72 protein-coding genes and 1 riboswitch (1 of these 73 running past the window's edge) are annotated in these 57,671 nt (G+C 32.2%); of the genes, 3 read left to right on the top strand and 69 right to left on the bottom strand.

Features of this window, described 5'->3' with window-relative positions:
• A protein-coding gene (gene iolG, locus CCE28_RS16525) for an inositol 2-dehydrogenase (protein WP_095134841.1) crosses the window boundary here: on the bottom strand, positions 1-202 show its start. 812 nt of this gene lie to the left of the window's left edge; the window shows 202 of its 1,014 coding nt (coding positions 1-202); its start codon is at positions 200-202; its stop codon lies off the left edge, out of view.
• A gap of 797 nt (positions 203-999) precedes the next feature.
• On the opposite strand from iolG, the gene CCE28_RS16520 reads away from it, so the two are divergent.
• Positions 1,000-2,634 carry a solute:sodium symporter family transporter gene (locus CCE28_RS16520; protein ID WP_095134840.1) on the top strand — a complete coding sequence of 545 codons (1,635 nt, stop codon included), beginning with the start codon at positions 1,000-1,002 and terminating at the stop codon, positions 2,632-2,634.
• A 143-nt stretch (positions 2,635-2,777) separates the two neighbouring features.
• Here the strand turns inward: CCE28_RS16520 and CCE28_RS16515 are convergent, their stop codons facing one another.
• The 4 genes from CCE28_RS16515 to CCE28_RS16500 all read right to left on the bottom strand — a co-directional run bounded on the left by CCE28_RS16515 (position 2,778) and on the right by CCE28_RS16500 (position 7,805).
• A complete protein-coding gene (locus CCE28_RS16515; RefSeq protein ID WP_095134839.1) occupies positions 2,778-3,749 on the bottom strand; it encodes an ABC transporter permease in 972 nt (323 codons plus the stop codon).
• 29 nt (positions 3,750-3,778) lie between these two features.
• A complete protein-coding gene (locus tag CCE28_RS16510) occupies positions 3,779-5,278 on the bottom strand; it encodes a sugar ABC transporter ATP-binding protein (protein WP_176461881.1) in 1,500 nt (499 codons plus the stop codon).
• Positions 5,279-5,360: 82 nt separating this feature from the next.
• Positions 5,361-6,326 (bottom strand): sugar ABC transporter substrate-binding protein, encoded by a 966-nt coding sequence (locus CCE28_RS16505; protein WP_095134838.1) that lies wholly within the window; start codon positions 6,324-6,326, stop codon positions 5,361-5,363.
• 504 nt (positions 6,327-6,830) lie between these two features.
• The gene (locus CCE28_RS16500) at positions 6,831-7,805 is read right to left on the bottom strand and encodes a LacI family DNA-binding transcriptional regulator (protein WP_278277578.1); all 975 of its coding nucleotides are present in this window, start codon (positions 7,803-7,805) and stop codon (positions 6,831-6,833) included.
• Positions 7,806-8,027: 222 nt separating this feature from the next.
• Between CCE28_RS16500 and CCE28_RS16495 the strand changes: the two genes are divergently transcribed.
• Positions 8,028-8,198 (top strand): H-type small acid-soluble spore protein, encoded by a 171-nt coding sequence (locus tag CCE28_RS16495; RefSeq protein ID WP_095134836.1) that lies wholly within the window; start codon positions 8,028-8,030, stop codon positions 8,196-8,198.
• A gap of 70 nt (positions 8,199-8,268) precedes the next feature.
• Here the strand turns inward: CCE28_RS16495 and CCE28_RS16490 are convergent, their stop codons facing one another.
• From CCE28_RS16490 to CCE28_RS16455, 8 genes are all read right to left on the bottom strand, one after another.
• A complete protein-coding gene (locus CCE28_RS16490) occupies positions 8,269-9,354 on the bottom strand; it encodes an amidase domain-containing protein (protein ID WP_095134835.1) in 1,086 nt (361 codons plus the stop codon).
• Between the two features lie 82 nt (positions 9,355-9,436).
• Positions 9,437-12,334 carry a BREX-1 system adenine-specific DNA-methyltransferase PglX gene (gene pglX, locus CCE28_RS16485; RefSeq protein WP_095134834.1) on the bottom strand — a complete coding sequence of 966 codons (2,898 nt, stop codon included), beginning with the start codon at positions 12,332-12,334 and terminating at the stop codon, positions 9,437-9,439.
• A gap of 473 nt (positions 12,335-12,807) precedes the next feature.
• The gene (locus CCE28_RS16480; RefSeq protein ID WP_095134833.1) at positions 12,808-13,179 is read right to left on the bottom strand and encodes a hypothetical protein; all 372 of its coding nucleotides are present in this window, start codon (positions 13,177-13,179) and stop codon (positions 12,808-12,810) included.
• A 97-nt stretch (positions 13,180-13,276) separates the two neighbouring features.
• Positions 13,277-14,929: a bifunctional diguanylate cyclase/phosphohydrolase gene (locus CCE28_RS16475; RefSeq protein WP_095134832.1), complete on the bottom strand. Its 1,653-nt coding sequence runs from the start codon at positions 14,927-14,929 to the stop codon at positions 13,277-13,279.
• A 50-nt stretch (positions 14,930-14,979) separates the two neighbouring features.
• Complete coding sequence (locus CCE28_RS16470) at positions 14,980-15,117, bottom strand: cyclic lactone autoinducer peptide (RefSeq protein WP_095134831.1); 138 nt, start codon at positions 15,115-15,117, stop codon at positions 14,980-14,982.
• Positions 15,118-15,130: 13 nt separating this feature from the next.
• The gene (locus tag CCE28_RS16465) at positions 15,131-15,745 is read right to left on the bottom strand and encodes an accessory gene regulator ArgB-like protein (protein ID WP_095134830.1); all 615 of its coding nucleotides are present in this window, start codon (positions 15,743-15,745) and stop codon (positions 15,131-15,133) included.
• Positions 15,729-16,193 (bottom strand): hypothetical protein, encoded by a 465-nt coding sequence (locus CCE28_RS16460; protein ID WP_095134829.1) that lies wholly within the window; start codon positions 16,191-16,193, stop codon positions 15,729-15,731. The genes CCE28_RS16465 and CCE28_RS16460 overlap by 17 nt, the downstream gene beginning before the upstream one ends.
• Positions 16,194-16,387: 194 nt before the next feature.
• The gene (locus tag CCE28_RS16455) at positions 16,388-17,239 is read right to left on the bottom strand and encodes a patatin-like phospholipase family protein (protein ID WP_095134828.1); all 852 of its coding nucleotides are present in this window, start codon (positions 17,237-17,239) and stop codon (positions 16,388-16,390) included.
• Positions 17,240-17,451: 212 nt separating this feature from the next.
• On the opposite strand from CCE28_RS16455, the gene CCE28_RS16450 reads away from it, so the two are divergent.
• Positions 17,452-18,531, top strand: coding sequence for a ComEC/Rec2 family competence protein (locus tag CCE28_RS16450; RefSeq protein ID WP_095134827.1), 1,080 nt, complete (start codon positions 17,452-17,454; stop codon positions 18,529-18,531).
• Between the two features lie 26 nt (positions 18,532-18,557).
• On the opposite strand, the gene CCE28_RS16445 is transcribed toward CCE28_RS16450, so the two are convergent.
• The 56 genes from CCE28_RS16445 to rpsJ all read right to left on the bottom strand — a co-directional run bounded on the left by CCE28_RS16445 (position 18,558) and on the right by rpsJ (position 57,301).
• Positions 18,558-18,746, bottom strand: a complete 189-nt coding sequence (locus tag CCE28_RS16445) for a thioredoxin family protein (RefSeq protein ID WP_278277577.1) — start codon at positions 18,744-18,746, stop codon at positions 18,558-18,560.
• A 68-nt stretch (positions 18,747-18,814) separates the two neighbouring features.
• Positions 18,815-19,045, bottom strand: coding sequence for a thioredoxin family protein (locus tag CCE28_RS16440; RefSeq protein WP_095134825.1), 231 nt, complete (start codon positions 19,043-19,045; stop codon positions 18,815-18,817).
• 16 nt (positions 19,046-19,061) lie between these two features.
• Positions 19,062-19,985: a permease gene (locus tag CCE28_RS16435; RefSeq protein ID WP_176461884.1), complete on the bottom strand. Its 924-nt coding sequence runs from the start codon at positions 19,983-19,985 to the stop codon at positions 19,062-19,064.
• A gap of 25 nt (positions 19,986-20,010) precedes the next feature.
• Positions 20,011-20,331, bottom strand: a complete 321-nt coding sequence (locus tag CCE28_RS16430) for an ArsR/SmtB family transcription factor (RefSeq protein ID WP_095134824.1) — start codon at positions 20,329-20,331, stop codon at positions 20,011-20,013.
• Positions 20,332-20,485: 154 nt separating this feature from the next.
• On the bottom strand, positions 20,486-21,790 hold the full coding sequence (purF, locus tag CCE28_RS16425) for an amidophosphoribosyltransferase (RefSeq protein ID WP_095134823.1): 1,305 nt from the start codon (positions 21,788-21,790) through the stop codon (positions 20,486-20,488).
• A gap of 2 nt (positions 21,791-21,792) precedes the next feature.
• Positions 21,793-23,106, bottom strand: a complete 1,314-nt coding sequence (gene thiC / locus CCE28_RS16420) for a phosphomethylpyrimidine synthase ThiC (RefSeq protein WP_095134822.1) — start codon at positions 23,104-23,106, stop codon at positions 21,793-21,795.
• A gap of 220 nt (positions 23,107-23,326) precedes the next feature.
• Positions 23,327-23,436: riboswitch (TPP riboswitch) on the bottom strand.
• 113 nt (positions 23,437-23,549) lie between these two features.
• Entirely contained in the window at positions 23,550-24,608 is a 1,059-nt protein-coding gene (locus tag CCE28_RS16415) for a DUF6765 family protein (RefSeq protein ID WP_095134821.1), read from the bottom strand.
• Positions 24,609-24,729: 121 nt separating this feature from the next.
• Entirely contained in the window at positions 24,730-25,824 is a 1,095-nt protein-coding gene (locus CCE28_RS16410; protein WP_095134820.1) for a GerAB/ArcD/ProY family transporter, read from the bottom strand.
• Positions 25,825-25,841: 17 nt separating this feature from the next.
• The gene (locus tag CCE28_RS16405; RefSeq protein WP_176461879.1) at positions 25,842-26,972 is read right to left on the bottom strand and encodes a Ger(x)C family spore germination protein; all 1,131 of its coding nucleotides are present in this window, start codon (positions 26,970-26,972) and stop codon (positions 25,842-25,844) included.
• A gap of 6 nt (positions 26,973-26,978) precedes the next feature.
• Positions 26,979-27,194 carry a hypothetical protein gene (locus CCE28_RS16400; protein WP_095134818.1) on the bottom strand — a complete coding sequence of 72 codons (216 nt, stop codon included), beginning with the start codon at positions 27,192-27,194 and terminating at the stop codon, positions 26,979-26,981.
• Position 27,195: 1 nt separating this feature from the next.
• Complete coding sequence (locus CCE28_RS16395) at positions 27,196-28,338, bottom strand: Ger(x)C family spore germination protein (protein ID WP_095134817.1); 1,143 nt, start codon at positions 28,336-28,338, stop codon at positions 27,196-27,198.
• 5 nt (positions 28,339-28,343) lie between these two features.
• Entirely contained in the window at positions 28,344-29,822 is a 1,479-nt protein-coding gene (locus tag CCE28_RS16390; RefSeq protein WP_095134816.1) for a spore germination protein, read from the bottom strand.
• Between the two features lie 110 nt (positions 29,823-29,932).
• On the bottom strand, positions 29,933-31,384 hold the full coding sequence (locus tag CCE28_RS16385; protein ID WP_095134815.1) for a 4Fe-4S dicluster domain-containing protein: 1,452 nt from the start codon (positions 31,382-31,384) through the stop codon (positions 29,933-29,935).
• A gap of 11 nt (positions 31,385-31,395) precedes the next feature.
• Positions 31,396-32,568 (bottom strand): PP2C family protein-serine/threonine phosphatase, encoded by a 1,173-nt coding sequence (locus tag CCE28_RS16380; RefSeq protein ID WP_095134814.1) that lies wholly within the window; start codon positions 32,566-32,568, stop codon positions 31,396-31,398.
• The gene (locus CCE28_RS16375; protein WP_095134813.1) at positions 32,565-34,265 is read right to left on the bottom strand and encodes a [Fe-Fe] hydrogenase large subunit C-terminal domain-containing protein; all 1,701 of its coding nucleotides are present in this window, start codon (positions 34,263-34,265) and stop codon (positions 32,565-32,567) included. Before CCE28_RS16375 ends, CCE28_RS16380 begins: the two co-directional genes overlap by 4 nt.
• A gap of 2 nt (positions 34,266-34,267) precedes the next feature.
• A complete protein-coding gene (locus CCE28_RS16370; RefSeq protein ID WP_242973001.1) occupies positions 34,268-34,507 on the bottom strand; it encodes a (2Fe-2S) ferredoxin domain-containing protein in 240 nt (79 codons plus the stop codon).
• A gap of 358 nt (positions 34,508-34,865) precedes the next feature.
• Positions 34,866-35,570 carry an N-acetylmuramoyl-L-alanine amidase CwlD gene (gene cwlD, locus CCE28_RS16365; RefSeq protein ID WP_242973000.1) on the bottom strand — a complete coding sequence of 235 codons (705 nt, stop codon included), beginning with the start codon at positions 35,568-35,570 and terminating at the stop codon, positions 34,866-34,868.
• Positions 35,571-35,677: 107 nt separating this feature from the next.
• Entirely contained in the window at positions 35,678-36,835 is a 1,158-nt protein-coding gene (locus CCE28_RS16360; protein ID WP_176461878.1) for an AI-2E family transporter, read from the bottom strand.
• Positions 36,836-37,159: 324 nt separating this feature from the next.
• Positions 37,160-37,552: a 30S ribosomal protein S9 gene (gene rpsI / locus CCE28_RS16355; RefSeq protein ID WP_095134810.1), complete on the bottom strand. Its 393-nt coding sequence runs from the start codon at positions 37,550-37,552 to the stop codon at positions 37,160-37,162.
• 29 nt (positions 37,553-37,581) lie between these two features.
• Positions 37,582-38,010, bottom strand: coding sequence for a 50S ribosomal protein L13 (rplM, locus tag CCE28_RS16350; protein WP_095134809.1), 429 nt, complete (start codon positions 38,008-38,010; stop codon positions 37,582-37,584).
• Between the two features lie 136 nt (positions 38,011-38,146).
• On the bottom strand, positions 38,147-38,881 hold the full coding sequence (gene truA / locus CCE28_RS16345) for a tRNA pseudouridine(38-40) synthase TruA (protein ID WP_095134808.1): 735 nt from the start codon (positions 38,879-38,881) through the stop codon (positions 38,147-38,149).
• 18 nt (positions 38,882-38,899) lie between these two features.
• Positions 38,900-39,700 (bottom strand): energy-coupling factor transporter transmembrane component T family protein, encoded by an 801-nt coding sequence (locus tag CCE28_RS16340; protein WP_095134807.1) that lies wholly within the window; start codon positions 39,698-39,700, stop codon positions 38,900-38,902.
• Between the two features lies 1 nt (position 39,701).
• A complete protein-coding gene (locus CCE28_RS16335) occupies positions 39,702-40,556 on the bottom strand; it encodes an energy-coupling factor transporter ATPase (RefSeq protein ID WP_095134806.1) in 855 nt (284 codons plus the stop codon).
• The gene (locus tag CCE28_RS16330; RefSeq protein WP_095134805.1) at positions 40,547-41,377 is read right to left on the bottom strand and encodes an energy-coupling factor transporter ATPase; all 831 of its coding nucleotides are present in this window, start codon (positions 41,375-41,377) and stop codon (positions 40,547-40,549) included. Before CCE28_RS16330 ends, CCE28_RS16335 begins: the two co-directional genes overlap by 10 nt.
• Before the next feature lie 165 nt (positions 41,378-41,542).
• Complete coding sequence (gene rplQ, locus CCE28_RS16325; RefSeq protein ID WP_095134804.1) at positions 41,543-41,884, bottom strand: 50S ribosomal protein L17; 342 nt, start codon at positions 41,882-41,884, stop codon at positions 41,543-41,545.
• A 23-nt stretch (positions 41,885-41,907) separates the two neighbouring features.
• Positions 41,908-42,855, bottom strand: a complete 948-nt coding sequence (locus tag CCE28_RS16320) for a DNA-directed RNA polymerase subunit alpha (RefSeq protein ID WP_095134803.1) — start codon at positions 42,853-42,855, stop codon at positions 41,908-41,910.
• Positions 42,856-42,918: 63 nt separating this feature from the next.
• Positions 42,919-43,539 carry a 30S ribosomal protein S4 gene (gene rpsD, locus CCE28_RS16315; protein WP_095134802.1) on the bottom strand — a complete coding sequence of 207 codons (621 nt, stop codon included), beginning with the start codon at positions 43,537-43,539 and terminating at the stop codon, positions 42,919-42,921.
• Between the two features lie 23 nt (positions 43,540-43,562).
• Positions 43,563-43,949: a 30S ribosomal protein S11 gene (gene rpsK / locus CCE28_RS16310; protein WP_095134801.1), complete on the bottom strand. Its 387-nt coding sequence runs from the start codon at positions 43,947-43,949 to the stop codon at positions 43,563-43,565.
• An 18-nt stretch (positions 43,950-43,967) separates the two neighbouring features.
• Entirely contained in the window at positions 43,968-44,339 is a 372-nt protein-coding gene (rpsM, locus tag CCE28_RS16305) for a 30S ribosomal protein S13 (RefSeq protein ID WP_095134800.1), read from the bottom strand.
• A 153-nt stretch (positions 44,340-44,492) separates the two neighbouring features.
• Complete coding sequence (gene rpmJ, locus CCE28_RS16300; protein WP_029267374.1) at positions 44,493-44,606, bottom strand: 50S ribosomal protein L36; 114 nt, start codon at positions 44,604-44,606, stop codon at positions 44,493-44,495.
• 17 nt (positions 44,607-44,623) lie between these two features.
• Entirely contained in the window at positions 44,624-44,848 is a 225-nt protein-coding gene (infA, locus tag CCE28_RS16295) for a translation initiation factor IF-1 (protein ID WP_095134799.1), read from the bottom strand.
• A 28-nt stretch (positions 44,849-44,876) separates the two neighbouring features.
• Entirely contained in the window at positions 44,877-45,155 is a 279-nt protein-coding gene (locus CCE28_RS16290; RefSeq protein WP_207652916.1) for a KOW domain-containing RNA-binding protein, read from the bottom strand.
• A gap of 21 nt (positions 45,156-45,176) precedes the next feature.
• The gene (gene map / locus CCE28_RS16285) at positions 45,177-45,923 is read right to left on the bottom strand and encodes a type I methionyl aminopeptidase (RefSeq protein ID WP_095134798.1); all 747 of its coding nucleotides are present in this window, start codon (positions 45,921-45,923) and stop codon (positions 45,177-45,179) included.
• 2 nt (positions 45,924-45,925) lie between these two features.
• Positions 45,926-46,570 (bottom strand): adenylate kinase, encoded by a 645-nt coding sequence (locus tag CCE28_RS16280; RefSeq protein ID WP_095134797.1) that lies wholly within the window; start codon positions 46,568-46,570, stop codon positions 45,926-45,928.
• A gap of 56 nt (positions 46,571-46,626) precedes the next feature.
• Positions 46,627-47,904, bottom strand: coding sequence for a preprotein translocase subunit SecY (gene secY, locus CCE28_RS16275; RefSeq protein ID WP_095134796.1), 1,278 nt, complete (start codon positions 47,902-47,904; stop codon positions 46,627-46,629).
• A gap of 1 nt (position 47,905) precedes the next feature.
• Entirely contained in the window at positions 47,906-48,346 is a 441-nt protein-coding gene (gene rplO, locus CCE28_RS16270) for a 50S ribosomal protein L15 (protein WP_095134795.1), read from the bottom strand.
• 18 nt (positions 48,347-48,364) lie between these two features.
• Positions 48,365-48,547 (bottom strand): 50S ribosomal protein L30, encoded by a 183-nt coding sequence (rpmD, locus tag CCE28_RS16265; RefSeq protein ID WP_095134794.1) that lies wholly within the window; start codon positions 48,545-48,547, stop codon positions 48,365-48,367.
• Positions 48,548-48,561: 14 nt separating this feature from the next.
• Positions 48,562-49,068: a 30S ribosomal protein S5 gene (gene rpsE / locus CCE28_RS16260; protein ID WP_095134793.1), complete on the bottom strand. Its 507-nt coding sequence runs from the start codon at positions 49,066-49,068 to the stop codon at positions 48,562-48,564.
• A 16-nt stretch (positions 49,069-49,084) separates the two neighbouring features.
• Entirely contained in the window at positions 49,085-49,441 is a 357-nt protein-coding gene (gene rplR / locus CCE28_RS16255; RefSeq protein ID WP_095134792.1) for a 50S ribosomal protein L18, read from the bottom strand.
• A 17-nt stretch (positions 49,442-49,458) separates the two neighbouring features.
• Positions 49,459-49,998, bottom strand: a complete 540-nt coding sequence (gene rplF / locus CCE28_RS16250) for a 50S ribosomal protein L6 (RefSeq protein WP_095134791.1) — start codon at positions 49,996-49,998, stop codon at positions 49,459-49,461.
• 30 nt (positions 49,999-50,028) lie between these two features.
• On the bottom strand, positions 50,029-50,427 hold the full coding sequence (rpsH, locus tag CCE28_RS16245; protein WP_095134790.1) for a 30S ribosomal protein S8: 399 nt from the start codon (positions 50,425-50,427) through the stop codon (positions 50,029-50,031).
• A 25-nt stretch (positions 50,428-50,452) separates the two neighbouring features.
• The gene (locus CCE28_RS16240) at positions 50,453-50,638 is read right to left on the bottom strand and encodes a type Z 30S ribosomal protein S14 (protein WP_095134789.1); all 186 of its coding nucleotides are present in this window, start codon (positions 50,636-50,638) and stop codon (positions 50,453-50,455) included.
• A gap of 15 nt (positions 50,639-50,653) precedes the next feature.
• Entirely contained in the window at positions 50,654-51,196 is a 543-nt protein-coding gene (gene rplE / locus CCE28_RS16235; RefSeq protein WP_095134788.1) for a 50S ribosomal protein L5, read from the bottom strand.
• 29 nt (positions 51,197-51,225) lie between these two features.
• Positions 51,226-51,531 (bottom strand): 50S ribosomal protein L24, encoded by a 306-nt coding sequence (gene rplX, locus CCE28_RS16230; RefSeq protein WP_095134787.1) that lies wholly within the window; start codon positions 51,529-51,531, stop codon positions 51,226-51,228.
• A gap of 18 nt (positions 51,532-51,549) precedes the next feature.
• A complete protein-coding gene (gene rplN / locus CCE28_RS16225) occupies positions 51,550-51,918 on the bottom strand; it encodes a 50S ribosomal protein L14 (protein WP_095134786.1) in 369 nt (122 codons plus the stop codon).
• Positions 51,919-51,944: 26 nt separating this feature from the next.
• The gene (gene rpsQ / locus CCE28_RS16220; RefSeq protein ID WP_095134785.1) at positions 51,945-52,199 is read right to left on the bottom strand and encodes a 30S ribosomal protein S17; all 255 of its coding nucleotides are present in this window, start codon (positions 52,197-52,199) and stop codon (positions 51,945-51,947) included.
• A gap of 30 nt (positions 52,200-52,229) precedes the next feature.
• On the bottom strand, positions 52,230-52,430 hold the full coding sequence (rpmC, locus tag CCE28_RS16215) for a 50S ribosomal protein L29 (protein WP_095134784.1): 201 nt from the start codon (positions 52,428-52,430) through the stop codon (positions 52,230-52,232).
• Positions 52,420-52,860 (bottom strand): 50S ribosomal protein L16, encoded by a 441-nt coding sequence (rplP, locus tag CCE28_RS16210; RefSeq protein WP_095134783.1) that lies wholly within the window; start codon positions 52,858-52,860, stop codon positions 52,420-52,422. The genes rpmC and rplP overlap by 11 nt, the downstream gene beginning before the upstream one ends.
• 30 nt (positions 52,861-52,890) lie before the next feature.
• Complete coding sequence (rpsC, locus tag CCE28_RS16205) at positions 52,891-53,691, bottom strand: 30S ribosomal protein S3 (RefSeq protein WP_095134782.1); 801 nt, start codon at positions 53,689-53,691, stop codon at positions 52,891-52,893.
• Between the two features lie 16 nt (positions 53,692-53,707).
• The gene (gene rplV / locus CCE28_RS16200) at positions 53,708-54,043 is read right to left on the bottom strand and encodes a 50S ribosomal protein L22 (RefSeq protein ID WP_095134781.1); all 336 of its coding nucleotides are present in this window, start codon (positions 54,041-54,043) and stop codon (positions 53,708-53,710) included.
• A 23-nt stretch (positions 54,044-54,066) separates the two neighbouring features.
• A complete protein-coding gene (gene rpsS, locus CCE28_RS16195) occupies positions 54,067-54,351 on the bottom strand; it encodes a 30S ribosomal protein S19 (RefSeq protein WP_095134780.1) in 285 nt (94 codons plus the stop codon).
• A gap of 80 nt (positions 54,352-54,431) precedes the next feature.
• Positions 54,432-55,265, bottom strand: coding sequence for a 50S ribosomal protein L2 (rplB, locus tag CCE28_RS16190; RefSeq protein WP_095134779.1), 834 nt, complete (start codon positions 55,263-55,265; stop codon positions 54,432-54,434).
• A gap of 33 nt (positions 55,266-55,298) precedes the next feature.
• Positions 55,299-55,592: a 50S ribosomal protein L23 gene (gene rplW / locus CCE28_RS16185; RefSeq protein ID WP_095134778.1), complete on the bottom strand. Its 294-nt coding sequence runs from the start codon at positions 55,590-55,592 to the stop codon at positions 55,299-55,301.
• Positions 55,592-56,215, bottom strand: coding sequence for a 50S ribosomal protein L4 (rplD, locus tag CCE28_RS16180; RefSeq protein ID WP_095134777.1), 624 nt, complete (start codon positions 56,213-56,215; stop codon positions 55,592-55,594). The genes rplW and rplD overlap by 1 nt, the downstream gene beginning before the upstream one ends.
• Positions 56,216-56,245: 30 nt before the next feature.
• Positions 56,246-56,875, bottom strand: a complete 630-nt coding sequence (rplC, locus tag CCE28_RS16175) for a 50S ribosomal protein L3 (protein ID WP_095134776.1) — start codon at positions 56,873-56,875, stop codon at positions 56,246-56,248.
• A gap of 105 nt (positions 56,876-56,980) precedes the next feature.
• Complete coding sequence (rpsJ, locus tag CCE28_RS16170; RefSeq protein WP_095134775.1) at positions 56,981-57,301, bottom strand: 30S ribosomal protein S10; 321 nt, start codon at positions 57,299-57,301, stop codon at positions 56,981-56,983.
• Between the last annotated feature and the right edge of the window lie 370 nt (positions 57,302-57,671).

Raw genomic sequence — 57,671 nt, 5'->3', positions numbered from 1 at the left:
CTAATTCTTCATTTTTAATCATTTCATCATAATTCGTATATCCATATGGGATTCCCCATTCCTTTTGTACCTTATCTACTTCATCTTGTACCACACTACAAACAGCAATTAATTCTGCATTTGGAATTTTAAATGCTAAATTTCTAGCGTGCTCTATTCCTAGTCTTCCTAATCCTACTATTCCTACTTTAACCTTTTTCATCTTCCTTCTTCCTCCTTACATTTATGTACTTTTACTTCACCCTTTTGTAAATCACAGATTATTCTGATGATTTTTCATATTTATCTCCATACCCTTTATGTAGATAGTAACTTAAATATGTTGCCCTTTTCACCATTTTTTTCGCAAACGTTTGTATTCTTTTTTTTATAGTATATCACTTTTTATATTAAGTCAATATTTCATTTCCCTTTTTTCACATCTTATTTTATTTTTATAATTTTACTTTATTACTGGTTTTCACCTTCATTAGTATTTATCTATGCTTTAAATACTTTATAAGTGAAAGTAATATATTAAATTTTTTGAAATTTTCCAAAACCACTATGTATAGCAAACGTTATCTATGAATATTTTTCCAGCTTCAACATAATTATTTTTTCTTTATTATGTTATAAGAAAATCACAAAAAAAAGAGTACTATTTTATAACATTTGACAATTTTCTAAATATTCTATTTGATTTATCTGTAATATAATGTTATACTTCTTTATGATATAAGCATTTTCATTGCATATTACCCTTTAAAGGCCACTTTTTAACCTGTATTTAACTTTAACTATAAGTTTTTGCAGTTTTTATTTTTTATTTTTTTGTAGCAAACGTTTGCTAAGAGATAATTCAATTAAAACATCATATTATTATGGAGTTTTGAATCTACCCTCTTAATTCTTTGAAATACTCTATTCAAAGTTATACATATACAAATATCTTAGTATTGATTTTACATTACATACCCTATGTAAGATCACATGCTCAATACCATAGGAGGAGTTAAAATGAATTTATTAGCAATAGTGTCTTTTATATTTTTCACCGGACTAGTTGCAGTCATATCTTGGTGGATGACTCGTAGCGATGACCTGGATACACAAGATGGTTACTTCCTAGGAGGAAGAAGTTTAACTGGTATAGTCATAGCTGGCTCTTTGATGCTTACAAATTTATCTACAGAGCAAATGGTAGGTCTAAATGGTCAAAGTTATATTACAAATATGGGTGTAATGGCTTGGGAAGCTACTGCCGCATTTGCACTTGTATGTATGGCTTTAATATTCTTGCCTAAGTATTTAAAAAGCGGTATAACTACTATACCTGATTTTCTGGAAGAACGTTATGATTCTAACACAAGACAGATCATATCCATATTATTCTTAATTGGTTATGTATTGACTTATCTTCCAACAGTTCTATATTCTGGAGCTCTTGTATTAAATGGAATATTTGATATTCCAACGGTTTTTGGAATTAGTGAGTTCCAAGCTTTATGGATTACTGTTTTTGCTATTGGTATTGCCGGATCTATATATGCTATATTTGGTGGTTTAAAGGCCGTAGCCGTTTCTGATACATTAAATGGTGTAGGTTTATTAATAGGTGGATTACTAATACCTATTTTTGGTTTAATAGTTTTAGGAGATGGAAGTTTCTCTGAAGGTTTAAATACTTTGATCACACAACATCCAGAGAAATTAAATGCTATTGCACCTGCAAGTGCTAAAGCACCTTTACTCCCATGGCCCGTATTATTTACAGGATTATTCTTTAACAATTTATTTTACTGGTGTACAAACCAATCCATCGTTCAAAGAACATTTGGAGCTAAAAATTTAGCTGAAGGTCAAAAGGGTGTATTAGGAGCTGGTTTATTAAAACTCCTAGGACCATTTTTCTTAGTACTACCAGGGATTATCGCATTCCATTTATATGGCGACACTCTAACAAATGGTGACATGGCATATCCAGTTATAGTTAGAAATGTATTGCCAAAACCTTTATTAGGATTCTTTGCAGCAGTATTATTTGGAGCCATATTAAGTTCATTCAATAGCGCACTTAACAGCTCTGTAACTTTATTTACATTAGATATTTATAAACCTAGAATTAAGGCAAAAGTTGCAAATGCCAGTGAGGTAGCAGCCACACTAGAAATATCTGATAAAGATTTAGTTGTAGTAGGAAAACGTTTTGGTATATGCTTAGCAATTCTTTCTATGATTATTGCTCCATTTATAATATATGCACCTAGCGGATTATATGGATATTTACAAGAATGCTTTGGTTTTTACAATGTTCCCATATTAGCATCCATAATAGTTGGGTTCTATACTAAGCGAGTACCTGCAATTGCGCCTAAGATTGCACTTTTATCCCATATTCTTTTATATGGAGCATCTAAGTTTGTAGCAGCTGATGTACATTTCTTATATGTATTAGGAGTGTTATTCCCTCTAAATGTATTAATAATGCTTTTTGTTGGAAAGATTGCTCCTCGAGACACGGACTTTGTACAAACTTATACAAAGCAAGTAGATATAGTTCCTTGGAAACATGCTAAAACTGTTTCTGTGATAATAACAACTTTAATGTTATTACTTTACGTAGTATTCTCTAAAATAGGTATAGCTGCTTAATAATCAGTCAATATAAAGGGGGTTAGTTAACCCCTTTATATTTTCCCATTTATTAACTGTTCTTTTATGTATAGAGTAGAGGTTGCTAGATGATAATCCTATCATTTAGCAACCTTTTATTTTTTTTTCCTCTAATATACAATTTATTTCTTTTTATGCTTATAAACGTCTAGTACAACGGCGCCAACTATAATTCCACCCTTTATTACCTGTTGCCAATAAGGAGATACGCCAAGTAGACTAAGTCCATTGTTAAGTACTCCGATTATTAGGGCACCTACTATAGTTCCTCCAATAGTACCAATACCACCAGTTAAACTAGTTCCACCAATAACTGTTGATGCAATAGCATCTAGCTCGTATCCAATACCTGCTGTTGGATTCCCTGAACTCACCCTTGAAGTAAGTATTATACCAGCTACAGCTGACATCATACCTGCATATGTGTATATAAGTATCTTTACTTTTTTAACATTAATACCACAAACCATGGCCGCTTGCTCATTTCCACCTATGGCATATATGTATTTACCTAACTTAGTCTTTTTAAGTAACACATGTGTTAAAAATCCCATAGTTAAGAATAATATAACAGGAATAGGTATAAATCCTACACTACCTCCACCTATTACTAGGAATGAATCTGATAAATTACTTATAGGCCTTCCTCCACTATAAAGTAGCGCTGCACCTCTAGCTGCTGTAAACATACCTAGTGTTGCTATGAAAGGTGGTATACCTGTAGTAGCTAAAGTTCCTCCATTTATAAAACCACATATACCCCCAACTATAATACCCATAACTATAGCAAGAAATATACTTCCTTCTGGTGAAGCATAGTTAGCAACAATAACCCCTACTAATGCTAATGTAGAACCAGATGAAAGGTCTATACCTCCCGTTATGATTATTAACGTAACACCAAATGCTATAGTTCCGATAACGGAAACTTGTCTAACTATATTTATTAAGTTTCTAGGGTTGTAAAAGGCTGGTGTCAATAAAGACATTCCTATAACCATAAGTAATAAAATAACCATAATACCATATTTATTTGCAAATTTCCTAAAATCAAATTTATTATCTTTTTGTTTAATAACAGCACTTTCTGACATATTTGATTCTCCTTTCGCCAGGTCTAAATTTATTTTGCAGATACAATACCTGTAGCTAACTCCATGACCTTCTCTTGAGTAGCCTCTTCTCTCATAAGCTCTCCTGTCTTTTTACCTTCATGCATTACTACAACCCTATCGCTCATACCTAAAACTTCTGGCATTTCTGATGAAATCATGATTATTGCCTTACCCATTCCTGCTAATTTGCACATTAATTTATGAATTTCAGATTTTGCTCCTACGTCTATCCCCCTTGTAGGTTCATCTACTATAAGTATATCTGGGCTTGTTAACATCCATCTTGCCAATAATACCTTTTGCTGATTTCCACCACTTAAGTTTCCTATTATCTGTTCTAAATTAGGTGTTTTTACATTTAAGCTTATCCTTTGTTCTTGACAGTCATCATTAACCTTTTTATCTGATATTAATAAGCCATTAGTGTAATCATCAACAATAGGCATTATCATATTATCAGTTAAAGCTAGGGGCAAGAAACATCCTGTTAGTTTTCTATCTTCTGTAAGTAGGCCTATACCATTTTTAATTGCATCTGCCGGTGACTTTATATTTACTTTCTTTCCATTAATATAAACTTCACCTGAATCCGGAAGATTAATTCCAAATAAACTCTCTACCACTTCAGAGCGACCTGCTCCCATAAGACCTGCTAGACCTAGGATTTCTCCCTTTCTTACATTGAAGCTTACATTTTGAAATTTTCCTTCTAATGTGAAATCCTTAATTGCTAATATTTCTTCCTTAATATCTACAATGGTCTTTGGAAACATTTCCTTCAATTCTCTTCCAACCATCATTTCAATTAGTTTATTATTATCTATATTTTCAGCAAGTTCAGTTCCCACATATTGACCGTCCCTAAGTACAGTTACTTCATCTGTTATTTGAAAAACTTCTTCCATTTTATGAGTTATATAAATAATGGCAACGCCTTTATCCCTCAATTTATTTATTATAGTAAACAGATGGTCTACTTCCTTCTCTGTTATTGCAGAAGTAGGTTCATCCATAATAATCAAATCCGCATTATATGAAATAGCCTTTGCAATCTCTACCATTTGAGTATATGCAGTAGATAAATCTCGCATCTTACTAGTTACATCAATTTTAATGTCTAATTCTTTAAATAATTCTTCTGTTTTTCTATACAATTCTTTCTCATCAACAATGAATCCCTTTACAGGTTCTCTTCCTAGGTATATATTTTCTGCCACTGTCATATCAGGTATTGGGCTTAACTCCTGATGAATCATTGATATACCACTTTCAATAGCAGCTTTTGTTCCTTTGCAAACTAACTGTTTCCCTTTAAATATTACTTCTCCACCATTTGGTTCGTATATGCCCATTAATATTTTCATAAGGGTAGATTTACCTGCACCATTTTCTCCCATTAGTGCATGAACTGTCCCTTTTCTTACCTTTAGGTTTACTCCATCTAGGGCTTTTACCCCTGGAAACTCTTTTACAATATTTCTCATCTCTAAGATACAATTATCCGTCACAGACTTCACCTTCTTTTAATTAAGGAAGAAAAGTCTTTACAACTCTTCTTCCCTATTTATTTTTACTACTATTAGTTCATGTCTATTGCCACTTAGCTATGTACTCTTCTACATTTTCTTTAGTTACTAATTCAAAAGGAACCCAAACGTTCTTTTCTACTTTTTCACCTTTAACAAGCTTAACAGCTGCCTTTAATGATTCTCCACCTTGACCAAATGGACTTTGGAATACAGTTACATCTAATTTTCCGTCTTTAACATATTCAAGGGCATCCATAGTAGCATCAACACCTGCTACAACAACATCATCAAGTTTACCTTCAGCTTCTAACGCTCTTATGGCACCTATTGCCATCTCATCATTATTAGATACGATAGCAGCAAATTCATCACCTGATTGTAACCAGTTTTCAGTAATTTCCATTCCCTTTGCTCTATCCCACATTCCAATATCAGTTCTAATAACGTTTACATTTTCATACTTATCTGCAATTTGATTATTTCCTTCAGTTCTCTTAATTTCAGCCTCTTGTCCTGCCATACCTCTTAATATACCAATGTTTCCTTTTTCACCAATTAATTCAACAACCTTTTCCATTTGTACTATACCTGCATCAATAGATTCAGATCCTACATATACATCTGAGCCTTCAAATATACGGTTAACTCCTACTAATGGAATTCCAGCATCTTTACAAAGGTTAACGTATGGTTGTGGAGCATCTGTATCAACGATTACTAATATAATAGCGTCAACTCCTTGAGCTACTAAGTTCTCAACATTAGCTAATTGAGTAGCAGAATCATCTTTACCATCAGTAAATACTACTTCTACATTTTCAGCCTTTTCAGCTTCAGCCTTTATTGCATCATAAAGATAAGTTTGCCACTTATCAGAGAAACTAGATGCAGCTACACCTATTACAATTTTGTCATCTTCCTTTTTTCCTTCTTCACTTGAAGTATCTGTTGATTGTCCACATCCTACGAACATGGATAAAACTAATACTAGTACTAGACCAAGAGCTAAAAGTCTTTTAGTCTTCATAAGAAAATTCCCCCTTAAATAAAAATGGTTTATATAAAACTGCAATAGACAATTGCAACTTCATATCGCAAAAGATTCATTTTTCACTTTTTTTCAGTAGTAATTTTTGTAAAGTTCCATAATTATGCAACTTTACATCTTTTAAAAAACGTTTTCCGCAAACGTTTGTTGTAGTTATTTTTTATGTTATATCAATTCGAATCAGAAGTCAATGCTTTATTTACAATCTTCAGAATATTTAATTGATTTTTGTAACCTCCTATACTATGGGAATTTTTCTACCATACAAGTATTTACAACAGTTCTCCTTTTTTTATGATTAAATTTATTTTTTCATTTTTGCTATAAATTTCTATTTTGTCGAAATTTTTCGTTTTTTAGACTTAGACAACGTTTTCGTTTTATTTTTAACATAATATTGTATACATTATTTGAAAAAATTGTAATTCCCTAGGAAGTAAAAAAGCTTCTATCAATTTGATAGAAGCTTTTTCCATTCATAAATTAAATTTTTCTAGTAGTCTTTCTCTTAATTAAATCCGGTTGTAATATTATGCGTTTTAAAGTTTTTTCTTTTCCCTCTTTTATGTCATCTAAAAGGGTATTTACAGCTAGTTTACCTAAATTATACTTAGGTTGATATACAGTAGTTAATTCTATTTGTGGAAGTGATGCATAGGATATATCATCAAATCCAACTACACCCAATTCTTCTGGTATATTTATTCCAGCTTGATTTGCATAGTGTAACACACCTAAGGCCATTACGTCATTACCACAAAATATGCCATCAATATGGGGATTATCAGCCAATGCCGTTTTAGCTAATTCATAACCACTCTTAGAATCAAATTCCCCTGATAATATGAGATTTTCATCTAGGTCAATGTTATTTTCTGCTAAGGCTCTTTTATACCCCTTTAGTCTTTTTTCATTAGAATAGGCATATTTCTTTCCACCTACATATGCAATTTTTCTATAGCCACACTCTATAAGGTGCTTTGTACCTATATATCCGCCCTTTTCATTATCTACCTCTACACAGCTATGTGCACTATTCACATTATTTCCCTCTAATATTACATAAGGAGTATTTATGCTGTCTTCTAATTTTTGTTCATCCTCACAGGGCTTTATTATTATTCCCTCTACCCTTTTTTCCTCTAAATTTTTTATATATTTCTTCTCTAATTGCACATCCCAATTGGTTACACATAATAATGCTGTGTAGCCCTTAATACTAGCTTCTTCTAAAATCCCCTTTGCTATCTCAGCAAAAAAGGGATTTAATATATCCGGTATAATTACTCCAATTGTGTTTGATTGTTTCGTCACTAGTTCTCTAGCAAGTTGATTAGGCCGATATCCAATTCTCTTAGCTTCTTTTAATACTTTCTTTCTAGTTTCTTTACTAACACCCTCTTTGTTACTCAAAGCTCTAGAAACTGAAGAATATGATATACCTAACTCTCTTGCTATGTCTTTTATCGTTACCCCAACTTACTCAACTCCATTTTTCAGTATATTGTTATAATTATAGCAAACGTTTCAGTTTTTTACAAAAATTTATTGAAAACAATTTTCTTTATTATATATACACTTATATATTTTAGTCAAATCATCCATTAATTACTTTATAAAGATTTTTCATAATTATTTTTTCTTATTTGGGAATTATATATTAAGAAAGGAGGTATTTATATGAACTATAAACGTGCAAAACAAATTTTAGAGGGCACTGGAAATGTTACCGTATTATATAGTGGAGAATCCATATGGATAGAAAATATAGATCCTAAAACTAATACAGCTTTGATTACTACCTTCGATGAAGAGATAATAGTCCCCATAAGAGAATTAAATGAACACTAAAAAGCATCTGAAAAATCAGATGCTTTTTTCTTCTTATAATGTCCTGCGATAATAGGACCTAAGCATAATTTTAAAAATGTACATGGACTAAATAGAATTTAATCCCTTTATTACTCCATCCTAAATCCCAAGGTACCCTATACCTGTCTGTATTATGACAATTAACTAGTGAATACCCCTTAGAATCAGCCCCTGAAATTACTGATATATGAGTTATTTTCCCTTTTTTTTCATAGGCTACAAAATCGCCAGGAAGTAATTTATAAGCAGCCTTATAGACTTTATTATAGTCACCGTAAGCTACTAAAGAAGCCCTTCCTGAATAAAGCATATATTCTTTAAATCCTTGGGCATTTAACCAACTCCTACTACCATTTCCCTTACTATAATTCCAGCTACTAGTTTTTTTGAATTTTCCACCTTCATGAAGAATCTGAGAGGCAAAGTTAGCACAATCTCCACCTAAAGGATTGAAATTTCTATATTTTTTATTATAGCTCCTATTCTCTACTCCAGCTGCACCACAATATTTATCTGCATATTCTATTGCCTTTTTCCTTCTATCGGATATTTTTTCTAGGTCTCTTTCCTTCTGGCTTTCTATATATTTCCTTATTTCATCACTCTTTACTTCTTCCATATTTAATGAATCGGCAAAGGGATCCTTATACCATTCTTTTGCAATTACAAATCCCTCATCCGTTTCCTTTATGTAAATGGAATGATAAGTTCCAATTCTAAAAGAGTTAGCTTTTTCACTACCTATATTATATTTGTATATATATTCAGTAGACACTGCTAAGTTTGCCATAAAGCCGTTATATTTTCCTTTTATCCATTTCACATCCACATCTGAATTTATTTCAGTAAATGTAACACCTTGTTTTTCAGACCAATTATGAAGATATTTCATCTTCTTAATTTCATGGTAATATGCCCATTTTCCATAGGTAGTATTTAGGTCATAATATGATTTAAGACTAGCCTTATCCTCATTCAAAATAGCCCTATTTCTATCCTTTAGTAGATGGGACAGCTGAAAATTTAATTCCTTTTCAACAAATATGGTCACTATATCCTTAGAAAACATATTACCCAAAATAATTGCAATAACAATTATAAATATTAATTTATATTTTTTTAAAAAATAAAACATATATTTTCCCCCTGCATAGAAAAAATCTTTCATAAAATTATATGTGCTTTGTGCTAGTCCTAGGCGAAAAATATATGTTTTATTATATTTTTTTTAATATTTTACCCATAAACTCATAATTATTTTTTATTCCATCATCTAAATTAATTTTCAAATCCCTTATATCTTCTATTTTCTTTATGTAATTTATGAGTTCAATTTTTTCTTCTTCATCTTTGTATTTTAATATGCTTTTTATTTCTTTTACTAACTTATGGAAGGTGACGTTTTTATATCTATGGATGTACAAGTACCCTTCAAATGAATTTCTCTTTCCAGAAGATAATTTGAAATATATGGGTCTTTTTTTATATTTTTTTATATGGTCCTTGTAAAATCCATTCATTATATATTTTCTTATATTTTTCATTGGATCCTTGTCTTTTCCTAATAAATTTCCAATAAACTCTATATTCTCATGAAAGTATTTTTCTTTAAATACAAACTTTATAATATTTATTAACTCTTCGCATAATCTACTAGTTTCTATTATTTCAAATTCACTAGGTTTAAATTGGTATATATTTTCATAAAATTGTCCTCCTGCAAAGATTACTCCTTCTTTGTTTATATCATATCTACCCATAATGCATCCTACAAAATAGGATATTAATGATTTTATTAAGCCTTCCTTATCCACTTGTGATAATATTACATCCTCTTTCTTAACCCTATAATCTAAATTTAATCCATAGTTTTTTATAAATATTTTATTTATATTTTCTTCTATCTTAGCTAATTTTTCCACCTCTTTATCCTTTTGGCCTAAGTAGTAGTCACAAGCATTTTCCAACTTTTCTTCCCTATATTTTAAAAGGGGATGGTATTTAAAACCCCAAAAGATTTCTCTTTCTTCCCAATCTTTTCTACATATATCTATGGCCCTTTGAGCCAATCTCTCTACCTTTTCCTTCTCTTTAATCACTATGGGAATCTTACCTATATCTTTAGGCTGGAAATTTAAAGTGGGGTTTATTATTTTCATAATTTTATCACACACTTTAGAACATAAAAAACCAGTCATATAATTTATTAAACTTTCATCTAAAAAAATACAGGAACCAGCCGTATCAAATATGAATCCAGGCGGATTAATTCGTGCACCAAAGTATGAGGAACTTACAAAGGACCAGGTTATACCCTTTTTAAAATAATACTGGGTATTAGCTATGCCTATATTAGATTTTCTATTTTTATTTAAATAATTATTGTATGATCTTATATTTTCTCCGTCATTGTACCAATTTACCACGTGAATCAAATTTCCATACCATTTTCTAAAATTGCCACCCTTATTATAAGGGAACCACTTTTTTTGAGACTCTATAGCTTCACTTTTATTTCTTATATTAAATGCCACATGGTTAATGTCTACTTCATACCAAAATCTCACAAACCTATTATTATCACTGGTTTGAAGGCCTACTCTACAAGCTGCCATATTGCCTAGTTCTTCTCCCTTTTCAAAGACTTGTACCATATTATCTTCTACCCAATAGGCTATATTTTTTTTAGGAATCTTTAAAAATTTATTTTGACTCATTATATATTTATAGTCCACATTATTATTTATAGCCTTTAGCAAATTTAAATCTTGATTTACTTCTCCTTTGGAATTAGATAATCTTACAAAGGTACTATTTATACTTTCTCTTTTATTTTTTAAAATAAAAGAACAAAGGGGTACAGTAGCATCTTGAAAACTAGAATATTCTAACTGGACTAAGGATAAAATTGTCTTGTTCTTAATAACATTTTCCCTTAAATCTTCATAACTATTTATAAACATCCACACAAAGGGAGTCATAAGGCCTATATATGCATCCTCCTTTCCATATTCCATACATCTTACTATGAATGCTGCAAATAAATCCCTATGATATCCATAATAATTTTTTTTTAAATAAGTCTTCATTTCTTCTGGCATAGCCCTTGTAGACAAATACGGAGGATTAGTTATAACTATGTCATATTTTCCATTGACCATGTTAAATAATCTATTTATCTTCTCATTATCTTTTATATTTATATTTGTTATTTTTTTGCTTTTAACTAGAGAACCATATTGTATTTTATTATAAAAATCATATATAATATTATTAGAGATATTTTTCTGAATATTCTCACAAATAAAGTTTTCTATATTGAAAATTAGTTTATAAGTTAGAAATTTTTCATCTAAATTTAATGCTTTAAACATTAAAATTAATTTTGCCATATTAGTTACTTTTGAATCAATGTCTAAACCATATAGATTTTCACATATTAATCTCATGCTTTTTTCTTTATCATAGTCTAATTTACTATAAAATTCATATAGTAGTTCAAATACATAGGATAATATGTGTCCCGTTCCACAGGCTGGATCTAATATTTTCAAATTTTCAATTTTACCCTCATAATTAGATTCTTCTTCTGAAGGAATATAATATTTTAATTCCATATGTATATCTTGTTTTTTCAATATTCTTCCTAAAGTATTGTCTGTCATATATTTTACTAACCAACTAGGGGTAAATATTTGAGTTTTTGAATATATATTATTGTTAAATAATTTTATGAAATATTGGTATATCCAACCTAAGATTTCCGGATTATTCCAATCATTTAAATGAATATAATTTATGTTCATCAAGTTTTTTATAGGTATATTATGGATATAATAATCTTCTAGGGGGTTTACAAAATACTCATCATATTTTTCATGAAGAATATGAGTAATTTTTATTAATGATTTTTCATCATGTTTTTTTACAACATTATAAAGGAGTGAGGCTTCTTCATTAGAGAGTATATTATGAATATATTTAGGGTTAAAATATAAAAATTTTATTATTACAATCCAGTAAAATAAGTTGTATATATGTTCATCCTTTAATGAGGATTTACATATTATTTCATATATGGTTGAACTAAATTTCTTTATTTTCTTTCTGTCCACTTGAATCCTCCTAATTTTCTGAATTATGCGTTTTTTCTATACACTCTAATTATAACCTACTTGATTAGGAGTTAAAATAATTTTAATATGAAGAGGTGAGGTTAATGAATATAAGAAAAGAAATTAAAACTACATTCAAAATAAGGAAGCACACCGTCACGTGCCTATACATTAGTATAGTATTTTTATTCCTCACTTTGTTTAATATAATATTTTTTAATATAGCTGTATTGTTTTTCGTTACCTTCTTTGTTTTGTCTAAACTATATTGGAAATGTCCAAGATGTGGCAAAGAGTTCCCATTATTTAAAATAAGTATACAAGATATGTATACTTGTCCCCATTGCAAAAGACGTCTTATAAACCCTCCAATAGACTTAACTGAATATAAAAAAAGTCATTGTTAAAGGCTGTGTAATTGCACAGCCTTTAACAATGACTTATTCTTTTAAGCAAAAAAACTTCATAAATATCTATTTAAAGTAAAATTTCCACTCATGTTTTATTAAAAGTATATAGATACTATAAGCTCCTAGTATGGTTCCTAAAGGGAAATTAGCTAAGTTAAATATGGACAATACTATTATTAATATTCTAGCCCAGCTTTTTCCTTTCATTAAATAATAACCACCTAATATACCTGGTAAAGATACTATTAATAAGATGACTATTATAATATTGCTCATGGCTGCTACGGGAAGTATTACTCCCATCTCTCCAGTAAACAGACTCAATCCCGATGCAAATAAGCCTACAAATGCCACTAGTACTAATGCTAATCCACTATATATCATATAAGCTATACCTATTATTTTTATATGGTCCTTCATATTTTTTTCATGCATATTATCACCTCTTCATATTATTAATACTCTTTTAAATTAATTTTTAACAAAGGTAAAAAGGATATGAATGGGATCTAATTTGCCTTTATCATATCCTTTATAATTTCTCTTTTATAATTTCTATAAATTCATCTGTAATATGTGGATCAAATTGACTTTCTTTATATTTTAAAAGTTCTTCAATGGCCTCATCAAAGGTCTTAGCCATTTTATAAGGTCTATTGGAGGTCATTGCATCAAAACTATCTACTACAGTTAAAATCCTTGATAAATAGGGAATATTCTTGCCTTTAAGACTACTAGGATATCCTCTTCCGTCATATCTCTCATGATGATGTAATATAAGAGGTATTATGTCCTTTAAACTCTCTACAGGTTTTATAATATCCACTCCATAATTTGGATGCATTTTCATACTAGACCATTCTTCATCTGTAAGTTTAGTCTTTTTATTTAAAACAGCTTTAGATACATTTATCTTCCCTATATCGTGCAAGTATGCTGCATACTTAAGTTTCTTAGCATCATCTTCACTTAATCCTAGCCTTTTACCTAACATATCACAATACATTACTACTCTCTCCGTATGAGCATAAGTATATCTATCCTTAGCATTTATAACACTAATTAAAGTCTTTATAGAACTTATTAGATCTATATGTTTATCTTCAATTTCTTTCTTTAGTTCCTCTAAAATAGATACATATGATTCTACCCTATTTTTATGAAAAAACTTAGCTCTATACAATGCGTCATCAGCACTATTTATAAGCTCATCTTTTCCTATAGATTTTTCTGGATAAGATGATACACCTACTGATATGGTTAATTTTTCATATGGAAGAGCTTCCTCTCCATCAAAATGATTTTTCTCCACAGCAAATCTTAAGTTTTCACCTATGGCAACAGCTTCATTTAAAGTCTTTCCTGGCAACACTACGGTAAATTCTTCTCCGCCATATCTAGCCACCATACCATTATCTCCAACTTCTTTTTTTAATATATGTCCTATTTCTGTTAATACTTTATCTCCCTCTGTATGTCCATAGCAGTCATTATAATTTTTAAAATAATCTATATCAAGTAGTAGTAATGATACTACATTTTTTTCCTCTTCAGCCTTTTTTATTTCCTTATGAAGGTATTCCTGAAAATATCTATGATTATAAAGGTCTGTTAATTCATCTTTTACTGCCAACTCCATAATATTGTCTCTATACTCATTTTCAAGCTCTATATAATGGCCTAATAGCCAAGCCGTCAATATAAATATGCCTGATAATATTAAATCACTTTCAAAATATGAATTTATTCCACTGTATCCTGCTTGTATTAAATCCATACCTAATATTATAATTGAGCAAATACTAGCAACATTTAAGCCAAATTTTTTTCCATGTTGTATAGATGATACTATAATCAGAAATATAAAAACCGGCTTATATAAACTCAAGTATCCCCCAGTTATATTTATTAACGTAGTAAAAAAAATCACAAGAAATAGTGTTTCAATTATATGAAATAACTTTCCTTTATTTCTATTTATAAAAAATTTATATGCTACCACTAATACTCCCATCGTAATAAGCATTAATAACAATATATTATATTGTGAACTTCGTACTACTCCTATACCTACATTAAACTCTAAGCCTACAAATAAAATAATAGCTGCCTGTAATATTGTCAACACTTTTACTATAGAAACAATTTCATGTATTCGAATTTCTCTTTCCCTTGTTGTCTTCATATTTCACTCCTACTCATAATAAAATATAAGAGATAGAAATCTCTTATATTTTATTCTTCTCTTAAAAGTTTAGGTTCTTCTGGCTGATAAGTTCCCCATGCACATGCAGATGCTGATGTAACAGTTGCTAAGAAAGTACATAATGCACATCCAACTACAACTGTCCATCTAAATAATTTACTTTTCATATAAACACTCCCTTTAATTTATTATATTAGACAAGCTCTCATCAATTTTTGATAAAATGACATGTCCAATTTTTGTCAATGTGAAAATTTGAAACGCAACTCCCATAGTTATGCCTGTAGATATATTGTTATTAATATATATAATTGTAATTATTGCATATATACACAAAAGTGCAAGAGATTTATTTCTCAATTTTTTTCTCTTTATCTCATTTTTTATTCTCTTTGTCCCCGTATCTACTGGAGCCCTTTTATATATTAAAAGATAAGCATATATAAATATAATCCCTACTACACATACCTTCATATGTAAATCTAATAAAATATACTTCATAGACAAAGCCATCAAGGCAAATGCGATAGTCCCTATTATTACACACCTATTTAAAGAACTGGCATGGGTTCCACCAGAATATTTTCTTAAGATAGATGATGAAAAGGATACTATTAAAATTTCTTTTAGCATACCAAAAACTAGACCCACAACAAAACATGCAATTATGGAATATACAATCTGCAATCCTACGAATACTCCATATTTTATCACTTCCTTTTGATCATCATCATGATTCATTTCATTTCCAATTATTTCACCTATATGATTTGATATTTTACCTATTATATCCATCTAAAGTTCTTCCTTTTATATATTTTATTAATAATAAAATTGTTATCATCATAAAAAGTGGTCCTAAGCTATATAATGAACTTATTACACTTCCATCTAATAATTGTTCTACTCCTACATTGAATATATTTGTATACACAAATAAGGATGCCCAATCACAAAATGCTACGATTATGAATGCTCCCATTACATTTGATATCACTTTAATCATCATTTCTTTAGTAATTATACTTATTAAACATATAGTAATAATTAAAGATAGTATAGTATGTACACCAAAACTTATTGGCAATGCCCTAAGTATATTTATAAATATTCCATGCAAAACACCCGTATATATTACCTTTTTATCTAGTTTTTTACTAGACAATATATATACTCCCCATATTACCAATATGCCCTCTAACAGCTGCCTGATAATTAATACTATTTTAGCTCCATCTACCAATTATATCTCAACTCCTAAATAGTCTTATTTTACTAAATACTTCTACATCTTTCTTCATTTTCCTTCCTATTCTACCACATTTAGGCCATGAGTCTGTAGTCCTATTTTTATTTTTACACAAAAAAAGACATGTTTTTCATGTCTTCATATTAATATACATATTTAGATAATTTCCCAGGAAATGTGAACATTTTTTACACATTTATAAATTCGATTAATTTATCCTTACTTTCTTTTGCAATTTCATATCCTATTTTGTAAATCCCATCTATTTTCGTCCTATTTCTCTCTATTCTTCCAACTTGTAGATGTTCATTTGGTCGAATAACAAAGGCTTTTCCATCTTCCTCTAATTGTCTTATGTACTCCACAGTTTCATTATATGCCATATGTCCTGTTAGCAAAGAATTTACCAAATTAGGATATTCCCTATACTTATACTCTATTAATTTCCCAAATCTTAAAGGTTTTTTAATATAGGAGATGGGCCTTGTGAGAACTAGTACAATTTTATCATTTCCATCTTCTAGGGCCTTTTTAACTGGAATTGCATCAGCAATAGCTCCATCTAAATATTTTTTCCCATTTATTTCGACTATATTAGATATGAGAGGTAAACTACTAGATGCTTTACACACCTCATATATATCCTCTGGATCATTCTTTTTAAAGTATGTGGCCTCTCCCGTACGACAATCTGTGGCCACAGCTATGAACTCTTTCTCTGAATTCATAAATGTATCCATATCAAAAGGATCTATATTTTTAGGTAGCTCTCCAAATATAAAGTCCATTCCAAATAATTCTCCATTAGTTATTAAATTTCTATAACTAAAATACCTCTTATCCCTTAGAAACTCCGTATTTACCCTGTAATTTCTTCCCCTTTGTTTTGATACATAAGTGGACCCATTACAAGCTCCCATAGAAACTCCTATTACGTATGGAATATGTATATCATTATCTAAAAAATAGTCTAATACACCCGAGGTAAAATTCCCCCTTAGGCCACCACCTTCTAAAACTAATGCTACCTTCTTATCCATATAATCCTCCTATCTGCCTGTGATTATATTAGTAATTATGCCCTTATTTTTATGATCCTATAATTTCTATTCTTTATCCGTTGTGGAATTATTGAAATTTTCCTACCATCTTATTATTTAATTTATTAATCCTATCTTAATCCTATAAACTAATTTGACAAAATGTGATAAAATTTTATTTAGACTTATATAAATATTAAAGGAGCAATTATATGGATATTTTATTTTCTTTTGTAGCTTTTTTCTTTCTAGCGCTCTTTGTCCTAGGCTTAGTAGAACCAAAATATGTAATTTGGACTAAAAACAAAAGACGCATTAATGTTATTAAGTATTATGGTTCTTTATTTTTAATATTTTTTCTAACATCCACATATCTTTTCCCTTTAGGCGAAGAAGTTCAAAGGATTCCTGTAAAGAATTTTAATGTTTCTTCCCTTTTATCATCTTTAAAGGATAAAATAAAAAAAGATACTCCAGCCCTATCAGAGGAAGTTAATGTATCTCAAGATTATAGTGGAAAACTAAGAGTTCATTTTATAGATGTGGGGCAAGCTGATTCCATATTAATTGAAAATAATGGAGAATCTATGCTCATTGATGCTGGTAATAATTCTGATTCTAAATTATTATTAGATTATCTTAGAAAAAATAATATTAAAAAACTAAATTATGTAGTAGGAACTCACCCCCACGAAGATCATATAGGTTCTTTAGATACGGTAATAAATAACTTTCAAATTGGAAAAGTATTGTTACCAGATATAATTCATACTACAAAGACCTATAGGGACGTAATAACGGCAATAAAAACAAAAAATATTAAAGCAACAAAACCTAAGGTTGGAGATACTTTTAACATTGGTGATGCCACTTGTGTTGTACTGGCTCCAAAGGATAAAAAATATGATAATCTCAATGATTATTCCATAGTAATTAAAGTCCTATTTGGAAACACTTCCTATCTATTTACGGGAGATTCTGAAAAGGACTCTGAGGAAGATTTGGTAAGAAGTAGAATTAGTTTGAAATCTAATGTATTAAAGGTAGGTCATCATGGAAGTAGATCTTCCACTAGTGAGGCCTTCTTAGGTGAGGTATCTCCTAAATATGCTGTCATATCCTGTGGAAGGAAAAATGATTACAAGCATCCCCATAAGGAAACTATAGAAAGGCTTAGACTAAGGGGAATACCTGTATATAGAACAGACGAATCTGGTACAATAATTAGTACATCTAATGGTAATGAGATTACTTTTAATGTAACACCAGGTTCATATAATTATCCAAAATAAAAGGCCCTTTAAGGGGCCCTTTTACTTTACGCTAGCTCTTCTTTTAATATGTTCATAACCTCATCTACTTCTGGTAGTCTGCCTTCCACCATTACTTTACCATTTACCTTTAAGGCAGGTACTTCTGTTACACCTTCTTCAACCATTTGAGCTAAATCTCCAACCATTTCAAATTCTTCATTTAAGTTTAGCTTTGTTAAAGCCTCATCCACGATGATAGCAAGTTTTGATGGTCCTCAACACACTTGCTCATATAATCTAATTTCCATAAATAACAATCCCCTTACTTTAATATTTTTTCTATTTCGTTTTTGCTAGGAACTCTTCCAGATACTACTACCTTTTCATCTACCACTAATGCAGGTGGTTTCATCACACCATAAGATAATATATCCTTTAAATTCGTTACTTTTTCTACCTGTGCATCTAGATTTAGTTTTTCCACTACTTCACAAGTATAATCATATAAAGTATTACAATTTTTACAGCCAGTTCCCAATATTTTTATTTTCATAAATTCTCCTCCTTTACTATAAAATAATGTTAAACAAGTATCCTACTAATATTATACTAGTACCTGTTATTGCCACAAATATGGCAATTAATTTAGGTTTTATTACTTGCTTTAACAAAATCATCTCTGGTAAAGATAGGGCTACTACAGACATCATAAAGGCTAAAGCTGTTCCAACACCTACCCCTTTATTAATTAGTGCTTCTACTATAGGAATAGTCCCTACTGCATTAGAGTAAAGGGGAATTCCTAAAACAACTGCCACAAATACGGCTATAGGATTATTAGGCCCCGCATATTTAACCATAAAACCTTCTGGTGCATATCCGTGGATAGCAGCTCCAATTCCTATTCCTATTATAATATATAACCATACTCTCTTTACAATATCCCTTACTGCTATAAGTGAAAATTTTATTCTTCCATTAAAATCTAATCTCTCACTTTCTGCTTCTCCCATATGCATTTCATATACATAACTTTCTACCAAATGGGTTAAGTTCATCTTCTCTATTACTATTCCTGCCACAACACCTATAATCATCCCTGCCAATGTATATATTATTGCTATTTTAGCACCAAAGGTTATAAATAAAAAACCTATTGCTATTTCATTTACTATAGGTGACGTTATTAAAAATGTAAAAGTAACTCCCAGTGGAATACCCGATTCCACAAAACCTATAAATATAGGCACAGTAGAGCAAGATCAGAATGGTGATAATACACCTAAAATAGAAGCTAGAACATGAGCTCCTACTCCACCAATTTTACCTAAAAGATTCTTAACCTTGTCTGGTGGAAAATAACTTCTCACATAGGATATGGTAAAGATCATAAAACTTAAAAGTATTATAATCTTTAATGTATCGTATATGAAAAACTGTGCACTTGAACCTAAATGGGATTCTAAATTTAATTTAAATAAATCCCTAACCATGAAGTCAGCAAATTGTTTTAACACCCTAATCCCCCCTTAAGTTTTCTTGCGCTTCTTTTAGTTCCGTTGCCAATATATTCTTTACTAGATTTAATATTTCTATTGTTTCCTTATATTTAACTTTGTACATAACTTTTAATCCGTCTTTTCTACTCTCTAAAATCCCCTTATCCTTTAGTATTTTCAAATGTTGTGATACATTAGATTGCTCTAATTCTAGATCCTCATATATGTGGCACACACAAAGTTCATCTTCTCCCTTTAATCTCTCTATTATCTTAACCCTAGTGGGATGAGCTAATGCCTTCATAAAGGAAGCAGATAAATCATAATATAAATTATTCATTCATATCCTCCTTTTAACTATATTAGAATATTCTAATATAGTTATATCATCTTTATAATAAACTTTCAACTACTTTTTTCCACTTTTAAATTTAATTTATGTGGAATATTTTGATCCATAAAATAAAAAGAGATGATATAATTACCATCTCCCTTTATACTTTATTAGTAAAACATAGCGTACAAATATTTTTCCCTAATACCCTTATTAAATTATCTATACTTATATATTTTAATGTATCCGCACCTATTTCATCTCTTATTTCTTCTAGATTTTTAAAGTGACCTATTATATTTTCATTCTTCATATTTATTCCCAGGTCACATTTCCCCCTTATAATAGGAGAAGCTATCCTATAATGTATCCTATTAGCACCTACTTTTTTTAACTTACCTATTAATTCCTTACTTGTAGTTCCACTTACTAAGGAATCATCTATTACAACTATATCTTTTCCTCTTACTTTATCCTTTAATATAAAAAACTTATCATTTACTTTGTTTTTCCTATTCTTTGGAGCTATAAAGGTTCTTCCTACATATTTATTTCTGAGGATTCCTGGTTCATATTTAATATTAGATTGGTCAGCATAACCTATGGATGGTAAAGTTCCTGTGTCTGGCACTCCCATGACCATATGAGCCTTACTAAAGTCTTCTTTTCCTAAAATTTTTCCTAATTTACTTCTTATTTGCCCTACACAAATTCCGTCTATCTTAGAGTCTTCCCTAGCAAAGTATATATATTCAAAGGCACATGTATTGCATACTTCATTTCCTTTTCTTATTACGGAAACTCCATTTTTATCTATTTTTATTGCTTCTCCTGCCATTAAGTCTCTTATAAATGAGCCTCCCATAGCCTCTATGGCGCAACTTTCTGATGCTACTATGTACCCGTTCTGGATCTTTCCTATACATATGGGGCGAATTCCTAAAGGGTCCCTCATGGCTATTAATTCATTATCTTTTATAATAACTACTGCATATGCACCCTTTATATTATTGTAAATCCCCCTTATACCATCTTTTTCAAATACTTTTAATATTACTTCTGAATCCGTATCCGTACTAAATTTTCTTCCCTTTTTTTCAAGAATTTTTTTAATATCCTCTCCATTTGTTAGGGTTCCATTATGAGCTAAACTAATATTATTACTAAGGAGGGGTTGACTATTTTTAATAGTACTCTCCCCCCATGTGGAATATCTTACATGGCCTATCAATAGATTAGTATCAATCTGAAGTCCTTCAAATAAGTTATCTACTAATCCCATCTTCCTAATATTTTCAATTTCATTATCATTTCTATAGGATATACCACAACTTTCTTGACCCCTATGTTGTAGGGCCAATAGGCCTGAGTATACTTTTGTTTCCATATTTTCTTTTTTATTAAAAAATACTCCCAATATTCCACATTCTTCTTTGAATTTATCATTAAACTCATCTATTTTCATGATTAATCATCATCTCTTAATATGTTTATATCTTTCCCAGCCATTACTTTGTTCATGTTTCTCATTGAACACATTTTTCCACACATGGTACAGCTATCTTCATCATGTGGCATAGATTCTTCCCTATATCTTCTTGCTTTTTCTGGATCCATACTCAATTTAAACATTTTTTCCCAGTCTAAATTTTGTCTAGCTTCACTCATTGCAAAATCCCAATTCCTTGCTCCCGGTATATTTTTAGCAATATCTCCTGCATGGGCTGCTATTTTAGATGCTATAATTCCTTCCTTCATATCCTCTAAGTTTGGTAATCTAAGATGTTCTGCAGGAGTTACATAGCATAAGAAGTCTGCTCCTGAGCTAGCTGCAATAGCACCTCCTATGGCACTTGTTATGTGGTCATATCCTGGTGCCACATCTGTAACTATAGGACCTAATACATAAAATGGAGCTCCATGACATAATCTTTTCTCAAGTAGCATATTTGCCTCTATTTCATTTATTGCCATATGACCTGGACCCTCTATCATAACTTGTACATCCTTCTCCCAAGCCCTCTTAGTAAGTTCTCCTAATGTTATTAATTCTTTAATTTGGCTTGCATCAGTAGAGTCATTTATACTTCCTGGTCTTAATGCATCACCTAAACTTAAGGTAACATCGTATTCTCTACATATATCTAAAAGTTCGTCATAGTATTCATAAAAAGGATTTTCCATGTTATTTAATTCCATCCATGCATATGTTAATGATCCACCCCTAGATACTATATGATTTAATCTTTTATTTCTTTTGAATGTATTTACAGTTTCTTTATTTAACCCAGCATGGATAGTAACAAAGTCCACACCATCCTTTGCATGCTTTCTTACCACATCTAAAAACTCTTCTGCCTTTATATCCTTCAGTTCCTTATCATAAAAACCAACTGCATCATAAATTGGTACAGTTCCTATCATAGCTGGAGAAATTTCTACTATTTTTTTTCTAAATTCCTCTGTTTTTCCAAATGAACTTAAATCCATTATGGCTTCTGCTTTCATATCTATGGCCATTTTTACCTTTTCAATTTCTTTTTCTATGCTAGGACAATCCTTCGATATTCCTAAATTTACATTTATTTTAGTTCTAAGTCCACTACCAATTCCTTCTGGACTAATACTTTCATGATTCTTATTAGCTGGTATTACTACTAATCCTTTTGCCACTAAGTCTCTTAATTTGTGTATATCCATATTTTCCTTTTCCGATACTATTTCCATTTCCTTTGTTATTACACCAGCTTTAGCCGCTTCCATTTGAGTATTATATTTCATAATTCTCCCCCTTATGATTTATTAAATAATTAAAGTTTTAAAGGGTAGGGTTATGGCTGACTCTCATAAAGCTATCTGATTTTAAAATTATGGAATAACTATACACATAGAACTAAATATAGACATATTTATTTATAAAATTAGTAGGTTAAACTGTATTTTTATATAAAAAAATAGACTCGTAACGAGTCTATTTTATATGAATGGTACACAATTATCCCATACTAAATATAAACATCCCTACGTTGGCATTATCCAAAATCAGGTTATGAGGGTCAGAAATAACATTTCTCTCTCAGGCTATCCTTATAGCCTCCCCTTGTCTTAATATTATTTTTTACAATTTAAGTATACTTTTTTTATCTTACCTTGTAAAGGTCTATAGATTATAAAATTATTTAACTTTTTATATAGACCCCATTGTCTCATATGCCAATATTCTTTTACCAGTCTTTTAGATCTAAATAAGAAAAGTTCTTCTTGCTTAATATATTAAAGGCCACCTTTTGGTGTGACTTGACTGCTTCTTGAAATTTATACCAATGACTTTTTTTATAAGTCTTAGGATTTTTCCAGGTATATATATCTGTTAGGGGATCATATCTATTTAACCCTACACTAACTCCATTTACAGATATTACACTCCTATCCCTTATTCCTAAAATTTCTTCATTTACTACCTCATCAAACCATGTGTCCTTTTTATAATCCTCTAATGCCACTCCTCCATACTCTTTTTTCATAGCCAATTCTTTATATCTTTTTATGCGATTTTCTTTTTCGTCATTTCCTTGGTCCATTTTCCCTATGGCATTACTTAAATCCTCTAATAATTTTTTAGATTCCCAATGTACATGTTCTGCAGTTCCATTTGGATTTAAGAACAAATAAAGTTTCCTAAATATTTCCCTTGCTGCTTGCAAAGATCGTTCCTTATTATTTACTTTAATATATTTTCCCACTAATCTACTGTCTTTCCAAATCAGGGCTGGCCAATCAGGATAAAAATAGGCAGAAGCATGACCTATAAATGGTATAACCTTTTCTACTCCTCCATCCACAGAATTAAATGTATCATAAAGTCCAATAAAGTTTTGATGTGCCCAAGTATCTGCAAAGGAATGGGTAGCTATTCCAATCCTATATAGATTTTTGCTATAAATTGCCGCATCAAATATGTTATTAGCATTCGTACTATTTGGTGTAGTATTTAACATATGTAATTTCCCATCTTTCCTTCTTGCAGATACAGCCAGGGGATCTCCAGGGATAAAATGAAATAATGGGTATATTCTAAATAATTTCTTCTTAGGTTTGATTATATTCATAGTCTGACTAATATGATTTGTATATTCTTCTACAGTTCCTTTATTTATGGTAAAAATCATATTATTATTATCCACATATTGAGAAGCTATACTTATTATTTTAGCTGATTCTGGTCTAAATCCCGCTCGGGTAGCTATTAGATAGGTCATATAATAATGAAACTCTGTATTCATAAAAAACCCCCACTCACATAATTTATACATTATATGAATAGGGGTAGTACATAATGCCTTAACTTTTTTCTTTACTATAGATTACAAGTAAAATAAGTACCTATTATAACTGCTATATAATTCAATTTCTTACGTTTGTCTTTTTATTTTTATTAATATATATTCCTACAAGTATTATTAAGGGTAAAAATACTTCAAATACTAAACCATAATAGGGATATATTTTAGTACTCCAACCTATAATGGCCATAACTGAAGGATAAACAATATAGGAAACACCCAATATTAATAGGCCTATGGGTGTCACTATATGATTATATCTTTTCATATTTAACACAGTACTTATTCCCTTAGCTGCAAAATATATGCAAGTAGCCACTTTCACAAATGTGGCTAGACTCGTTGCTAAGATGGTGACAATTTCCATCCTTTCTAAAAACTCTCCTAAGTTAGCTTGGCTAGCCACCACGTATACGGGAAAATATGTATTTGCATATATGTTATGACCAATTACTAATAGTTCAGCAACTGTAACTCCAACTAAAGTCATTCCACCTATCAATATACCTTTAGCATAACTTTTATACGCATTTTTCTTATCTTTAATTTCTTCTATTAAAACTATACACAACAAGGTTTCTGCAAAGGGAAAAGTAAAGGTACTTAATGTTGCCTTCATAAGATTTGAAATGCCACAATGTAATATGGGCATTATATTTAAATAATCCATCCTAGGTATTAATATTAATATGGTAAATATGGGTATAGGTGATGTGAAAAATACTACTATTACTGCAGATTTACCTATTGCACCAGGACCTTCTTTTACTGCTACTATAGCAAGGAGTATTATTCCTATCATAAAAATAAATAATGGTGTATTATTTAATGTGGTTGATGTGGGAAATTCTCCAAAATCTCTCACAGTTAATCCACATAAATGTATGCTGTACCATATATATAATATATTTATTATACTTCCAATAAATTTACCAAAAACTGTTTCTATTATTTTAAAAAAACTTTTATTATTATATTTACCTATTATATGAGAATATACTTTTACTATTCCTACACATAGTACCATTCCCATAAATATGGCTATCCATATATCTTCCTTGGCTTGAGCCCCCAAGGGAAGTATAAACCCTGATGACAATATGAACAATATTACTATACAACTACCCTGTACTTCATTTATTTTGTCATTACTCATAAAAACAGCACTCCGCTCTAATTATTAACCATAATAGGACTATCTTTCTTTTCACTCCCCTTTATTAAAACATCCACATTTATGTTAAATTTTACTTCATCAAACACTTTATCCCAATCCCCTTTAACTTTATTCCATAATTCAGGTTGTTGAGCCTTCACATATCTAGAGAAATCAAATATATCTACTCCAAATTCATTTTGAACCTTTTTTATTAAATCTTCTATATCCTTCTTTTTCTTTTCTTCTAATTCTTTCATAAGAACTCTTCTCTTTTCCTTTATATAATCCACATTTCCACCTAGCTCAATTATATTTGCCTCTATGTCTATATCCATATAAATATTTATTTCATTATCCACCAGTTTTACTTTTGTTCTAGTTTTACTGCTCAATATTTTAAGGCCTACAGGAATTTCTCCATCATAATATTCATATCCCCTTTTAACATTATCTTCTATAGTTAATAGTGTTCTAGATTCATCGTCACTCAACCACCCTAATAACCTATCCTTTTTAAATACAGCTAATCCTGTTACTATAATAGTTTCTGTTCCATTATTTTTTTCTATTTTTACTCCTGGTAATGAAGGATTTTGATTAGGCTCATATAGCCTTTGTATGAACTCATCCATAGGAACAGCACGTAGTCCTATTAAACTATTTTGACTTTCCATCTTAAGAATTCTGTCTATTCGAAAGGAAGGTATGGGCATATATTCCTTTTCTTTTACTTTTAATATGTCTGCTGCACTTTTTTCTTTAGAAATAAGTATCCATATGTCATTTCTCATTTCACCATCCCTATATATATAGTCTAAGATAGGTAAAATATCCTTTTTAGCCAATTCCTCGCTAAGTATTATAACCTTTGCATGGGGCCAATAAAATTTTATCCCAGACTTACTTACTATGTTTCTTACCGCATCAAAGGGCGAATCTCCTTCTATAGTAAATATCTCCCCTCTGTTTTCTTCCCCCTCTTCAGTCATAGGGTCTATAGCTTCAAAGGTTACTATATATTTTTTTGTACTAGGATTATAATCTACAGCAGCGCCAGATATAAGTCTCCTATCATTTATTTCCCTATAGTTCCAACAACCACATAATATTATTGGGATAAATAGGATTGCTATGTATTTTTTCACCATAAATCATCCCTGCTTCCCAATGATAGATTCCACCATTTTTTGTATAGGTATGGCTGGTGATGGTATTTTTACTCCAATTGAAATTAGTACACTTAAAACTAAGGCTGATGTATATAGGACTAAATAAACGACTAAATCCTTCTTTTTCTTCTTCTTTACCAAAGGAGTAATTTCTATTATTCCTATAATTCCATATACTATTAAGACTAAAAAAAGCATACTATCTCACCACCTTGATTGGTCCGGACCTTAGTGCAGTCCCCTCAATAATTACCTCTGAGGTTACTTTTACCTCTATATTGCTAAATACTTCATTCCAATTATTTTCTAGTTTTTTCCACTCTTTAGGGTACTCCTTCTTATATTCATATGAAAATCCTAGATTATCATTTTTGTACTCATTTTGAAATAAATCAATTACTTTTTCACAATTAGCCACAATTATTTCTTGAGCCCTATTTTTTATTTTGTTTTGAATTTCTTCATCATTTATAGGTATTTCCTTGTTTATGTTTGCTATATCTACTTTTGTCTCAATGTGGATATCCATAGATAAGCTCTCATCTTCGTAATTGGGCTTTAACTCTGTTTTACTACCGTTTATCTCTAAGGTAGCTTTTTGATTTTTTTCTTTCAAATCTACATTTAAGGCTCCACCCTCTAATTTATTTAATAAAAACAAGAGATATTTAGTATCTTCTCCCCCTATGTTCCCAACATATTTCATGCCTTTAAATATGGCCATTCCCCATACTCTTATTTCTTTTCCTTTGTTTCCCTCTTTCACTGTAATCAAGGGGAGGAGAGGTGATATGCCCTTTGTTGCCAATTTATCTACAAATTCGTATAATTCAACTCCCAGGTACTTAGATATTTCTTTTTCATTTTTGAATGTATCCTCTATTTGAAAGCTCAATATATTTTGAAGAATCTTTTCACTAGATAATATGTCTAATGGGCTACTTTCCTCAGCTACCACTAACCATATGTTGTCCCTAAAATTACTACTTCGCTTCATGTAATCTATACAGGACATGAACTTTTCCTTATTCTTTATTAATTTGGGCCCCAATATGGCCATTTTAGCATGTCCCCAAAAGATCTCTCTACCAGTGATTTTAACTAGATTTCTTATGGCATCAGTCATATTCTTTCCTCTGGACTTTATAATTTGTGACCGAATAATAGTTCCGCCTTGTTGTCTAACAGGCTTGGCAACTTCAGTTATTAGTATAATCTCATCACTATCCCCATCATAATCTAGACCTATCCCCGTTATAATAGACAAATCATCAACTTCAATATAGTTCCAACACCCTGTTAATAGGGTGGAAATTATAAGTATTATAAGTATTTTTTTCATCTAAATCACCTTTTTTTATGTGATTTTTTTCTTTGCCTAACTCTATTTTTCTTACCTATCAAGGTTGGCCTTAAGGTCATATACCACCAAGGTGCTCTTATGGCCGTATCTTTTACTTCTTGGAACTTTAATTCTCCAATATCTAGCATATAAGGTATTCCAAAGGACTTCATAGACACTAAATGTATTATGAGTCCCATAACTCCAAAGATGTATCCATATAGACCTAAGAAAGAGGCCAATATTAAAAATGTTAATCTTACCACATTAAGGGGGCCTATCATGTTAGGTAATAAAAAATTTGTTATTCCCGTTAGGGCCGTTATTATTACAATTGGGGCACTAACAAACTTTGCATCTACTGCGGCCTGTCCTAATATAATAGCTCCAACAAAACTTATTGTAGAACCAATAGGAGCAGGTAATCTAATTCCACCCTCTCTTAATAATTCAAAGGCTAACAAGAGAAGTAGGGCCTCCACAATAGTAGGGAAAGGAACACCATCCCTAGCTGCTGATATACTAAGTATCAAAGGAGTTGGAACCATCTCCTGATGAAAGGTTACTAAGGCCACATAAATTGCTGGTACACTGGTAGATAGGAAAAAACCTAAAAGCCTTAACATCCTATTAAAAGATGAATACATATACCCATTATAATAATCTTCATTAGTTTGAAAATATTCTATAAACACATAGGGCATAGTAAGCACATAGGGGGCACCATCCACAAATATGGCGACTCTCCCTTCTAATAATTTGCCTGCTATGGTGTCAGGCCTTTCACTTCCACCTATAGTAGCAAAGGGAGATAGGGGTTCGTCTCTTATTAATTCTTCTATATAACCGCCTTCTAGTATTCCATCTATATCTATGGTATCTAATCTCTTTTCTATTTCTTTTACAATCTTAATTTCTGCTACATTTTCTAGATAACTGATACACACCCTAGTTCTAGTTTCTTTGCCAATTTCTCTAAATTTAAATCTCAAATTTGGACTTTTAATTTTTCTCCTAAGGAGTCCTACATTTGTCATTATAGCTTCATTAAATGACTCTCTAGGACCTCTTACTACCTGCTCTGATATGGGCTCACTTATGCTTCTTTCCTCCCAACCTTGAGCTGGCATTACTATACCTTCATTTTCTCCATCTATTAAAAATACCACAAAGCCATAAAGTATATCTCCAATCATATCATTTACTTTATTTTTAACATTAACATCATGGCTAATTATTACATTTTGTATTAAATATGGAATCAAATCAGCTTCTGGAAATTTCCTATCCGATTGCATAGGTCTTAATATGGTTTCATATATGGTTTCTCCATCAATCATGTCTCCTGCATATATTAGACAACAGTCTATTTCATTTCTATATTTAAATTTTCTATATTTTATAGTAACGTCCTTATTAAAACCCTTGTCAAATATTTCTATATTCTCTTTTAATGACAATGATAACACTTTATCTTTATCCATACTCTAACTCCTTAACCTATTATTACAAATATTAGTATTTACTTTTAAATACATGTCTATACGAAAAAAGAGTAAACTTTAATAAAGTCTACTCTTTTAATCTATTTTTTTTATCTATGCATATGTAAATCTATTTTTTTACTTTCACCTACAATATAATCCCCATTAACATTCTTAGATTCTTTTGCATAATCATTTACTTTTTTAGCATTTTGTTTTCTTCTGATTAAATTAACAGGCCCTCCAATACAACCATCAACGCAAGCCATACCTTCTACAAAGTTTCCATTTAAACGTCCCACTTTTAACATTTTAAATGCCTTGTCACATTCTTTTAATCCATTACAAGTGACTGGTTTAAAGTCCACATCTATTTTTTCCTTATCTATTACATTTTTTATTGCCTCTGTTACTCCTGCACTTCTGGCAAACATCTTAGCATTAGGTGTTGCCTTACTATTAAAATCACCTTGGCAATCTTCAATCTTAATATCTTTAGCAACTAACATGGCATATAATTCTTCAAAACTCATTACAAAGTCCGTATCCCCTTTTACATCTTCCCTCATAGCCTCTGCTTTTTTTGCAACGCAAGGTCCAATAAATACTACCTTTGCCTTTTCATCCTTTTCCTTTATAAGTCTACTTATGGCTATCATAGGTGATACAGTAGAAGATATATTATCCTTAAATTGTGGATATGTTATTTCTGCATACTTTACAAAGGCCGGGCAACAGGATGTAGTCATTACCCCATCTTCCTTTGACTTTTCTAAAAATTCTTCTGTTTCATAATGGGCTACTAAATCAGCTCCCTCTGCTGCTTCTATCACATCATAAAATCCTAATTTCTTTATGGCTTCTACAACCTTAAAAAACTCTGTATTAAACTGACTTACTATGGCTGGTGCTACTACAGCATAGGTTTTATATTTAGTATTTCCCCTTGAATGTTTTATAATATCTATTATATCTGCTATAAATGATTTATCCATTATGGCACCAAATGGGCATTGTACAATGCATATACCACACTGTACACATAAATCATCGTTAATTACAACAGTTTTATCTTCATCTAATGTTAAGGCTCCTGTAGGACAAGATCCTCTACAAGGTCTCATTACATCTGATACGGCATTGTATTGACAAGCATCCCTACACTTACCACATTCTATACATATATTTTGATTAATGTATGCCCTTTGTCCCACATGATATATGGCTCCTACGGGACATGCTTCTGAACATCTATGGGCTAAACATCCTCTACAGGCTTCTGTTATTGTAAATCTATTTATAGGACAGGCATCGCAAGCTATATCCAATACCTCTATAATATTTTTATTATTGCTTTTTCCTCCCATAGCTGCTCTTACCCTTTGTTTCATTATGGCCCTTTCCTTATATATACAACACCTAGTTCTAGGCTTTGGACCTTTTATTATTTTTTTTGGCAGTTTTTTATAATCCTGTAATAATCTATCTTCCATAGCTGCTTTTGCTACTTCTTTTAATACTTCAAACTTTATTACTTGTACATTACTTTGAAATTTAATCATAGGTCACCTCGTTATATACTTTTTTTAGTCACAACTTTTCCCATTTCTCTTATAACTTTTATCATGTCATTTATTATTTTTAATTTATTAGAATAATTAATAGGAAAATCCGATTTTTGGTGAGCAGGATTCACTGCTGAACCAATCCAAACATTTAGATGGGTACAATCTTCTATTATGGTTTTAGCCAATATGGATGCTCCATCTTTTTTATTATAAAAGGACTTTTTAAAAGCTAATTCTCCCTTTTCCCTATAATATTCTATTCTTTTTAATGCATTATTTAAAGTAAGAACTCCTTCTGTAGTCAAGTCTACTCCATCTATATATCCTATAGGTGGTACTTCATGGTCTATTATGTCCATACTTACTTTCATTTTTCTATTTAGTTCTCTAGCTACCACATTAGCTGCCGTTCCACCACATACTATCTTTTTACCATTTCCCCTTATCCAATCGTATACAACTTCCTTATCCTTCATTTTATCCTGTGGTGGTCCTATTAACATATTTATTATTTCAGGCTCTCTAACCTTTACGGATACTACTGTAGTATCATCTCCAGGTTTTCCTCCATATAAATTTTCACATACATCTATTAAATTCTTTCCTATACTATCTGCTGATTTTTCTTTCAAGTTTATATTTACTAAGTAATCCCTTACATTATCCCATTGCCAACCTAAATTTAAATAGGCCCCTACTCCTGCATGAATAACTCCGTCACTAACTACAGTAAGAGTATCTCCAGGAGATAATGTAAAATCACTTTCCTTTATTATTTTTCCCTGTAATTGTTTTTTTCTCTTTACCACTTCTAAGTGTTTATTTCCACTAACTAATATGAATGGAGGATTATCATATTCTGCTATATAAACACTACCATCATCCTTTATCTTTATCATTGTAAAGGTAGCATAAGCTAATTTCCTTACTTTGCACTCAGGCAGTGTATTTATTATGGTGTCTACAGTCTCTTCTATGCTAATGCCTTCATTTAGCATGGTCGCTGCTATTTTTGAAGTTAGTGTAGCTAGTATATTTGCCTTTACTCCGCTGCCTAAACCATCTGCTACAACTATAATTACACTATCTTCATTTCTTATTATTTCAACCTTATCTCCACACAATTCTTCCTCATACTTGTTTAGACTATTTGATGATACATCTATAAAATATCTCATCTGTAATCACCATTTTCTTGAAGAACTATCTTCTTTAACTTAGTAAGTATTCCCTTAGTCTCAGCTGTGGTTTCTCCAAGTAAACTGGCAATCTCTTGGGCCACTCTCATCTGTTTTTCTATTACCTTTTGTGCCGCATCTATGGTATTTTCCTTTACTAGGGTTAACTCTTGTTTGTGTTTTTCTTCTTCTGTTATGTTTGTCATAATGGCAAGTAGTATATTTTCCTTTTCTAAATATATAATACTTTGAAATAATACAATATTGTATTCCTTATAATAGATTTTCTTACCTATAATACTCTCTTTCGTATTAAGAACTCTTCTAAATAATTCATCTTCTAAAATCACTTGAACAGGCTTATTCTTTACTTCATGGGCCTTTATATGAAATAATTTTTCAGCCTTATTATTAAGCTCTTTAATTTTTAAGTCATTATTTATCAATATTATTCCGTTAGGCGAATGTTCAAAGATCACATTAGTAAGTCCCTCTGCCTTACTTCTCATGAATGGAAGACACATATTTAGCTCTGCCATACCTTCATATACGGCTTGAGCCTTTTCCCTACAGGTGTTATAGCCACATCCTCCACAATTTAGTTCATCATTTTTTTCATACTTACCTATTTTTCTAAGTATTTCATTTATGTCCTCTTCTGATGCTTCTTTTTTCATAGGACTCTTATCTAAGAATTTTTTATTGAAATTTTTACAATTAAAATTTTCAAAGGTCTCTTTCTCTTTAGCTTCATTCACATAGTCCTTTACTGCATTTTTTACTTTGTAAAAATTTTTTCCAGTCATAGCTGGACCTTTTATACAGCTACCATTACAAGTATTTATTTCTAAACAGACCTTATCTAAATAGTTATTTTCGATAGATTCTAAAGTTTCTATGCAATTTTCAATGCCACTTACCTTAAGTATTTCGTACTCCCTAGATACATTTTCATCATTTAAAACTGATTCTAAGGGATAAGCTCTACCCCTTTTGAATGAACCTTTATTAAAATCACTTTCATCTAAATGATCAAGTTCTATTTTATTATTATGAAACCACTCTTCTAATTCATCAAAAGTTATTACTGCATCCACTGTATCATTATGTCGAAAATCTACAGCCTCTAACTTCTTTGCAATACAGGGACCTATGAATACTACATAAGAATCCCTTCCATGCTTTTCTTTTATAATTTTTCCATGGGCTATCATAGGTGACACTACTGGTAACATAAAGTCTACTAGTTTTGGATAATAGTTTTCTATCAGGTCATTGGCTGCTGGACAACAAGTAGTGATATGTATTCTTTTATCATTTTTTTCTATCTTATTCTTATATATTTCTGATACTATTTCAGCTCCAATAGCAGTTTCTTCTACTATACTAAATCCAAGTTTAAGTAACCCTGTTGCAAATTGTCCTACAGTCTTCATATTAAAAGCACCTACATAACTAGGGGCTACACTAGCTATTACTTTTTTACCATCTTTAATAGCATCTTTAACCTTTTCTAAATCACTTTTAATTTTTCGTGCATTTTGTGGACATACCCTAAAGCAATTTCCGCAACCAATACATTTTTCACTCACAATTTCCGCTTGTTCATTTTTAATTTTAATAGCTTTTACAGGACAGCTTCTTAAGCATTTATAACAATTCTTACAATTGGCTTTTGAAAAGTTTAAAATGTTCATCCTTAAAGCCTCCCTAAAATATTTTCATTAAAAAACTTATCCACAGTACTTTCATTTACAGAACTTATTACATCTTCCACCTTTACAGATACATAATCATTACATTGACCTAAGCAGAATGATGCTTTTATAACTATCTCATCTTCAAGGTTTTTCATCTTAACAAGTTCTTGTAATCTCTTTATTACCTTTTGGGATCCTTTTAAATGACAGGCACTTCCAACACATACACTAATCTCCATAATTATATCACCCTTTTTTTATCCAGTTATATTCATAAACAGTATACTATCCTCGTCCTCACATGGCAACGATTAAATTAATAATTTTGATAATTTTTTGTCATAATAAATCTACAAAAAAAGACATTTACAAACATAGCTTTTCCTTTATGGATAATCTATATTTATAAATGTTAATTTTCTAAACATTCCTGAATCTATTATTTTATAAATGTAACCTATGTTTATCCACATATTCATACACATGTTAATTTCCATAGTGTATAAATTGTGGATAAACATAATATTCTATATACGTGTAATTTTCTGACTTTTAGCAGTTTTTAGTTTTTTTGTTCACATTTTATCCACAAGTATCCTAATCTATTTCTTCAAAGTACTTTAATATACCCACATACATGGCCCAGGCCACCTTCTCTTGATATGTATTGTTCAAAAGTAATTTTTCTTCCTGTGAATTACTTAAAAAACCACATTCTACCAATACCGTTGGAATACTACATTCTTTTAATATGTATACATCCTTTTTACATTTAGCTTCCCTATGATTTTTGTTATTTAAAACCTTTTTTAATTGTTCTTGAATATACTTAGCTAACAATTCGCTTTCTTCAGAATTTTCTGGATAGAAGGTTTGAGCCCCATAATACTTAGATTCAGGAAAACTATTCATATGGATACTAATAAATAAGTCAGCATTATTTCCATTCATCATTTTTCTGCGTTCTCTTAAATCTTCATTTTTTTTCTTTCTTATGGTTCCAGAATCAGAATATAATCCCACATCTTCATCCCGTGTAAGGATCACAATAATTCCTTGTTCTTCTAATAACTCCCTTAATCTTAAAGCTATTTGTAAATTAACCTTACTTTCAGTGGTTCCATTTTTACCCACAGCCCCTCCATCTATTCCTCCATGGCCTGCATCTAATATTATTACTTTACTCACATTAAATTTAAAAGTACTTATAAATTTATCTGGCATTAATAATAACAATGTACCTATAAGTATGATAATAATTAATGATAAATATATATACCTTTTTCTTACAATTAATATCAAACTATCACCTCACATATTTGCCTTTTCCCGAACCATACTAATATATTTTATTCGCCTTTTACAAATATATGAGAGGTATTATATTTAAACTATTATAATCTAGTCTACTATTCTTTTTTAAATTTATTTTTATTCTTCAATCTCTTTTCCACTACTTTGTCAAAGGTAATAAGCATTACAGATACGACAGGAACGCCCAAAAACATGCCAACTATACCAAACAAACTTCCTCCTAATATGATAGAAAATATAATCCATATGGGATTTATTCCAATTTTATTTCCTAAAATTTTGGGAGTTAGATAAAAACTATCAAACTGTTGTAAGAAGAATAATAATATGAGTACCCATAAAGCTTTAGTGCTACTGTAAAAAGATACAAACATAAATCCTACTATCATTCCTATTAATGGACCGAAATAGGGAATCATATTTGTAATAGTAACTATTATACTAATTAATAATACATAGGGACTTTTAATAATAGTTAAAATTACAAATGCCATAATCCCTATGATTAAAGAATCAATAGATTTCCCTATAACATATTTAACAAATATTTTATCCCCTTCTATTACAAACTTCTCAATTCCATCCACAGTATCATCATCTAAATAGGCTCTTAATATACGTCTAGTTGAACTTATTATTCTATCCTTATACATGAGCATATAAAAGGATACTATACCTGCTAATACTATATTTAATGTTTTAGATGTAAATATAACTACTCCATCTAATATGTTATTTATACCATTAGTTGCCATATGTCCTAATCTATTAAACATTTCTTTTATATTTTCATTTAATATTTGCACAAAATTATATGAGTCTTTTTTGTCTATTAGGTTAATTAACTCTAAAATTTTATCTTCAGTCTTATTTATATAACTTGGAAGGTTATTAACTAAATCTTTAATACTACTTATGGTAGCTGGTATTATTAGAATAAGTATAATAGTAACAAGTCCTCCAATGAACACTACAACTAAACCTATACTTATAGGTCTCTTATATTTATCTTTAATATTATTTATTCTACTTAATACTTTAAATTCTATCCACTTAACTAATGGATCTAATATATATGCTATTATTAATGCTCCCAAAAATGGCTTTAATATACTTAATACTTTGTTTATTATGGCACTTATATTTCTATACATAGAATCTAAATTATCTACAAATTTATAGTATGTAATGGCTATTAATATTACAATTAATAAGTTCATGTAGCCCTTTATAGAATATTTTCTATTATTCAATCTCATAATACCACCCATTTATTTTTTTAATAATATAACTCTAATTAGTTTGTACATTTTTACTATTATATATATAATTTTTTTCATTTAGTACAAAATAAAAAAATCATACGACCTATGATTCGTTATGGAACCCTATGGTTGCCGCAGGCGTATGCTAACGCAATCTGAGCACCTTCCTTTAAAGAGGCAGGGGAATTCTTCCCCCACACCCCCTTATTTTTTACTTATTTACAGTTTTGTGAATGTTATAATTTCCTAGTAAGTAAAAAAACACTATCCAGTTTAAAACTGAATAGTGTTTTAATTTCTCTATAGAAAATATTATCTCTTTGAGAATTGTGGAGCACGTCTTGCTTTCTTTAATCCGTACTTCTTTCTTTCCTTCATTCTTGGGTCTCTTGTTAAGAAACCAATTTTCTTAAGAGTAGGTCTAAATTCTCCATCAGCTTTTAATAAAGCTCTTGAGATACCATGTCTTAAAGCTCCAGCTTGACCAGTGTATCCACCACCGTGTACCTTTGCGATAACATCAAACTTTCCTTCTGTTTCAGTTAAAGTAAGAGGTCTTCTTACTTCTCTTCTTAATGTTTCGTAGTTGAAATATTCTTCTACGTCTCTTCCATTAATAGTTATATTTCCTTGTCCAGGAACTAGTCTTACTCTAGCGATAGACTTCTTTCTTCTTCCTGTACCATAGTATTGTACTTTAGCCATTGTGCATCCTCCCTTCTTTCAGAACCTATTTATATATCTAAAACTTCTGGCTTTTGAGCTTCATGCTTGTGCTCAGCACCAACGTATACGTGTAATTTTTTGAACATTTGTCTTCCTAAAGAATTCTTTGGAAGCATTCCCTTAACAGCTAATTCAATAATAGCTTCAGGCTTTCTTTCCATCATTTCTTTGAAAGTAAACTCTTTTAAGTTTCCTATATAACCAGTGTGATGTCTGTACATTTTGTTTTCAAACTTCTTACCAGTTACCTTTATTTTTTCAGCATTTATAACAATTACATTATCTCCAGTATCAACATGTGGAGTATAAATTGGCTTTCTTTTTCCTCTTAATATAGCAGCTACTTCTGACGCAAAACGACCTAATGTCTTACCTTCCGCATCCACTACATACCACTTTCTTTCAATCTCTTGTGGCTTAGCAACGAACGATTTCATTGATTTCCCTCCTATCACTACTTTAACACTCTTTAACTCTCGTAATCTATTTTTAGAAATCCGGGGCTAGTGGATTTACTAATATTCACATTACCTATATATTTTAATATAACTGCATTTTAATGTCAAGGAGTTTTTAATAATAAACCTTGCTTAAATACAGGCCTTGGGCTGGTGCCGTATGTCCAGCACTCTTCCTATTCTTGGATTCTATAATAGGACCTATTTCATTGACGGATTTCTTACCTTTTCCCACTTCCACAATGGTACCTACCATAATTCTAACCATATTATATAAAAATCCATTTCCTTTAACTTCTATGGTTATTAAAGGACCTTCCTTATGGATTTTCAAGTCATAGATAGTTCTCACCGTATCTACTACAGAACTGCCAGAGGCCATAAATCCTATAAAGTCATGGGTTCCTACAAATGCCTTTGAAGCTTGTCTCATCTTATCCAAATCTAATGACCCAGGAACATAATATGCATAATTTCGCCATAAGGGGCTTCTATGTTGTCCATTATAAATTTTATATACATATTTTTTTCCAACAGCATCATATCTTGCATGAAAATTTTCATCTACTAATTCTGCATTTATTACGGCAATATCATCTGGAAGTATGGAATTTAAGGCAATTGGTATTCTTTCTATAGGTATGGTAAACTCTTCTCTAAAGTTGGCAGTCTGTCTAAGTCCATGAACCCTTGCATCTGTTCTACCAGATCCATTTATCTTCACATTCTTTTTCATTATTTTAGATAGAGCTTTCTCAATTTCTTCTTGAACAGATCTATCATTTTTTTGTCTTTGCCATCCATAAAATAAAGTACCATCATATTCCACAGTTAACTTTACATTTTTCATATTTTCACCCTTAATTATTTAATACATAACTCTATCTAGTATAACTGCACCTATCATGATCACAGTGACAAAAGACGCCACATAATCTCTAGTATTAATGGATAATTGCTTCATTCTAGTTCTATTTTCTCCACCCCTATAGCACCTAGCTTCCATGGCCATAGCTAGCTCCTCAGCTCGTCTAAATGCACTTATAAATAGAGGTACTAATAAAGGTACTAAACTCTTTGCACGCTTCATTAAATTTCCACTTTCAAAATCTGCTCCCCTTGCCATTTGTGCCTTCATTATCTTATCCGTTTCCTCAAGTAAGGTAGGAATAAACCTAAGGGCTATGGTCATCATCATGGCCAGTTCATGGGCAGGTACTCCAATTTTTTTAAATGGGTTTAATAATTTTTCTATACCATCAGTTAACTCTATTGGAGATGTGGTTAAGGTTAACATAGACGTACCTATTATTAATAGTATTAGTCTAGTAGCCATAAATATGGCTTGTCTTAGACCTTCTCTAGTTATATTAAGGGGTCCTATTTCATATAGTATTTCTCCCTTAGTCATAAACATATTTATTAAAAATGTGAAAGTTATAATCAGAAATAAAGGCTTTAATCCTCTAACAATAAACTTTACAGGTACCTTTGATAATCCTATAGTAACTACTAAAAATCCAATTACATATGCATATGCCACAAAGTTTTTTACTAAAAACAAAGACATAATATAGGCAAAGGTAATAATTATTTTAACTCTTGGATCCATTTTATGGACAGATGAATCTATAGGGTAATATTGCCCTATGGTTATATCCCTTAACATATTACTTACTCCTCATCCATTTTAATATTTCTTCTTTAGCCTCATCTATAGTGAATATATCATCTTTTATATTAATTCCCTTTTCATTAAGTTTATTAACTAGTACAGTTATTTGAGGAACACCTAAACCAATCTCTGTCAATAATTTACTTTCCTTAAACACTTCCTTAGCCCTTCCCATAAGAGCCACTTGTCCCTTATGCATAACTATAATTCTATCTACTAACCTAGATATGTCTTCCATACTATGGGACACTAATATTATATTCATTTTATATTCATTATGAAGCTTCTTTATTTGATTTAAAATATCATCCCTTGCTTTTGGATCAAGGCCTGCTGTAGGTTCATCTAATATTAATACTTCTGGTTTCATAGCCACAACACCAGCTATTGCAACCCTTCTTTTTTGTCCTCCACTTAGTTCAAAGGGAGATTTATCTTTTATTTCTTCATAGTTAAGGCCTACCCATTTTATGGCCTCTTTAACTCTACTATTTACTTCATCCTCATCTAACCCTAAGTTCATGGGACCAAAAGCCACATCTCTGTGGACTGTTTCTTCAAATAGTTGATGCTCTGGGTATTGAAATACTAATCCTACTTTTTGACGAATTTCCCTTAAATTCATCTTAGGTTTTGTAATATCCACTCCATTTATAATGATTTTGCCACTATGGGGCTTTAATATACCATTTAAATGTTGAACTAAAGTGGATTTTCCTGAACCAGTATGTCCTATAAGACCTATAAATTCTCCCTTTTCAATATTAAAACTCACATTATTTAATGCTATAGTTTCAAAGGGAGTATTAGGATTATATATATGTTTTAAATTTTCCACCTTTATTGACATAAATAATTCACCAACTCATCTACTGTAAGTATATCCTTAGGAATATGCATTCCTTCTTTATTTAATTCAAAAACTAATTCAGTTACTTGTGGTACATCTAATCCTAATTCCTTTAGTTTTTTTACTTGTGAGAATACTTCTTTAGGTGTACCTTCAATTATTATATTTCCCTTTTCCATAACAATTACTCTATCTGCATATACGGCTTCTTCCATAAAGTGAGTAATGTTAACTATAGTTATCTTATCTTCTTTATTTAGCTTTACCATAGTCTCTATGACTTCTTTTCTACCAGAAGGGTCTAGCATGGCTGTAGGCTCATCGAAGATTATACATTGGGGTTTCATAGCAATAACGCCAGCTATGGCAATTCTTTGTTTTTGTCCTCCCGAAAGTAAATGGGGACCTTTTTTTCGAAACTCATACATGCCTACTGTCTTTAGAGCTTTATCAACTCTTTCCCTTATTTTTTTTGGTTCTGCCCCTAGATTTTCGAGACCAAAGGCTATATCTTCTTCTACAACTGTGGCCACAATCTGATTGTCTGGGTTCTGAAATACCATGCCAGCATCCTGTCTTATGTTCCATACGTTATTGTAGTCTGAAGTATCTAAACCATTTACAAAGACTTTTCCACTACTTGGCAATAGTAAGCCATTAGTATGCTTAGCCATGGTAGATTTCCCAGATCCATTATGTCCTATGACCACGAGAAATTCCCCTTTTTTAACATCTAAGTCTACTCCATTTAGTGCTATGGTTTCCCCTTCTCCTTCTCCATATTTATGGACTAGTTCTTTAATTTCTATAATATTTTCCATTGTTTCTTTCCTTCCCTATGGGTTTAGTATTCTTTCCTTAACAATTATATCAACAAATACTGAAAAAGTCTTTATGAGAAGTAGAATTTATATGGTATTATTACACTTAATTCCTATAATTATATACTAAAAAGGGACTAAGTTCACACTTAATCCCTCAATCTATTATACTAATTCAAGAATAACCATTTCAGAAGCGTCGCCTCTTCTTGGTCCTAATTTCATTATTCTAGTGTATCCACCATTTCTTTCAGCATACTTTGGTGCGATCTCATCGAATACTTTTTTAGTAACATCTTTGTCTAAAACAAAAGATTCTGCTTGACGTCTAGCATGAAGATCTCCTCTTTTTCCAAGAGTGATCATCTTCTCAGCAAGCTTACGAGTTTCTTTAGCTCTTGTGATAGTAGTTGTTATTTTACCGTCTCTAAGTAAGCTTGTTACTAAGTTTCTTAACATAAGCTTTCTGTGACCAGTTGGACGGCCTAATTTACGATGTCCTGCCATTTCTTTCCCTCCTTCTAGCTATGCTATTCATCACTAGGTCTCAATCCTAGCGTTAGTTCATGCAATTTATGTTGAACTTCTTCAAGGGATTTCTTACCTAGGTTTCTTACCTTCATCATATCTTCTTCTGATTTCTCAGTAAGCTCTTGTACAGTATTTATTCCAGCTCTCTTTAGGCAGTTATAAGATCTAACAGATAGTTCAAGCTCTTCAATAGTCATTTCCATAACTTTTTCCTTCTTGTCCTCTTCTTTTTCTACCATGATTTCTACATTTTCCACATGGTCAGTTAGATCAATGAATAGTCTTAAGTGATCATTCATTATCTTAGCACCTAAAGAAACTCCCTCATCAGGTTTTATACTTCCATCCGTCCAAACCTCTAGAGTAAGCTTATCAAAGTCAGTTACTTGACCAACTCTTGTGTTTTCCACATGATAGCTAACTTTTTTAACAGGAGTATAGATAGAGTCAACTGGTAGTACACCAATTGGCATATTATCTGTTTTATTATTTTCAGCTGGAACATATCCTCTGCCTTTAGCAAGAGCTATTTCCATAGCTAACTTAGAACCTTCTTCTAAAGTTGCAATATGAAGGTCAGTGTTTAGTATTTCTACATCAGCATCTACAATGATATCTCCTGCAGTTACTGGTCCTGGTCCTTCCATATCAATTCTGACTACCTTTTCTTCATCAGAACTTAAGTTAGCTGCTAAAGATTTTAAATTAAGAATGATCTCAGTTACATCTTCTTTTACACCTGGAATTGTTGAGAACTCATGTAAAACCCCATCAATTTTAACCCATCTAACGGCTACACCAGGTAATGAAGATAATAAAATTCTTCTTAAACTATTACCTAAAGTTATTCCATAACCTCTCTCAAGAGGTTCAACGATAAACTTTCCATAAGTATATTCATCGTTTAATTCAACACATTCAACTTTTGGCTTTTCTATTTCAATCATTAACTTAACCCTCCTTGAAATTTTTTTTCATAAATATATGAGGGTAACTGATTCTACCTTCTATTACTTAGAGTATAACTCGACAATTAAGTGCTCTTCTATTGGAAGATCAATATCTGATCTGTTTGGAAGTGCAACTACTTTTCCCTCTAACTTCTCGAAGTTTGATTCTACCCATGCAGGTACAGTCTTAGCTTCTTCTGCTAAAGCTTTAAACTTAGCTGAGCTTAAACTCTTTTCTTTTACTCCGATTACGTCTCCTACAGAAATTAAGTATGAAGGAATATCTACCTTCTTACCATTTACTGTAAAGTGTCCATGTCTTACTAATTGTCTAGCTTCTTTTCTAGATGAAGCAAATCCCATTCTAAAAACTACATTGTCTAATCTAGTTTCTAAAACCGATAAGAAGTTCTCACCAGTGATTCCTTCCATTTTTTCAGCTTGATCGAAATACTTTCTGAATTGTCCTTCTAGTAATCCATAGTATCTCTTAACCTTTTGCTTCTCTCTTAATTGTAATCCATAGTTAGATAATTTCGTTCTTCTTTGTCCGTGTTGTCCTGGAGCATATGCTCTTTTAGAAACTGCACATTTATCTGAATAACATCTTTCACCTTTTAAATATAGCTTTTGTCCTTCTCGACGACAAAGTCTACAAGATGGTCCTGTATATCTTGCCATTATTATTACACCTCCTAATCTAATTAAACTCTTCTACGCTTTGGTGGTCTACAACCGTTATGTGGAATTGGAGTTACATCCTTAATTAATGTAATTTCAAGTCCTGCTGTTTGTAATGCTCTAATTGCTGCTTCACGTCCTGAACCAGGTCCCTTAACGTAAACTTCTACAGTCTTTAATCCATGCTCCATAGCAGTTTTTGAAGCTGCTTCAGCTGCCATTTGTGCAGCAAAAGGAGTAGATTTTCTTGATCCTTTAAATCCTAATCCACCAGCACTAGCCCAAGAAAGAGCATTTCCTTGTAAATCTGTAAGAGTTACGATAGTGTTGTTGAATGTAGATTGAATATGCGCTTGACCACGTTCTATATTCTTACGCTCGCGTCTTTTTTTACGAACTTTTTTTGCCATGCCTTTTACCTCCTTTTCCTACTTCTTCTTCTTACGGCTTACAGCTCTCTTAGGTCCTTTTCTAGTTCTTGCATTAGTCTTAGTCTTTTGACCTCTCACTGGAAGACCTTTTCTATGACGGATTCCTCTTTGGCATCCGATTTCTTGTAATCTCTTAATATTTAAAGAGATTTCTCTTCTTAAATCACCTTCAACTGTATATTCATTATCAATGATTTGTCTTAACTTACCTACTTCTTCTTCAGTTAAGTCTCTAACTCTTGTATTAGCATTGATTCCAGCAGCTTCTAAAATATCATTAGATAAATTTCTTCCTATACCATAAATGTATGTTAATCCAATTTCGACTCTCTTGTCTCTTGGTAAGTCAACACCTGCGATTCTTGCCATTATGTTACACCTCCTAAATATGTTATACTCCTTAAAAAGGCTTCTATATTAATTAAGCATAAGTAAATTTGGACCTTGCCAAACATCAGCCGCACTTATATCCTAACTAAACACTTTTACTATTATATCAATTATTATTGTAATTTGCTACTATTAACCTTGTTTTTGTTTATGTTTTGGGTTTTCACAAATTACCATTACTTTACCTTTTCTCTTTATGATCTTACATTTTTCACAAATAGGCTTAACTGACGCTCTTACCTTCACTGTTATCCCTCCTTAGATTACTTACCCTTGCCTCTCCAGGTAATTCTTCCTCTTGTCAGGTCATAAGGTGACAATTCTATAGTAACAGTATCACCAGGTAAAATTCTGATGAAATTCATTCTTAATTTTCCCGAAATATGAGCCAATATTTCATGGCCATTTTCTAATTTTACTTTGAACATAGCATTAGGTAAAGCTTCAACAACCGTACCTTGCACTTCTATTACATCGCTTTTAGCCATAGGAACTTTCTACCTCCTATTTTCTGAATCAATTTAGACCCAGTTTCTCAAGTTCTTTGCGTAAAAGCAAATTAGTTATTTTGTCGTCATTTAGAACTCTTTTTCTGACTTCTTCACTTATTAAATTATATATTAATAAGTGCCTAACCTTTTTCCTTTTTAAGTTATCTACTTTTCGCAAATCGCCATCTGCTATTAGTACATATTGACAGTCAACTTTCTTGATTACAATGAAGTTTCTATCCTTGTCTCTTCCAGCTTTTGACTTAACTATTTGACCCACGGAAAGTTCATCAATTTTATTCATGATGCTCTCACCTACCTGACTTTAAATAGTGGTTAATATTATTGGTTCATCTTCTGTTATAGCTACTGAATGTTCATAATGGGCAGAATACTTACCATCTATAGTAACTACAGTCCAGTTGTCTAACAAAGTTTTTACATGATATGATCCCATATTTACCATAGGCTCAATAGCTAAAACCATTCCTGATTTTAATCTTGGCCCTTTCCCTGGTAATCCATAGTTAGGAATTTGAGGGTCCTCATGCATATTTTGACCGATTCCATGTCCTACAAAGTCTCTCACCACTGAAAATCCATTTTCCTCCACATACTTTTGAACAGCATGGGAAATATCAGATAATCTATAGCCTTCTTTACAGAACTTCAAACCTTCATAAAAGCTTTGTTTTGTAACTTGAATCAGCCTAGAAGCTTCTTCACTTACATTTCCGACTGCATGTGTTCTTGCCGCATCACCATAGTAACCATTAATAACAGCACCAATATCTATACTTATAATATCGCCATCTTCTAAAGTTTTTAATCCAGGTATTCCGTGAACTACTTCTTCATTTATAGATGCGCAAATAGTTGCTGGAAATCCATGATATCCTTTGAAAGCCGGTATGGCGCCATGCTTTCGAATTTCATTTTCTGCAATATGATCTAATTCTTTAGTAGTAATACCAGGCTTTATATACTCTCTTAAAAGTTCATGAGTATATGCTACGATTTTACCCGCTTCCTTCATATACTCAATTTCCTTTTTTGATTTTATAATAATCATATCTAAGCTCCTAAAGCCTTTACTATATCATCAAATACCTTATTAATGTCCTGTTGGCCATCAATAGTTACTAGTATGCCTTTGTCTTTATAATAGTCAATTAGTGGCTGAGTTTCATTGATGTAAACCTCAATTCTCTTAGATACAGTTTCTGCCGTATCATCAGCTCTTTGATAAAGCGCTCCGCCACACTTGTCACATACACCTTCTTCTTTAGATGGATTGAATTCAATATGGAATGTAGCTCCACATTCTTTACAGATTCTTCTACCTACAGCTCTTCCAACTAACACTTCCTTATCTACGTTGATGTTAACTACTTTATTTAAGCTAACCTCCATATTAGTAAGTGCTTCATCTAAAGCTCCAGCTTGATTTACCGTTCTTGGGAATCCATCAAGTAAGAACCCTTCTTTACAATCCGCTTCTTCTAGTCGGTCTTTAACAATTGCTACTACTATTTCATCAGGAACTAGTAGACCTTTATCTATATATTCTTTGGCTTTTACACCTAGATCTGTTTTCTCTTTTATATTCTTTCGGAAAATATCTCCAGTAGATATATGTGGTACATTATATTTTTCGACTATGCCTGCAGCCTGCGTTCCTTTTCCTGCACCTGGAGGTCCTAATAATATTAGTCTCACAAACATCATCTCCTAGAATTGAAGTTACATGGGGAGACATCCCCATTGTATCTTCCTTATTTTAAGAAACCTTGATAATGTCTCATCATCATTTGGTTTTCTATTTGTTTACTAGTTTCTAAAGCAACACCAACTACGATTAATAATGAAGTTCCACCAAATTGCATATTGAAATTTGTAAACTGCATAACTAATGTAGGCATTACTGCTATAACTGCAAGGAAAATAGCTCCTGCTAAAGTGATTCTTGTTAACACTCTATTTAAGTACTCAGCAGTAGGCTTTCCTGGTCTAATACCTGGAATAAATCCACCTTGCTTTTTCATATTATCTGCAACTTCTACAGGGTTGAATGTAACAGCCGTATAGAAGTATGTGAAGAATATGATTAATAATATATTTAAAACTGAGTATATCCACACACCAGGCGAACCCGCTGGAGATAACCATTTTTGCACAAACGCACTAAAAGCTCCACCTTGGAAAAAATAAGTTAACGTTAGTGGAAATTGTAGTAATGATACAGCAAAAATTACTGGGATAACTCCTGATTGATTTACTTTTAATGGTATATGAGTTGAATGACCTCCGTACATTTTTCTGCCAACAACTCTCTTTGCATATTGTACTGGGATCTTTCTAGTTCCCTGTTGAATTGCTACTACTCCTGCTATAACGAATACTGCTAATACAGCAAATATTACTAAAGAAATTATGGAAATTTCATTGGCATCCCACTTAGCATATGTTTGAGCTATTCCTAATGGAATTCTAGAAACTATACCAGTAAAGATAATTAAAGAAATACCATTACCAATGCCATTTTCAGTTATTTGTTCTCCTAACCACATTAAGAACGCAGTTCCAGCTGTTAAAGTAACAACTACTACAGCAACAGACCAGAAACTAGTATCAATTAATGCTTGTCTAAATAGACCAACACTAACTCCTGTAGCTTGAACTAAAGCTAATATTACAGTTCCGTATCTAGTATACTGAGCAATTTTCTTTCTTCCTTCTTCGCCTTCTCTAGCTAATACTTCAAGACTCGGTATAGCTATGGTTAAAAGTTGCATTATAATAGATGCTGTAATGTATGGAGTAATACTTAAAGCAAATATTGTAAATTTACCGAAAGCACCACCTGAGAACAGATTGAATAAATCAAACAATCCACTCTCAGAGTTTCCAAACATTTGCTGAATTACTTCTACTTTCATACCAGGAACTGGTATAACAGAACCTAATCTAAATACAAGTAGCATCATTAGAGTAAATACTATTCTTCTTCTTAAATCAGGAATTTTCCAAGCATTCTTTAGGGTAGTAAGCAATCTAGATCACCTCTGCCTTTCCTCCAGCAGCTTCAATCTTTTCGATTGCAGACTTACTGAATTTATGAGCACGTACTTCTATTTTCTTTTCTAAGTTTCCATCTCCTAGAACCTTAACACCATCTACAACCTTGCTGATTGTACCAGTTTCTAATAATAATTCTGGAGTTACGATAGTTCCTTCTTCGAACTTATTAAGAGTCTCAACGTTTATAATAGCCCAAACCTTCTTGAATGGGTTAGTGAAACCTCTCTTCGGTAGTCTTCTATATAAAGGCATTTGTCCACCTTCGAACCCAGCCTTGATGTTTCCACCGCTACGAGACTTTTGTCCGTCTTGACCACGTCCAGCTGTTTTACCTTGTCCTGTGGCAGTACCTCTTCCAAGTCTCTTTCTGTTCTTAGTGGAACCCTGTGCTGGTTTTAATTCATGTAGCTTCATGGTTACACCTCCTTAGTTCTATATTTCTTCAACTTTTACTAAGTGATCTACTTTCGCAATCATACCTCTCATTTGAGGATTATCTGGTTTTTCAACCGTTTGATGTAATTTTCTTAGTCCTAGCGCTTCTATGTTCTTTCTATGTTGAGGCTTGGACCCGATAGTACTCTTTACTAATGTTATTTTTAACATTTTAGCCAAGGTCTTCCCCTCCTCTAACCTAATAATTCTTCTACAGTCTTACCTCTAAGCTTAGCAACTTGTTCAGCAGACTTTAATTCTTTTAATCCAGCCATAGTAGCATTTACCATGTTTCTAGAATTGTTAGTTCCTAAAGACTTAGCTCTTACGTCTTTAATTCCTGCTAATTCTAATACTGCACGTACTGGTCCTCCAGCGATAACTCCTGTACCTTCTCCAGCTGGCATTAATAAAACATTTCCAGCTCCGAATATACCTCTTATTCTATGTGGAATCGTTGTTCCAACTCTAGGAACAAAGATTAAATTCTTCTTAGCAGCTTCAATAGCCTTTCTTACGGCTTCTGGAATTTCTTGTGCTTTTCCAGTACCCATACCAACATGACCGTTTCCATCTCCAACTACTACAGTAGCACTGAATCTGAAAGTTCTACCACCTTTAACAACCTTAGTTACACGGCTTATGTTGATAACTTTTTCTTGTAAGTCTAAATTGCTCGCATCTATCATTTGACGGCGCATTCTTTTCCCTCCTTTACTAGAATTGTAGTCCAGCCTCTCTTGCACCTTCAGCTAGTTCTTTAACTCTTCCGTGATAAATGTATCCACCTCTATCGAAAACTACTTCTTTGATTCCCTTTTCGATAGCTCTCTTTGCAACTAATTCTCCAACTAGTTTAGCAGCTTCTTTATTAGCAGTGTTAGCTACTTTTTCTTTAATTTCTTTATCTAAAGTAGAAGCAGAAGCTAAAGTGTTTCCAGCTACATCATCAATAACTTGAGCGTAAACGTTGTTTAAACTTCTAAATACATTTAATCTTGGTCGTTCAGGAGTTCCAGATACTTTCTTACGTACTCTGGCATGTCTTGTTTGACGAATTTTATTCTTGCTCACTTTATTTCACTCCTTTCCTATTTACCTGTTTTACCTTCCTTACGACGAATTACTTCATCCGCATACTTGATTCCCTTACCCTTGTATGGCTCAGGCTCTCTCCAAGCTCTAATCTTAGCAGCGTAGTTTCCTACAGCTTGCTTGTTTATTCCTTTTACGATAATCTCGTTAGTTCCGTTAACTTCTGTAGTAAGACCTTCTGGATCTACCATTTCTACAGGATGAGAGAAACCTAAAGATAAGTTTAATTTCTTACCTTGTTTTGCAACACGGTATCCAACTCCAACAATTTGTAACTTCTTTTCGTATCCTTTAGTTACACCAGTCACCATGTTACTAATTAACGTACGGCTAAGTCCGTGTAATGATCTGTGTACTTTGTTGTTTGTTGGTCTCTCAACAGTTACAGTATTTTCTTCTATATTAATCTTAATAGCTTCATTAATTTGCTCAGATAATTCTCCCTTAGGTCCTTTTACAGTAACAAGATTCTTGTCGCTTACTGTAATTTCTACACCTGCTGGGATAGTAATCGGCTGTTTACCTATTCTTGACATTGCTGCACCTCCTATACCTAAAGATATCTATTACCAAACGTAGCAGATAACTTCTCCACCAGTTCCTAATTTTCTAGCTTGTTTATCTGTAATAATACCATTAGAAGTAGAAAGGATTGCGATTCCTAGCCCTCCTAATACCTTTGGTATTTGATCTTTCTTAGCATATACTCTTAATCCTGGCTTTGATATTTTCTTTAATCCACTTACAACTTTTTCACCTTGTGGTCCGTACTTCATTTGGATTCTTACAATTCCTTGTAATCCGTCTTCGATTACATCATATCCTTTGATGAAACCTTCATTTAATAATATTTCAGCAACAGCCTTCTTCATCTTAGAAGCTGGAACGTCAACAGTATCATGTTTAACAACGTTAGCATTTCTAATACGAGTCAGCATATCCGCGATTGGATCTGTCATAGTCATGGTGTGTACCTCCTTCCCTATATTCCTACCAGCTTGCTTTTCTTACTCCTGGTATTTCACCTTTATAAGCTAATTCTCTAAAGCAAATACGGCAAATACCAAATTTTCTTAAATAAGCATGTGGTCTTCCGCATATTCTACATCTATTGTATTCTCTTGTTGAGTACTTTTGCTTTCTTTGCTGTTTAACTACAAGAGCTTTTCTAGCCACAGTGTTCCCTCCTAACTATTTAGCGAATGGCATTCCTAATGATTGTAATAACTCACGAGATTCTTCATCAGTGTTGGCAGTCGTTACAAATATAATGTCCATTCCTCTTACTTTATCAACCTTATCATATTCTATTTCAGGGAATATTAATTGCTCCTTAAGTCCTAATGCATAGTTACCTCTTCCATCAAATGCGTTCTTCTTAACACCTTTGAAGTCTCTAAGTCTTGGTAACGCTACATTGAATAATCTATCCATGAACTCATACATTTTTTGGCCTCTTAAAGTTACTTTCGCTCCAATTGGCATACCTGCTCTAATTTTAAAGTTGGCAACAGATTTCTTAGCTCTAGTTATAACTGGCTTTTGTCCCGCTATAGTAGCTAATTCCTCTACAGCAACTTCCATAATCTTAGAGTTGTCTTTAGCTTCTCCTAAACCCATGTTGATTACTATTTTTTCTACTTTTGGTAATTCCATAACATTAGAGTAGTTGAACTTCTCCATTAATGCTTTAGTAGATTCATTTTTATACTTTTCCTTTAATCTAGCTGTCATCTCGTTAACCTCCCTTCAACTACTTAGTATTATATAATCTCTCCGGACTTTTTAGATACTCTTACTTTTTTTCCGTTTTCTATTTTAAATCCTACTCTTGTAGGAGCTTTTGCCTTTTCATCCCAAAGCATTACGTTAGATACGTGAATTGCTCCAGGTTGTTCCATGATTCCACCTTGCTGAACCTTAGCATTTGGCTTTTGGTGTTTCTTTTGAATGTTAACACCTTCAACGATTACTCTGCTTTTCTTAGGAAGAGCTTCTAATACTTTTCCCTTTTTACCTTTATCTTTTCCAGTAATAACAACTACTGTATCACCTTTTTTAACGTGCATCTATTACACCTCCTCGAACTATAATACTTCTGGTGCAAGTGAAACGATTTTCATAAAATCTTTTTCTCTTAACTCTCTTGCTACCGGTCCGAAAATACGAGTTCCTACAGGGTTCTTATCTTCTTTGATTACAACCGCTGCATTCTCATCAAATTTTATATAACTTCCGTCGTTTCTTCTAGCTCCACTTACTGTTCTAACAACTACAGCCTTAACTACTTGACCTTTTTTAACAACTCCGCCTGGTGTTGCATGTTTAACGGCACAAACAATTACATCACCTATGTTAGCGTACTTACGCTTTGATCCACCTAAAACTCTAATGCATAGTAATTCCTTAGCACCTGAGTTATCTGCAACTTTTAAGCGAGTTTCTTGTTGTATCATATGGTATACCTCCCTCCGCTTTTAACTTACTTAGCTCTCTCCATAATTTCAACTAATCTCCATCTCTTATCTTTGCTTAATGGTCTAGTTTCCATAATTCTTACTCTATCTCCAATATTACATTGGTTATTTTCGTCATGAGCTTTGAACTTCTTAGTTCTTTTAACGGCTTTTCCGTATATTGGGTGACGTACGAAATCTTCTACTGCAACAGTGATAGTTTTCTCCATCTTGTCACTTACTACACGACCTACTCTAGTCTTTCTTCTATTTCTTTCCACGAGTTAAGCCCTCCTTTCGACTATCTATAATTACTTTTCCATATTTAGTTCTTTTTCTCTAAGGATGGTCTTAGTACGAGCAATCTCCTTACGAACAGATTTAACTTTCATAGGATTCTCTAATTGACCTGTAGCTAATTGGAATCTTAAGTTAAATAACTCATTTTTTAGCTCTATTAACTTACCATTTAACTCTTGTACAGTCATATCATGAAGCTTATTAGCTTTCATTAGCTTCACCACCCTTTTCCAATTCTTGACGTGTCACAAATTTACACTTTATAGGTAATTTGTTTATAGCAAGTCTCATAGCTTCTCTAGCTGTATCCTCTGGAACTCCTGCTAATTCAAACATAATTCTACCTGGCTTTACAACTGCAACCCAATATTCTGGTGAACCTTTACCAGCACCCATACGAGTTTCTGCAGGTTTTTGTGTTACTGGCTTATGAGGGAATATTTTAATCCAAACTTTTCCCCCTCTTTTAATGTATCTCGTCATAGCAACTCTGGCAGCTTCTATTTGTCTTGACGTAATCCATGCCGGTTCTAATGCCATTATTCCAAAATCACCGTATGTTACTTTATTACCTCTTTGCGCAACACCTGTCATTCTGCCTCTGTGCACTCTACGACGCTTAACTCTTTTAGGCATTAACATCGTCTGTATCCTCCTTCCCTAGCTTCAAATTTACTTGTTTTGTTGTCCGTTATTTTCTCTTCTCTTGAAGTTATTTCTTTTATCGTTTCTGTTATTTCTTTTGTCATTTCTTGGCTTTCTATTGTCTCTGTTAAAGTCTTTGCTTCTGTTAGCTCTTCTTTGTGCTTTTACTTCTTCAGCAGTTTGAGGAAGAACTTCTCCATGATTTATCCAAACTTTAACACCTATTTTTCCGTAAGTTGTATTTGCTTCCGCAAATCCATAGTCAATGTTAGCTCTAATTGTGTGTAGAGGAACATTTCCTTCATGGTACATTTCATTTCTAGCCATTTCAGCTCCACCAAGTCTTCCTGATACCATCACCTTGATACCTGGTACTCCAGCTCTCATAGCTCTTTGAATAGCTTGCTTCATAGCTCTTCTGAAAGATACTCTTCTCTCTAATGAGAATGCTACGTTTTCTGCTACTAATTGAGCATCTTTTTCTGATCTTCTTACTTCGTTAACATTAATGAAAACTGTTTTTCCTTCGCTAGACTTGTTAACTAACTTCTCAATATCTTTTCTTAAAGTTTCTACTCCAGAACCGCCTTTTCCGATAACCATTCCCGGCTTAGCTGTGAAAATATTTACTTTAACCTTGTTATTAGCTGCTCTTTCGATTACAACTTTAGAAATTCCAGATGTATAAAGTTTGTTTTTTACAAACTTACGAATCTTGTTATCTTCGATTAAAAGGTCTGCAAAGTTTTTCTTATCCGCATACCACTTTGAGTCCCAGTCCTTAATAACTCCAACTCTTAATCCGTTTGGATTTACCTTTTGACCCATGCGTTATCCCTCCTTTTTAAGCTCTTTCTTTTAATACAACATCTATGTGACTACTTCTCTTTAATATTCTCATTCCACGTCCCATAGAACCTGCTCTCCATCTCTTCATTGTAGGTCCTTGGTTAGCGTTAACTGCAGCTACATATAATTTATCTGCATCCATTTCGTGGTTATTCTCAGCATTTGCCTTAGCTGACTTAATAACCTTAGCAAGTACAGCAGCACCAGCTCTTGGTGTATATTCTAAAACTGCTAATGCCTCATCAGCATTCATGCCTCTAACCATGTCCGTAATAGGCTTTAATTTTCTTGGAGATATACGTACATATTTTGCTATAGCTCTAGCTTCCACTTGGATAACCTCCTTCCGTTTATCTATCTTCTAACTTTTGATGATTTCTCATCACCAGCGTGTCCTCTGAAAGTTCTAGTTGGAGCAAATTCTCCTAATTTGTGTCCAACCATATCCTCTGTAACATATACAGGAACGTGCTTTCTTCCATCATAAACTGCAATAGTATGCCCAACCATTTGTGGGAATATAGTCGATGCTCTTGACCAAGTCTTTATTACTTTCTTGTCGCCAGCCGCATTCATTTCTTCTATTCTCTTTAAAAGTTTTACTTCTACAAAAGGTCCCTTTTTAAGTGATCTACCCATTGTTAATCCTCCCTTCGGTATCTATATAAACCGAGGACTATGAGGCCAAGGTCCATCTTTCCATGACCTCTTTCCCTCTATTACTTTTGATTTCTTTTCTTAACGATAAATTTATCAGAAGCTTTGTTTTTCTTTCTTGTCTTATATCCAAGAGCTGGTTTACCCCAAGGAGTAACAGGAGAAGGTCTACCGATAGGTGATCTACCTTCACCACCACCGTGTGGATGATCATTAGGATTCATTACAGAACCTCTAACTGTAGGTCTGATACCCATATGTCTCTTACGTCCAGCTTTACCGATTGTGATGTTTTCATGGTCTAAGTTTCCTACTTGACCTATTGTAGCTTTACAATTAACGCTAATATATCTAACTTCACCGGATGGTAATCTTACTTGCGCATATTTATCTTCCTTAGCCATTAATTGAGCAGAGTTTCCAGCTGATCTTACTAACTGAGCTCCCTTTCCTGGCTTCATTTCGATATTATGGATAATTGTACCTACTGGTATATTTTTAAGTGGTAATGCATTTCCTACTTTGATATCTGCTTCTGGTCCAGATACTATTGTGCTTCCTACTACTAACTTGTTTGGAGCAACGATATATCTCTTTTCTCCATCTGCATATGTTAATAATGCAATGTTAGCACTTCTATTTGGATCATACTCAATTGCAGTTACCTTTGCAGGGATACCATCTTTATTTCTCTTGAAATCTATAATTCTATATTTTCTTTTAGCTCCGCCACCTTTATGACGAACTGTGATCTTACCATGTGCATTTCTTCCAGCAGTTTTCTTAAGTGGTACTAACAATGACTTTTCTGGCTCTTTTTTAGTTATTTCTTCAAAAGTTGAAACAGTCATATGTCTTACCGCTGGAGAAGTCGGTCTAAAACTTTTGATACCCATGCTTTTTCCCTCCTTTTTCTTAACGGTTTACTATTACATCATGCTTTCGAAGAATTCAATTCCATTACTATCTTGAGTCAATGTAATAACAGCCTTCTTTCTGTCAGCTCTCTTACCAATGTATTTACCCTGTCTCTTAACCTTACCAACTACCTTAATAAGATTAACTTTAGCAACTTTAACTCCGAATACAGCCTCAACAGCTTGCTTTACTTCTGTTTTGTTAGCTCTCATGTCTACTTCAAAAGTATACTTTCTATCTGCCATGCCATCCATACTTTTTTCACTGATAACAGGCTTTTTAATTACATCATATGGAGTTCTCATTATGCGTACACCTCCTCTATCTTTGCAACAGCTTCTTTAGTAACAATGAAGTTGTTATGATTTAAGATATCATATACGTTTAATGCTCCTACTATTGTAGTAGTCACTCCAGGAATGTTGCTAGCAGATTTGATTACCTTTTCGTCCACTTCTGGTAATACGATTAATGCCTTCTTGCCAGCTTTAACATTTGATAAAATGTTAATCATATCTTTAGTCTTAAATGTTTCTAATGCTAACTCATCTAAAACTATCATTTCATTTTCTTTAACCTTAGAACTTAAAGCAGACTTCATTGCAAGACGCTTAACTTTCTTAGGTAATGTATATCTGTAATCTCTTGGCTTTGGTGCGAATACAACTCCACCACCAACCCATTGAGGAGATCTAGTACTTCCTTGACGAGCTCTACCAGTTCCTTTTTGTCTCCAAGGCTTTCTTCCGCCACCTCTAACTTCCGCTCTAGTCTTAGCAGATTGAGTACCTTGTCTTTGGTTTGCTAAGTAGTTCTTAACAACCTCATGTAATACACTTGCATTTATTTCAGCTCCGAAGATGTTTTCACTTAATTCAACATCACCTACTTGTTGACCTGAAACATTGATTATATCAACCTTTGGCATTTTAATTCCTCCCTTCTGTAGCCAGATTTATTACTTAGCTTTTACGCTTTCTTTTATTGTCACAACTCCACCTTTAGGTCCTGGAATTGCACCTTTAACTAAAATTAGATTTCTTTCAACATCCACTTTAGCCACTTCTAAATTTTGAACAGTAACACGTTCATTTCCCATTCTTCCAGCCATTTTCATGCCTTTGAATACTCTTGATGGAGACGAACCTGCTCCTAATGATCCTGGTCCTCTGTGGTACTTAGAACCATGACTCATAGGTCCTCTTGATTGGTTATGTCTCTTAATTGGACCTTGTGTTCCTTTACCTTTAGAAGTTCCAACTACGTCAATCTTAGCTCCAGCTTCGAAGATATCAGCTTTGATTTCTTGTCCTATTTCATATCCTGTTACATCATCAACTCTAACTTCTCTTACAACACTCTTAACAGCTACTCCAGCCTTCTCAAAGTGTCCTTTTTCTGGCTTTATAGCTTTCTTTTCTTTCTTCTCTTCAAATCCAATTTGAATAGCGTTGTAACCATCAGCTTCAACAGTCTTTACCTGAGTAACATGAACTGGACCAGCTTCAACAACTGTTACAGGAATTACAACTCCTTCTTCTGTGAAGATTTGAGTCATTCCTAATTTTCTTCCTAAAATTTGTTTCATTTGTTACACCTCCTAGTTTTCTTACAGCGGATTACACCTTTTCATGCAATCATACTAAGTAGAGGCAAATCTATATAAACCTATATCTTAGTATTCACACTTTTACTATAATTTTATTTCAATATCAACACCAGCTGGTAAATCTAATCTCATTAAAGAGTCTACAGTCTTAGGTGTTGGGCTTAAAATATCAATTAATCTCTTGTGAGTTCTTTGTTCAAATTGCTCTCTAGAGTCTTTGTACTTATGAACAGCTCTTAAAATAGTAATAATTTGCTTTTCTGTTGGTAGTGGCACTGGACCAGATACCTCAGCACCTGTCTTCTTAGCTGTTTCAACAATCTTCTCAGCAGATTGATCTAATATTTTGTGATCATATGCTTTTAATCTGATTCTGATTTTTTGCTTTCCCTTGCTGTTTGCCATGTTATTTCCCTCCTTTTCATCGCACGCATTTTTTGCTCAAAACGTACAACGAGAACCTCGGTACACTCTCCCAGGTGTTTCTTATTCTTTTAAAGAAACGAAGAGCTCACGAAATCCTGTCGCCCATTTCATTGAACGGACATTCTCCATGAAAATTTCCCCTCATTATTAGCAGGCAACCTTTCATTTCATTGCAGTCCTGCAAACACACTATTATAGTATAGTGCATCTTTTTGATTTTGGCAAGTACTTATTTAACTTTTTTTAAGTTATAAAAAATTTTTAAAATATAGCCGAGTTAAACTCGGCTATATTGTTAAAATCTAAATGATTGATTACTCAATAATTGTAGCAACTACTCCTGCTCCAA

This window comes from Anaeromicrobium sediminis, from assembly GCF_002270055.1.
Taxonomy (GTDB): domain Bacteria; phylum Bacillota; class Clostridia; order Peptostreptococcales; family Thermotaleaceae; genus Anaeromicrobium; species Anaeromicrobium sediminis.
This window is presented reverse-complemented; position numbering and strand designations above follow the sequence as displayed.

What these genes read in the sequence shown, in the direction of transcription:
- rplM (WP_095134809.1), bottom strand. Translation starts at nt 38,010, where the DNA reads ATGAAATCGTTCGTTGCTAAGCCACAAGAGATTGAAAGAAAGTGGTAT.
- rpsJ (WP_095134775.1), bottom strand. Translation starts at nt 57,301, where the DNA reads ATGGCAAACAGCAAGGGAAAGCAAAAAATCAGAATCAGATTAAAAGCA.
- CCE28_RS16505 (WP_095134838.1), bottom strand. Translation starts at nt 6,326, where the DNA reads ATGAAGACTAAAAGACTTTTAGCTCTTGGTCTAGTACTAGTATTAGTT.
- CCE28_RS16430 (WP_095134824.1), bottom strand. Translation starts at nt 20,331, where the DNA reads ATGAATAATTTATATTATGATTTATCTGCTTCCTTTATGAAGGCATTA.
- CCE28_RS16330 (WP_095134805.1), bottom strand. Translation starts at nt 41,377, where the DNA reads ATGGAAAATATTATAGAAATTAAAGAACTAGTCCATAAATATGGAGAA.
- rplC (WP_095134776.1), bottom strand. Translation starts at nt 56,875, where the DNA reads ATGAAACAAATTTTAGGAAGAAAATTAGGAATGACTCAAATCTTCACA.
- CCE28_RS16475 (WP_095134832.1), bottom strand. Translation starts at nt 14,929, where the DNA reads ATGAAGACAACAAGGGAAAGAGAAATTCGAATACATGAAATTGTTTCT.
- CCE28_RS16415 (WP_095134821.1), bottom strand. Translation starts at nt 24,608, where the DNA reads ATGAATACAGAGTTTCATTATTATATGACCTATCTAATAGCTACCCGA.
- rplX (WP_095134787.1), bottom strand. Translation starts at nt 51,531, where the DNA reads ATGCACGTTAAAAAAGGTGATACAGTAGTTGTTATTACTGGAAAAGAT.
- CCE28_RS16320 (WP_095134803.1), bottom strand. Translation starts at nt 42,855, where the DNA reads ATGATTGAAATAGAAAAGCCAAAAGTTGAATGTGTTGAATTAAACGAT.
- CCE28_RS16515 (WP_095134839.1), bottom strand. Translation starts at nt 3,749, where the DNA reads ATGTCAGAAAGTGCTGTTATTAAACAAAAAGATAATAAATTTGATTTT.
- CCE28_RS16370 (WP_242973001.1), bottom strand. Translation starts at nt 34,507, where the DNA reads ATGGAGATTAGTGTATGTGTTGGAAGTGCCTGTCATTTAAAAGGATCC.
- rpsM (WP_095134800.1), bottom strand. Translation starts at nt 44,339, where the DNA reads ATGGCAAGAATCGCAGGTGTTGACTTACCAAGAGACAAGAGAGTCGAA.
- rplQ (WP_095134804.1), bottom strand. Translation starts at nt 41,884, where the DNA reads ATGGCAGGACATCGTAAATTAGGCCGTCCAACTGGTCACAGAAAGCTT.
- rplD (WP_095134777.1), bottom strand. Translation starts at nt 56,215, where the DNA reads ATGCCAAAGGTTGATATAATCAATGTTTCAGGTCAACAAGTAGGTGAT.
- CCE28_RS16340 (WP_095134807.1), bottom strand. Translation starts at nt 39,700, where the DNA reads ATGTTAAGGGATATAACCATAGGGCAATATTACCCTATAGATTCATCT.
- rplO (WP_095134795.1), bottom strand. Translation starts at nt 48,346, where the DNA reads ATGAAGCTACATGAATTAAAACCAGCACAGGGTTCCACTAAGAACAGA.
- CCE28_RS16450 (WP_095134827.1), top strand. Translation starts at nt 17,452, where the DNA reads ATGGATATTTTATTTTCTTTTGTAGCTTTTTTCTTTCTAGCGCTCTTT.
- rpsC (WP_095134782.1), bottom strand. Translation starts at nt 53,691, where the DNA reads ATGGGTCAAAAGGTAAATCCAAACGGATTAAGAGTTGGAGTTATTAAG.
- CCE28_RS16385 (WP_095134815.1), bottom strand. Translation starts at nt 31,384, where the DNA reads ATGATTAAATTTCAAAGTAATGTACAAGTAATAAAGTTTGAAGTATTA.
- CCE28_RS16395 (WP_095134817.1), bottom strand. Translation starts at nt 28,338, where the DNA reads ATGAAAAAAATACTTATAATACTTATAATTTCCACCCTATTAACAGGG.
- rplE (WP_095134788.1), bottom strand. Translation starts at nt 51,196, where the DNA reads ATGACAGCTAGATTAAAGGAAAAGTATAAAAATGAATCTACTAAAGCA.
- rpmC (WP_095134784.1), bottom strand. Translation starts at nt 52,430, where the DNA reads ATGAAAGCTAATAAGCTTCATGATATGACTGTACAAGAGTTAAATGGT.
- rplF (WP_095134791.1), bottom strand. Translation starts at nt 49,998, where the DNA reads ATGTCAAGAATAGGTAAACAGCCGATTACTATCCCAGCAGGTGTAGAA.
- CCE28_RS16290 (WP_207652916.1), bottom strand. Translation starts at nt 45,155, where the DNA reads ATGAATAAAATTGATGAACTTTCCGTGGGTCAAATAGTTAAGTCAAAA.
- infA (WP_095134799.1), bottom strand. Translation starts at nt 44,848, where the DNA reads ATGGCTAAAAGCGATGTAATAGAAGTGCAAGGTACGGTTGTTGAAGCT.
- rplP (WP_095134783.1), bottom strand. Translation starts at nt 52,860, where the DNA reads ATGTTAATGCCTAAAAGAGTTAAGCGTCGTAGAGTGCACAGAGGCAGA.
- map (WP_095134798.1), bottom strand. Translation starts at nt 45,923, where the DNA reads ATGATTATTATAAAATCAAAAAAGGAAATTGAGTATATGAAGGAAGCG.
- rpsH (WP_095134790.1), bottom strand. Translation starts at nt 50,427, where the DNA reads ATGACTATGACAGATCCAATCGCGGATATGCTGACTCGTATTAGAAAT.
- CCE28_RS16410 (WP_095134820.1), bottom strand. Translation starts at nt 25,824, where the DNA reads ATGAGTAATGACAAAATAAATGAAGTACAGGGTAGTTGTATAGTAATA.
- CCE28_RS16520 (WP_095134840.1), top strand. Translation starts at nt 1,000, where the DNA reads ATGAATTTATTAGCAATAGTGTCTTTTATATTTTTCACCGGACTAGTT.
- CCE28_RS16440 (WP_095134825.1), bottom strand. Translation starts at nt 19,045, where the DNA reads ATGAAAATAAAAATATTGGGAACTGGCTGTAAAAATTGTAATACTTTA.
- CCE28_RS16455 (WP_095134828.1), bottom strand. Translation starts at nt 17,239, where the DNA reads ATGGATAAGAAGGTAGCATTAGTTTTAGAAGGTGGTGGCCTAAGGGGG.
- thiC (WP_095134822.1), bottom strand. Translation starts at nt 23,106, where the DNA reads ATGAAATATAATACTCAAATGGAAGCGGCTAAAGCTGGTGTAATAACA.
- CCE28_RS16465 (WP_095134830.1), bottom strand. Translation starts at nt 15,745, where the DNA reads ATGGATATAATAGGTAAAATATCAAATCATATAGGTGAAATAATTGGA.
- rpsD (WP_095134802.1), bottom strand. Translation starts at nt 43,539, where the DNA reads ATGGCAAGATATACAGGACCATCTTGTAGACTTTGTCGTCGAGAAGGA.
- rplW (WP_095134778.1), bottom strand. Translation starts at nt 55,592, where the DNA reads ATGAGAACTCCATATGATGTAATTAAAAAGCCTGTTATCAGTGAAAAA.
- CCE28_RS16495 (WP_095134836.1), top strand. Translation starts at nt 8,028, where the DNA reads ATGAACTATAAACGTGCAAAACAAATTTTAGAGGGCACTGGAAATGTT.
- rplB (WP_095134779.1), bottom strand. Translation starts at nt 55,265, where the DNA reads ATGGGTATCAAAAGTTTTAGACCGACTTCTCCAGCGGTAAGACATATG.
- rplN (WP_095134786.1), bottom strand. Translation starts at nt 51,918, where the DNA reads ATGATACAACAAGAAACTCGCTTAAAAGTTGCAGATAACTCAGGTGCT.
- CCE28_RS16490 (WP_095134835.1), bottom strand. Translation starts at nt 9,354, where the DNA reads ATGTTTTATTTTTTAAAAAAATATAAATTAATATTTATAATTGTTATT.
- CCE28_RS16380 (WP_095134814.1), bottom strand. Translation starts at nt 32,568, where the DNA reads ATGAGATATTTTATAGATGTATCATCAAATAGTCTAAACAAGTATGAG.
- rpsE (WP_095134793.1), bottom strand. Translation starts at nt 49,068, where the DNA reads ATGCGCCGTCAAATGATAGATGCGAGCAATTTAGACTTACAAGAAAAA.
- rpsS (WP_095134780.1), bottom strand. Translation starts at nt 54,351, where the DNA reads ATGGGTAGATCACTTAAAAAGGGACCTTTTGTAGAAGTAAAACTTTTA.
- CCE28_RS16480 (WP_095134833.1), bottom strand. Translation starts at nt 13,179, where the DNA reads ATGCATGAAAAAAATATGAAGGACCATATAAAAATAATAGGTATAGCT.
- purF (WP_095134823.1), bottom strand. Translation starts at nt 21,790, where the DNA reads ATGAAAATAGATGAGTTTAATGATAAATTCAAAGAAGAATGTGGAATA.
- CCE28_RS16335 (WP_095134806.1), bottom strand. Translation starts at nt 40,556, where the DNA reads ATGTCAATAAAGGTGGAAAATTTAAAACATATATATAATCCTAATACT.
- rpsI (WP_095134810.1), bottom strand. Translation starts at nt 37,552, where the DNA reads ATGGCTAAAGTACAATACTATGGTACAGGAAGAAGAAAGAAGTCTATC.
- CCE28_RS16375 (WP_095134813.1), bottom strand. Translation starts at nt 34,265, where the DNA reads ATGAACATTTTAAACTTTTCAAAAGCCAATTGTAAGAATTGTTATAAA.
- rpsK (WP_095134801.1), bottom strand. Translation starts at nt 43,949, where the DNA reads ATGGCAAAAAAAGTTCGTAAAAAAAGACGCGAGCGTAAGAATATAGAA.
- CCE28_RS16400 (WP_095134818.1), bottom strand. Translation starts at nt 27,194, where the DNA reads ATGCTTTTTTTAGTCTTAATAGTATATGGAATTATAGGAATAATAGAA.
- CCE28_RS16390 (WP_095134816.1), bottom strand. Translation starts at nt 29,822, where the DNA reads ATGGATAAAGATAAAGTGTTATCATTGTCATTAAAAGAGAATATAGAA.
- CCE28_RS16470 (WP_095134831.1), bottom strand. Translation starts at nt 15,117, where the DNA reads ATGAAAAGTAAATTATTTAGATGGACAGTTGTAGTTGGATGTGCATTA.
- truA (WP_095134808.1), bottom strand. Translation starts at nt 38,881, where the DNA reads ATGAAAAATGTAAAGTTAACTGTGGAATATGATGGTACTTTATTTTAT.